This window comes from Pseudomonas sp. MDT2-39-1, from assembly GCF_054898085.1.
Genome location: NZ_CM142716.1, coordinates 2,837,030 through 2,893,702, shown reverse-complemented (window position 1 = coordinate 2,893,702; position 56,673 = coordinate 2,837,030). Strand labels below are relative to the sequence as shown.

Genomic DNA, 56,673 nt, shown 5'->3' with positions numbered 1-56,673 from the left:
ATCGTGCTGATGCCCGGTCGCGAACATGGCGAATACATTCTGTTCTGCCGTGAACGCAACGCCGAGCGAGAGCTGTGGGACGGCCTGCGCGCCGGCCAGGAAGGCGCGATCCGCGATTTCGGCGCCGACGATGCGTTTCCCATCACCGACATCGACGACATCCTGCCGGGCCTGATCGAAGGGCGCGACCGGGTGTATTCGGCCATGGGCAGCAACCCGGAATTCGACCGGCACCTGATGGAGTGGATCAACGTGATCCGCTCTAAAGCACACCTCGGCGCCCAGCCGCCGAACGAATACGTTGCCCTGGATCATCTACTGCACGACATGCGCCTGTATAAATCGGCAGCAGAAGTGAAGGTGATGCGCGAAGCCGCACGGATTTCCGCCCAGGCGCATATCCGTGCGATGCAGGCCAGCCGGGCCGGGCTGCACGAGTTCAGCCTCGAAGCCGAACTCGATTACGAGTTCCGCAAGGGCGGGGCGAAGATGCCGGCTTACGGCTCGATCGTCGCCGCCGGGCGCAACAGCTGCATCCTGCATTACCAGCAGAATGACGCGGTGCTCAAGGATGGCGACCTGGTGTTGATCGACGCCGGTTGCGAGATCGACTGCTACGCCAGCGACATCACCCGCACCTGGCCGGTCAACGGCAAGTATTCAGCGGAGCAGAAAGCGATTTACGAGTTGGTGCTGGCGTCGCAAGAAGCCGCATTCGCCGAAATCGCCCCGAACAAACACTGGAATCAGGCGCACGAAGCCACGGTCCGGGTGATTACCACCGGTCTGGTGACGTTGGGCTTGTTGCAGGGCGACGTCGACGAGTTGATCGCCAGCGAAGCCTATAAGGCGTTTTACATGCACCGCGCCGGCCATTGGCTAGGCATGGATGTGCATGACGTCGGCGAATACAAGGTTGGCGGCGAGTGGCGTGTGCTGGAAGTCGGCATGGCGCTGACCGTGGAACCGGGCATCTACATTGCCCCGGACAACCAGAACGTAGCGAAGAAATGGCGCGGCATTGGCGTGCGCATCGAGGACGACGTGGTGGTCACCAAAAACGGCTGTGAAATCCTGACCCAGGGCGTACCGAAAACGGTCGCCGAGATCGAGGCCCTGATGGCCGCCGCGCGGACGCAAGCCGCATGAGTCGAGTCAATCTGGCAATCATCGGTGGCGGTCTGGTTGGCGCCAGTCTCGCATTGGCGTTGCAGGCCGGGGCCAAGGCCCGTGGCTGGAAGATCGTGCTGATCGAGCCATTCGCGCCGGGCCACACCTATCAACCGAGCTACGACGCCCGTTCTTCGGCGTTGTCCTACGGTGCCAAGCAGATTTATCAACGGTTGGGCGTGTGGCAGGAAATCTCCCGCCGCGCCGAGCCGATCAAGCAGATTCATGTCTCCGACCGTGGTCGTTTCTCCACCGCGCGATTGTCAGCGATGGAAGAGGGCGTTCCGGCGCTGGGTTATGTGGTGGAAAACGCCTGGCTCGGCCAATGCCTCTGGCAAGGTCTGGACAAGGACGTGATCACCTGGCGTTGCCCGGCGGAAGTCACGCGCATGGAGCCGCTGACCGATGGCTATCGCCTGATCCTCAACGATGAAACCACGCTGGAATGCGACCTTGCGGTGCTTGCTGATGGCGGCCGTTCGGGCCTGCGCGAGCAACTGGGGATCGGCATCAAGAAGCGTCCGTACAACCAGAGCGCACTGATCGCCAACATCACGCCAAGCGAAGCGCACAACGGCATGGCTTTCGAGCGTTTCACCGACGATGGCCCGATGGCGTTGCTGCCGCTGCCGGAAAACCGCTGCGCCCTGGTCTGGACCCGATTGGGGATGGACGCGCAACGACTGGCGGCCCTCGATGAAAAGAGCTTCCTCAGCGAATTGCAGGGCGTGTTCGGTTATCGCCTTGGCACCCTGAAGCAGGTGGGCGCACGGCATCTTTACCCGTTGACGCTGATCGAAGCCGAAGAGCAGGTGCGTCCGCATCTGGCGATCCTCGGCAACGCCGCCCACAGCTTGCACCCGATTGCCGGTCAGGGTTTCAACTTGTCGCTGCGTGATGCTCAGGCTCTGGCCGATGCCCTGCTGGCGAGCGAAACATCCCCCGGCGACTTCGCGACCTTGCAGGCCTATCGCGAGCGTCAGCGCATGGATCAGAACCTGACCGTGGGCTTCTCCGATCAGGTGACCCGTTTGTTCGGCAGCACGCAGCCACTGGTTTCGTTGGGCCGTAACATCGGCCTGCTCGGCCTTGATCTGCTGCCGCCGGCCAAGCGCTGGTTTGCCCGGCAAGCCATGGGCCTGGGTACGCGTCCTGATGCTTAAGTGGCTGGTTGGCAAGTTCGGCAAGGCGCGGTTGATGCGTTGGTTCATGAGCTTCTACCCGCCGTACCTGGGTGCCGGGGTTCGGGTGCGGCACATCAGCGATGACTTCCGGGACATTCAAGTGTCCATGGACCTGAGCTGGTACAACCGCAATTACGTCGGCACCCAGTTTGGCGGCAGTCTGTATTCGATGGTCGATCCGTTTTTCATGCTGATGCTGCTGGAAAACCTCGGTCACCGGTACATTGTCTGGGACAAAGCCGCCGACATCGATTTCATCGCGCCGGGCAAAGGCCCGGTGTTCGCCCGTTTCAGCATCGACGAGACCTTGCTCGACGAGATCCGCCGGCAGACGGCGGATGGCGAAAAGTACCTGCCGCAATTGCAGGTCGATATTCATGACGGCGCCGGCCACCTGGTGGCGCGGGTCGGAAAAACCCTTTACGTGCGGCTCAAGCCGCAAGCGAGACAGGCTTAAAGCATGGAAATGCGCGCAGATCTGCTGATTGTCGGGGCCGGAATGGTCGGTAGCACCCTGGCGCTGGCGTTGCAGGACAGCGGGCTGGAAGTCCTGCTGCTGGACGGTAGCCCGATGAGCGTTAAGCCCTTCGACGAGCAATCGCCGTTCGAACCGCGAGTGAGCGCCTTGTCGACGGCCAGCCATAGGATTCTCGATCGCCTCGGTGTCTGGGACGGTATCGCCAGCCGGCGCAGCAGCCCGTATACCGACATGCACGTCTGGGACGGCAGCGGCACCGGGCAAATTCATTTTTCGGCGACCAGTGTGCATGCCGAGGTGCTCGGGCATATCGTCGAGAACCGCGTGGTTCAGGATGCCTTGCTCGATCGTTTGCATGACTGCGACCTCGGGATGATGGCCAATGCGCGCCTGGAGCAGATGCGCCGCTCCGGCGATGACTGGCTGCTGACTCTGGCTGATGGCCGCACCTTGCGTGCGCCGCTGGTGATTGCGGCGGATGGCGCCAACTCCGCAGTGCGGCGGCTGACCGGCGTGGCCACGCGCGAGTGGGATTATCTGCACCACGCGATCGTCACCAGCGTGCGCAGCGCAAAACCCCATCAAATGACGGCCTGGCAGCGTTTTACCGACAACGGTCCGCTGGCGTTTCTGCCATTGGAGCGAGACGGTCAGCAGGATTGGTGTTCGATCGTCTGGTCGACCACACCGAGCGAAGCCGAACGGCTGATGGCGCTGGGTGACGCAGAGTTCTGTCTCGAATTGGAACGCGCCTTTGAAGGCCGACTCGGCACAGTGCTCAGCGCCGACCCGCGTCTGTGCGTACCGCTGCGTCAGCGTCATGCCAAGCGATATGTGGCGGAAGGCCTGGCGCTGATCGGCGACGCGGCGCACACCATTCACCCATTGGCCGGGCAGGGCGTGAACCTCGGTTTCCTCGATGCCGCCGTGCTGGCCGAAGTGCTGCTGCAAGCGACCACGCGTGGCGAGCGTTTGGCGGATGTGAAAGTGCTCAGTCGCTACGAGCGTCGACGCATGCCTCACAACCTGGCATTGATGGCGGCGATGGAGGGTTTCGAGCGCCTGTTCCAGGCTGATCCATTGCCGGTGCGCTGGTTGCGTAATGCCGGGTTGAAGATGGTCGACCAGATGCCTGAAGCCAAAGCGTTGTTCGTGCGCGAAGCGCTGGGTTTGATCGGGGATTTGCCGGCACTGGCCAAGGCCTGAGATCTTCGTTGTGGCTGATGGCCTCATCGCGAGCAGGCTCGCTCCCACAAGGGTTCAGTTCATCACACATTATTTGTGAACACTGGAGATCCCTGTGGGAGCGAGCCTGCTCGCGATGGGGCAAGAACATTCACCGCAAATTCCAACGGTGCAACATCTGGTAACGCCTCCGCAAACTGTTCGATTGAGAAGCTAAATGTGAGTCCATATCATTTGGCTTCAATTTTTCAACCGAGAGATCGCTCCCATGTTGATACCGAAGCGTCTACTGACCGCACTCGCCCTGACCCTGATTGGCAGCACCGCTGCCCAGGCCGCCGATGAAGTGGTGGTTTACTCCTCGCGGATCGACGAGCTGATCAAGCCGGTCTTCGACGCTTACACCGCGAAAACCGGTGTACAGGTGAAGTTCATCACCGACAAGGAAGCGCCGCTGATGCAGCGGATCAAGGCCGAGGGCGAGAACGCCACCGCCGACCTGCTGCTGACCGTCGATGCCGGCAACCTCTGGCAGGCCGAGCAAATGGGCATCCTGCAACCGTTCACCTCCAAGGTGATCGACGCCAATATCCCGCTGCAATATCGCTCTTCCGCCCATGCCTGGACCGGTTTGAGCCTGCGGGCGCGGACAATCGCTTACTCCACTGAGCGGGTGAAGCCGGGCGAGCTGACCACTTACGAAGGTCTGGCCGACAAAAATTGGGAAGGCCGCCTGTGCCTGCGCTCGGCGAAGAAGGTCTACAACCAGTCCCTGACCGCCACCATGATCGAAGTCCACGGCGCTGACAAAACCGAGAAAATTCTCAAGGGTTGGGTAAGTAACCTGTCCACCGACGTGTTCTCGGATGACATCGCGGTGTTGGAGGCCATCAACGCTGGCCAATGCGACGTCGGCATCGTCAACACCTATTACTACGGTCGTCTGCACAAGCAGAAGCCTGATCTGGCGGTAAAGCTGTTCTGGCCAAACCAGGGCGACCGTGGCGTGCACGTGAACCTGTCGGGCATCGGCCTGACCAAACACGCCCCGCACCCGGAAGCGGCCAAAGCCTTGGTGGAATGGATGACCACACCTGAAGCGCAGAAGATCTTTGCTGACGTGAACCAGGAATTCCCGGCTAACCCTGCGGTTCAGCCTTCCGCAGAAGTGGCGAGCTGGGGCAAGTTTGTCGCTGATACGTTGCCTGTGGAAATTGCCGGCAAGCGTCAGGCTGAAGCGATTCGGATGATGGACCGGGCTGGCTGGAACTGACACCACACTCGCGAGAGTGCTTCCCTGTTGTGAAGGGGGTTACCTGTGGCGAGGGGGTTTACCCCCGTTCGGCTGCGAAGCAGTCGTAAAATCGGTCAGTGCATTAATAGCTGATTCAATTTGATTGAATGGTTTGGGGCTGCTTCGCAGCCCAACGGGGGCGAGCCCCCTCGCCACAGAGGGGCGCAGGGATTATCTTGCGCCGCCCAACATTTTCTAGAGAACTTCCTTGGCCCACCCCGCCCAACGCCGCTGGTATCCCCTGGTCTTCGCCATCGCCGCGCTGGTCCTGCTGCCCCTGAGCGTCCTGTTTTTCTCCTGGCAAACCATCGATCATCAAATCTGGTCCCACCTCTGGGACACCCAGATGCCGCGCCTGCTGGGCAACACCCTGACCCTGGTACTTGGCGTCGGTATCGGCGTGACGGTCTTGGGCGTCAGCCTCGCCTGGCTGACCAGCCTCTGCGAGTTCCCCGGTCGGCGTTGGCTGGACTGGGCGCTGATGCTGCCTTTTGCGATACCGGCTTATGTGCTGGCATTCGTTTTCGTCGGCCTGTTGGATTTCGCCGGCCCCGTGCAAACCCTGTTGCGCGAATGGTTTGGCACGGGCTTGAGGTTGCCGCGGGTGCGATCCACCGGCGGGGTGATTCTGGTCCTGGTGCTGGTCTTCTATCCCTACGTTTACCTGTTGGCGCGAACCGCGTTCCTGGCTCAAGGCAAAGGCTTGATGGAAGCGGCGCGAGTCTTGGGGCAATCCCCGTGGCAGGCGTTCTGGCGAGTCGCGTTGCCCATGGCGCGCCCGGCCATCGGTGCTGGCGTGGCGCTTGCGCTGATGGAAACCCTGGCGGATTTCGGCGCGGTGTCGGTGTTCAACTTCGACACGTTCACGACCGCCATCTACAAGACCTGGTACGGATTCTTCAGCCTTTCCACTGCCGCGCAACTGGCCAGCCTTTTGCTGCTGGTGGTGATGGTCGTGCTGTACGGCGAGCGTCGTGCTCGCGGGGCCAACCGGGCGAGCAACGAACGACCTCGGGTCAAGGCGCTGTATCACCTGCGCGGTTTCAAAGCGCTGGCGGCCATGAGTTGGTGCGGTCTGGTGTTCGCGTGTGCCTTCGTCATTCCGATGCTGCAACTGATGGTGTGGTTCTGGCAGCGCGGGCGCTTCGATTTGGATGAGCGTTACGCGGGCCTGATCGTTCATACCTTGTACCTGGGCGGCATGGCGGCGCTGATCACCGTCAGTGTTGCTTTGGTGCTGGCGTTTGCTCGACGCCTGGCGCCGACCCGAGCAATCCGCTCCGGCGTCAGTCTGGCCAATCTCGGCTACGCCTTACCGGGTTCGGTACTGGCGGTGTCGATCATGCTGGCGTTCAGTTACCTGGACCGCGAACTGGTGGTTCCGTTATCGGGTTGGTTGGGTGGCGCCGGCAAGCCATTGCTGCTGGGCAGTCTGTCGGCGTTATTGCTGGCCTATCTGGTGCGTTTCATCGCGGTGGCGTATGGGCCGCTGGAAAGCAGTCTGGCGCGAATACGGCCATCTTTGCCCGAAGCAGCACGTAGCCTTGGCGTCAGTGGGCCACGACTGTTTTTCAAAGTGTATCTGCCGTTATTGCTCCCGGGAACGTTGAGCGCTGGGTTGCTGGTGTTCGTCGATGTGCTCAAGGAAATGCCCGCGACCCTGCTGATGCGCCCGTTTGGCTGGGACACGCTGGCAGTTCGGATCTTCGAGATGACCAGCGAAGGGGAGTGGGCGAGGGCCTCGTTGCCGGCCCTGACCCTGGTTTTGGTCGGACTGTTACCGGTCATCGGATTGATTCGACGTTCGGCGCATCGAAACACCTAGGTGCCAGTCCTACACCTTGAGGCTACAATGCGCGGCATTCGGTGCGGTCTGTCCTACAGATCAGGTAGCTGAAATCGGCTGAAAGCCATATATTTCAAGGCTTTCACCCCGTGCAGCACCTGCCCGCACCTTCGCCACGCCCGGAAGGAGAAACCCATGGGACAGCGTACGCCTCTGTATGACCTTCATCTCGCCCTCGGCGCGAAGATGGTCGATTTTGGCGGTTGGGATATGCCTTTGCATTACGGCTCGCAGGTCGAGGAACACCATCAGGTGCGTCGCGATTGCGGGGTTTTCGATGTATCCCACATGACCGTGATCGATGTCAGCGGCCGTCAGGCCAAGGCCTGGCTCCAGCATTTGCTGGCCAATGACGTCGAACGTCTGCACAGCCCTGGCCGTGCCTTGTACAGCACCATGCTCAACGAGCGCGGCGGCATCGTCGACGACATGATCGTCTACCGTCTCGAGGACGGTTATCGGCTGGTGGTCAACGCCTCCACCCGCAACCAGGACCTCGCCTGGATGCAGGCCCATCTCGATGGTTTCAAGGTGCGGCTCAACGAGCGCTCCGAGTTGGCGATGCTGGCCATTCAAGGGCCTCAGGCCCGGCACAAAATCTCCGAACTGGTGACCCAGTCCCGCGGCAACCTGATTCAGATGCTCAAGCCCTTCGAAGGCCAGGCCGATGGTGACTGGTTCATCGCGCGCACGGGTTACACCGGCGAAGATGGCCTGGAAATCGTTCTGCCCGCCAATCAAGCCCCGGGATTTTTCAACGATCTGGTGGGCGCGGGCATCTCGCCGATCGGCCTCGGGGCGCGCGATACTCTGCGGGTCGAAGCCGGCATGAACCTCTACGGTCAGGACATTCATCAAGACGTTTCACCACTGGCCTCCAACATGGCCTGGAGCATTGCGTGGGAACCGGCCACTCGCCAGTTCATCGGTCGCAGCGCTCTTGAAGCCGAACGGGCGGGTGGCGTGCAGCACAAACTGGTCGGGCTGGTCCTTGAGGAGCGTGGGGTTTTGCGCGCTCATCAAGTGGTCCGCATCGCCAATGTTGGCGAAGGGGAGATCACCAGTGGTAGTTTCTCTCCTACGCTTAGCAAATCGATAGCACTGGCGCGCGTGCCGATGGCAACTGCCGACCGCGCAGAAGTGGAAATCCGTGGCAAGTGGTACCCGGTCCGAGTGGTCAAACCGACCTTCGTACGCCATGGCAAAACCTTGATCTAACCTTTTTGGCGGGCAACGACCGCTGACAATTCTCTTGAGGACACAGAACATGAGCGATATTCCTGCCGACCTGCGTTTTGCCGAAAGTCACGAATGGGCCCGTCTCGAAGCCGATGGCACCGTCACCGTGGGCATCAGCGATCACGCTCAGGAAGCCTTGGGCGATGTGGTGTTCGTTGAGCTGACCGAAGTCGGAAAAGTCTTCGCTGCCGAAGATCAAGCCGGTGTCGTTGAATCGGTTAAAGCCGCATCCGACATCTACTCCCCGGTATCCGGTGAAGTGATCGCGATCAACGAGGAACTGAGCGCTAATCCGGAATTGCTCAACTCCGACCCATACGGTGCCTGGATCTTCAAGCTCAAGCCAAGCAACGCTGGCGATCTCGACAAGCTGCTCGATGCAGCCGGCTACAAGGCCGCCATCGGCGAGTAAGCCTTCAGCGTCATTCCCGAAGCCCCGACTTGTCGGGGCTTTTTTTCGCCTGACGATAATCCCTGTAGGAGCGAGGCTTGCCCGCGAAGGCGGTGCGTCAGCCACTCAGCTATCGACTGGCACTCAGCCTTCGCGGGCAAGCCTCGCTCCTACAGGGTTCGCTGTCGGCAGCGGCTGCTATGCTGGTTTGACCGTGTTGCATCGACGTTGAGCGCCAGTCAAGAGAGAGCCCGTCATGTCCCAGTTGCCGTCCTTGAGCCAGTTACGCGACCCCAATGCCTTCCTTCGCCGCCACCTCGGGCCCGATGCCGCCGAGCAACAGGCGATGCTCGACAGCCTCGGCCTCGGCAGCCGGGTCGAGCTGATCGAGCAGACGGTGCCACCGGGAATCCGCCTGAACCGGCCGCTCGATTTGCCGCCCGCCCTCGACGAAGAGGCCGCGCTGGCCAAACTGCGCGGGTACGCCGAGCAGAACCAGGTCTGGACCAGCCTGATCGGCATGGGCTACCACGGCACCCTCACGCCGACCGTCATTGTGCGTAACGTGCTGGAAAATCCTGGTTGGTACACCGCCTACACGCCTTATCAACCGGAGATCGCCCAAGGCCGGCTCGAAGCGCTGCTGAATTTCCAGCAATTGACCATCGACCTCACGGGCCTCGAACTGGCCAACGCTTCGCTGCTCGATGAAGCGACGGCGGCGGCGGAAGCCATGGCGCTGGCCAAGCGGGTCGCCAAATCCAGTAGTAATCTGTTTTTCGTCGATGAGAACTGCCATCCGCAAACCATCTCCGTGGTGCAGACCCGAGCCGAAGGGTTCGGTTTCGAGCTGATCATCGACGCTGTGGATAACTTGAAACAGCACCAGGTGTTTGGCGCGTTGCTGCAATACCCCGACACCCATGGCGAGATCCGCGATCTGCGTCCATTGATCGATCATCTGCATGCCCAGCAGGCGCTGGCCTGTGTCGCGACGGATCTGCTGAGCCTGCTGTTGCTGACCCCTCCGGGGGAGTTGGGCGCCGACGTGGTGTTTGGCTCCTCCCAGCGTTTTGGCGTGCCGATGGGATACGGCGGACCGCACGCGGCGTTCTTTGCCAGCCGCGATGAGTACAAACGGGCGATTCCCGGGCGGATCATCGGCGTCTCGAAAGATGCTCGCGGCAATGTCGCCTTGCGCATGGCCCTGCAAACCCGCGAGCAGCATATCCGTCGGGAGAAGGCCAACTCGAACATCTGCACCGCCCAGGTGCTGCTGGCCAACATTGCCAGTTTTTATGCGGTCTACCACGGGCCGGAAGGGTTGAAGCAGATTGCCCAGCGCGTCCATCGGCTGACCTGCATCCTTGCCGCCGGCCTTGAGCGTCACGGCATCACCCGCCTCAACACACACTTTTTCGACACGCTGACGCTGGAGGTCGGTGGCACACAGACGGCAATCATCGAAAGTGCCCAGGCCGCACAGATCAATCTGCGCATTCTCGGGCGCGGACAGTTGGGATTGAGCCTCGACGAAACCTCTGACGAAACCACGGTAGCGAAACTGTTTGATGTATTCCTCGGTGCCGATCATGGGCTGAACGTCGACGAACTGGATGCTGAAGTCCTTGCTTCCGGTATTCCCGCAGGTCTGCTGCGCACCTCGCCTTATTTGCGTCATCCGGTGTTCAGCGCTCATCACAGTGAAACCGAGATGCTGCGCTACCTCAAACAGTTGGAGAACAAGGACCTGGCGCTCAATCAGTCGATGATCCCGCTGGGGTCCTGCACCATGAAACTCAATGCCACCAGCGAGATGATCCCCATCACCTGGCCGCAGTTCGCCAACCTGCACCCGTTTGCGCCGAAAGAGCAGGCGGTGGGTTATTCGCTGATGATCGAAGAGCTGGAGCGCTGGCTCTGCGCGATTACCGGTTTCGACGCGATCTGTATGCAACCCAACTCCGGCGCCCAAGGCGAGTACGCCGGGCTGCTGGCGATCCGCAAATACCACGAGAGTCGTCATCAAGGAGCGCGCGACATCTGCCTGATTCCGTCCTCGGCCCACGGCACCAACCCGGCGTCGGCGCAGATGGCCGGGATGCGCGTGGTGATCGTCGAGTGCGACGAGGCGGGTAACGTCGATCTGGATGACCTCAAAAGCAAGGCCGCGGAGGCGGGCGACAAGCTCGCCTGCCTGATGGCGACATATCCCTCGACCCACGGCGTGTACGAGGAAGGCATCAGCGAAATCTGTGAAGTTATCCACAGCCACGGCGGCCAGGTGTACATGGATGGCGCCAACCTCAACGCTCAGGTTGGATTGGCGCGGCCGGCGGACATTGGCGCCGACGTGTCCCATATGAACCTGCACAAGACCTTCTGCATTCCCCATGGCGGCGGCGGGCCGGGCATGGGGCCGATTGGTGTGCGCGCGCACCTGGCGCCATTCGTTGCCAATCACCCGGTGGTGCCGATCGAAGGACCGCTGCCACAGAACGGCGCGGTCAGCGCGGCACCTTGGGGCAGTGCGAGTATTTTGCCGATCAGCTGGATGTACATCGCGATGATGGGGCCGCAATTAGCGGATGCCAGTGAGGTGGCGATCCTCGCCGCGAATTACCTGGCGCAGCATTTGTCCGGGGCATTTCCGGTGCTCTACACCGGGCGCAACGAGCGTGTGGCCCACGAATGTATCCTGGATTTGCGGCCACTGAAGGCGCTGACCGGGATCAGCGAAGAGGACGTGGCCAAGCGTCTGATGGATTACGGTTTCCATGCGCCGACTATGTCGTTTCCGGTGCCGGGAACGCTGATGGTCGAGCCGACCGAGAGTGAGTCAAAGGCCGAACTTGACCGGTTTATCGGGGCGATGCTGAGCATTCGCGCGGAAATCACCGAGGTGCAGAACGGTAACTGGCCAGCCGAGGACAATCCGCTGAAGCGCGCGCCGCACACCTTGGCCGATATCACCGGGGTTTGGGAGCGGCCTTACAGCATCGAGCAAGCGGTGACGCCGGATGCGCACACCAAGGCGCACAAGTATTGGCCGGTGGTGAATCGGGTGGACAACGTGTACGGCGACCGTAATCTGTTTTGTGCGTGCGTCCCTGTCGACGATTACCGCTAATAGCCCCGTACCCTGTAGATACTCTGTTCACGGTCAAGCTTTCGCGAGATGTTTTTCGCTAAAAAGCTTGGCCGTATTAAATTCTTCTCCAGAACGCATGCATGCCCATAACCCGGTCAGGTATTTACGCATCACTGCTCCGATGGCCTGCATTTTCTTCTTGCCGCGGGCTACCAGCGCCTCGTAAAAGGCTTTCACATTCTCATCACAGCGAATTGCCGTCATTGCCGGCATGAACATCGCTGCCCGTAAATACGCGTTGCCGCATTTGGACATTCGCCCTGGCCGGTTCACGCTGGTGCCTGACTGGGTCAGCCTTACATCGAGTCCTGCATAACGGCTTACCTGCGCCGATTTAAGCGTCACAGGAAGTGTCGTCAACTCAGCCAGTGCTGCGATGGCCGAGGCCTCTCCCACGCCGGGTGCAGCCATCATGCAGCGAAACTGCAAACTCAGATCCGGGCATTTGGCGATGGCCTCGCGTGCAGCCTTCTTCAAACGATCAATCCGTGTGTCTAGCGCTGCAATCGCATCTTTTTCATCCTCGATCAGCAGCTCAACGCTCGTTTGCGTCGCTTGTAGTGCGTGCAACTCGTTCTTGGCTCGGGTCCGATGGCCAATCAGCCGGTTGATATGGCGCCCAATCGCACGCAGCATCAGTTGATCTGCGGTAGGTGGCACCCACAGTCTTGGCGCCATGCGTTCGCCATACTCGGCCAGCAACTGAGCATCAATCTGGTCAGTTTTGCTGTTTTGCAGCATCAGCTTGGCAAAGTTATGGAAGCTTTTGGGGTTGATCACCGAGACCGGTAAGCCGGCGGCATGCAACTCTATCGCCAGGTCCAGGTAGTAAATGCCGGTGGCCTCCATGACCACGCTCAGCGGTTTGAGGCCCAACATCTTGGTCACGGCAGCCTTACGCCCCTTGGGGGTGTGCTGAATGTCCCACTGGCCTGATGTTTTACCGTTCTGCCGCCATCCCATAGCAGACGTGCGGGCACCAATGTCTATGCCGACATGAGTATTCATGGTTTTCACTTCCCTGATTTTCGGTAAGATTGCTCCTGGTTCCCCCGACCTCGAACTTCATGCCACTGCAACCTTGTAATGCGAAGTCCGACTTGTCGGCTTCTCGATACTCTTCGTGGTGGGCAATGAGGCGGGGGGGCCTCTCTACAGACAAGGTCAGGAGCAAATCCTGCCTTCAGGAGCGATCGGCCTCCCCCAGAAACGCACTTGCTGTTGTATGAATCCTTAAGCGTAACCTCTCTCGTTGGAATCAGGGTCAACATACAAGGAGCGAGCGGGCGGCGATCCGACTTGCCCGCGAAGGCGATATGTCAGTTGACGTAAATGTTGAATGTTATATCGCTTTCGCGGGCAAGTCGGATCGCCGCCCGCTCGCTCCTACAGGGGTTTGTGTCGGGCAAAAAAATGCCGCTCATGTGAGCGGCATTTTCATTCAGCTGAGAAGCTTATTCCGAAGCAACGGCATTCTTCGCCAGGATCGCGTTCGCCAGTTCCATATCCGTCGCCTGCAGGCCCGGATTGTCGGCACGGACTTTCTGCATCGCAGCCTCCAGGTATGGACCGCGGATGCCGCCGTCACTGGCGACGAAGCTGCCGGCATCGTCCTGCGCGGCCACGATCAGCTTGTGATCCTTGAAGGTCAGGTAAGTCGAGCCGGTGGTCGCACCGGAAGAAATGACGTTACGCCAAAAGCTATCGGCCATCGCCGAACCAACAGGAAGGGACAACAAGGCGATGGTAGCGACAGCAAGTTTGAGACGCATAATGGGTGACTCCACTGGTTAACTACGGGCTTTGATCGCCGTTTCCCCAATCCAGTTCCGTGATGGCCGCGCCTACTTTTGTTCACTCTGCGGCGTCACCCGCAACACTTCCTCAATGGTCGTCAAACCGGCCGCCACTTTCTGCGCCCCCGACAGCCGCAAACTGCGCATGCCTTCCTTGAACGCCTGACGCCGCACCGCCAGCAAATCGGTGTCGGGATTGATCAGCGCTTTGACACCGTCAGTCAACTGCATGATTTCGTACACCCCGGCGCGGCCGCGATAGCCGGTGTCGCGGCATTCCAGACAGCCGATAGCGCGCTGGGCGTTGGTTGGTAGAGGCGCTTGCCAGGGTTTGGTCAGGGTTTGCCAGTCTTCTTCACCCAATGTCAGCGGTGCCTTGCAGTGCGGGCACAACGTGCGCACCAGTCGTTGAGCCATGACGCCTAGCACCGTGGCTTTGATCAGGTAATGCGGCACGCCGAGTTCGAGCAGGCGGCTGATGGCGCTGGGCGCATCGTTGGTGTGCAAGGTCGAAAGTACCAAGTGGCCAGTGAGCGCGGCCTGGATCGCCATTTCCGCGGTTTCGAGGTCGCGGATCTCGCCGATCATGATGATGTCCGGATCCTGTCGCATCAGCGCGCGGACACCGGCGGCGAAGGTCAGGTCGATGTTGTGCTGGACCTGCATCTGGTTGAACGCCGGCTCGACCATTTCTATCGGGTCCTCGATGGTGCAGAGGTTGATCTCAGGTGTCGCCAGTTTCTTGAGCGTGGTGTAAAGCGTGGTGGTTTTCCCCGAACCCGTGGGCCCGGTCACCAGAATGATGCCATTGGGCTGGCTCGTCATGTCCTGCCAGCGGCGCAGGTCTTCGGCGGAGAATCCCAGCTGATCGAAATCCTTGAGCAGCACCTCCGGGTCGAAGATCCGCATGACCATTTTTTCGCCGAACGCTGTCGGCAAAGTCGACAGCCGCAGCTCGACTTCGCCGCCGTCCGGGGTCTTGGTTTTCACCCGGCCGTCCTGGGGTTTGCGCTTTTCCGCGACGTTCATCCGCCCGAGGCTTTTCAGGCGGCTGACGATGGCCATGGTCACCTGCGGCGGGAATTGATAGACATTGTGCAGCACGCCGTCGATGCGAAAACGCACCGTGCCTTGCTCGCGCCGGGGTTCGATGTGGATATCACTGGCGCGCTGCTGGAAAGCGTACTGGAACAGCCAGTCGACGATATTGACGATGTGCGCGTCGTTGGCGTCCGGTTCCTGATCGCTGGCGCCTAGGTTGAGCAGTTGTTCGAAGTTGCCCAGCGTATTGGTTTGCTGATCGGCATTGGTCGCACCGCTGACCGATTTGGCCAGGCGGAAAAACTCGACGCTGAAGCGCTGGATGTCCACCGGGTTGGCCACGACGCGTTTGATGGGTAGCTTCAACACGTGGGTCAGGTCAGCTTCCCAACCGTTGACGTATGGCTGGGCGCTGGCCACGGTCACTGCGTCGCGGTCGACGGACACCGCCAGAATCTTGTGGCGCTGGGCGAAGGCGTAGGACATCAGCGGCGTAATCGCCGCAACGTTGATTTTCAGTGGATCGATACGCAGGTAAGGCTGACCGGCCTGTTGCGACAGCCACAGGGTCAGGCTTTCCAGATCGAGATGTTTACCGGGACGGCTGAGGTCGTCCAGGTGTTGGCTGGCGATGAATTCCAGGGGATGCATCTGGCCATTGGCGGCATGCCGGCGACGGGCATTGAGCGCGTGTTCGGCCGAGTCCTGGCTGATGAAGCCCTGGGCGACCAGCTCACGCAGCAAATCATTGAGATCCAGCCAGCGGTCCTGAATGGCAAGTTGAACGGACATGCGGGCTCCTCATGAACAACAGTTCGCAAAGGATAGTCGCGGACCCACCGACCGTTGGGCCACTACCCGACGAAGCCGTGTCGAGGTTTTTCAGCCTGCCGCTTGAGCCGGCGCTTCCCGCATGGAATCAGCCGCTTGCAGCTCCACCGAACACACGCTGATCAGGTTACGTAATTTTTCCGCAATCACTTCGGCTCGATGCCAGCTCAGTCCGTCCATGACGATGTCGATCGACATCAAATCGTCCATCCGCTGCGCATTGACCCATTGCGGCGTCAGAAACTGTAAAGCGAAAAAGTTGAGCGCCCGGCACAGCAGGTCTGGCTCGGCTTCGGCCAGCAGTTGGTAATGAACGCGGCAGTGAGCGTTGCCGGCGTTCCAGACATCGGCGCGGATGGGTGAGGTGTTCACAGCTTCCAGGTGCGGCATCGTCGGTCTCCAAATCAATGGAGGAATTTTTACATTCGGCACGGGGCATTTCTTATCTATGATTGGGCTTATTGCCTGGTTTTCGAATGGTTTGATTCGGCTGGCTATCAATCACGGGTTTATTTATGCAAAACGAGCTGGATGGCTACGACCGCAAGATTCTGGCGTTGCTGCAAGAGGACGCTTCGCTCTCCAGTGCGCAGATCGCCGAACAGGTGGGGCTTTCGCAGTCGCCGTGCTGGCGGCGTATTCAGCGGATGAAGGAGGAGGGGATCATTCGCGGTCAGGTGACGTTGCTTGACCGGAAGAAGATCGGGCTTAACACGCAGATCTTCGCCGAGATCAAACTCAACGCGCACGGGCGCTCGAACTTCACCGAGTTCACCGAGGCGATTCGCGGCTTTCCCGAAGTGCTGGAGTGTTATGTGTTGATGGGGTCGGTGGATTTCTTGCTGCGGATTGTCACGGCGGACATCGAGGCGTATGAGCGGTTTTTCTTTGAGAAGCTGTCGATGGTGCCGGGGATTCAGGAAGTGAATTCGATTGTGGCGTTGTCGGAAATCAAGTCGACGACGAGTTTGCCGGTCTGAGATTTTGTGGTGAATGTTTGGGCCTCTTCGCGGGCAAGCCTCGCTCCTACAGGGGGTTGCGTAAATCCTGTAGGAGCGAGGCTTGCCCGCGAAGGCGATCTTACATACGCAGCAGCATTTTCCAGGCACGATTCTGATAAACCGCAATCGCCTGCTGCTTACGCGCATCCAGCGATTCATCGGTGATCGGTTCGTTAGCCAGTTGCGCCAACAGTTTCAGCTCACCGTACAAGCGATCCATTTCCGGGATGTCCAGCACGCCACGGGCATGGTGCAGCCAGGCCTGAATGCGCTCGATGCGCGGCAGTTGCTCGGCCAGATCTTCCGGCTGTTGCTGATAACGCTGCAATTGCAGGGACGTCGCTTCTTCACCCAGCAAACGCGGCAACCAGCTACCCAATTGCGCAGCGCCCTGGCGATTGCCACGCACGTTACGATCAGCCGCCCAGGTGCGAGCCAGCAACCAACGCGAAGTGTTCAGCGAGAAAACGCCCCAACGCGGGTCTTCCAGTTCTTCGAGGAACTGCTCCGGCGCGGCTTTGCGCACGTCTTCGTCGTCGATACCGGCTTGCACCAGTGGACGCCAGTCTTCAAGCAAGGCATCCAGTGCCACGCGCAGATCGTGGGTCGACTGACGCGGCGCGGCTTGACCCAGGCTACTGAGCAATGCGCGCAATTCCGCCAGGTTCTCGACCCAGTCCAGCAACAACCGCCAGTGGCCGTTGAAACGATACTGCTCAGCCAGGCGCTGGCTGCTGCTCAGCAAATGCCAGCTCAGCGCTGCGAACGCATCATCCAGCGGCGTTTCGGCAGTGATTTGCGGCGCCGGCAGGCTCAACGAATAGCTGTTGGCGTCGTACAAACGATAACCACGCTCGGCCTTGCTGATGTCACACGGCATCAGGGCCAGGGTCGCGGCCAGTTCGGCGGCCAGTTCCAGCAGGGCAGCCGGCTCGCCTTCGCGCAGTTCCAGTTCCAGCTCGCAGATTTCTTCTTTCTGCTTGCCGACCACCACGTGGCCCAGGTCCAGCGCAGCCTCGATGACCACCTTGGTCTTGCCGCGGCCCCAAGCGATTTCGGCGCGTTCGCGAACAAAATCGGTAGTGAAGATCGGTTTCAGGGTTTTCTTGTCCAGCTCGGCCAATTCTTCTGGCCAGCATTCGCCGTCGAGTTTTTTCACGTCGAGCTTGGCTTTGGGCAAGTTCCAGTCGTATTCGTTACGCTCGGACAGACCGGCGACGCTCTGGCCACGGGTCTTGAGGGTTTGAATCACTTCCTCGCCATCCTTGCGCAGGCGCAGGGCAACCTTGGCGCGGGCCAGGTCGCGCTCAGGCGTGTCGAAGTACTGGTTCATCAACTCACGGCGTTCCCAGCCACTTTTGTTGCGTTTTTTCAGGAGCGGGTGCTCGCGCAGAGCAGCGAGGGTTTCGCGGCTGACGCGGAGTTTGATTTCGGTTTCTTTCTGCATGGCCGGAAAATCCAGGATCGGGAGCGCAGCCGGGGGAATGTGTGGCTGCCAAGGTCGTGCAGTGTACAGGACTCATCAGTCCTACGTGCCGCGGCGGTTTATTCCTGTCACTGGATGGCTCTATGATGGTCTTCAATTCGCGAGTTGGAGTCAGCGATGCCTTTGCCGTCCATGAAAGATCAGTTCGCTGCGCTGATTGCCGCGCCGTCGGTCAGTTGTACCCAGCCCAGCCTTGATCAATCCAATCGTCCGGTCATTGACTTGTTGGCGACGTGGCTCGGTGACCTGGGTTTCGCCTGCGACATCCAGCAAGTCAGCCCCGGCAAGTTCAACTTGCTGGCCAGTTTCGGTTCCGGCCCCGGTGGCCTGGTGCTGGCCGGTCATAGCGATACGGTGCCGTTCGATGGCGCGTTGTGGCAGACCGACCCGCTGAAGCTGACTGAAGTCGATGGCCGCTGGGTGGGCTTGGGCAGTTGCGACATGAAGGGTTTTTTCGCCCTGGCCATCGAAGCCGTCATTCCTCTGCTCGACCAACCGTTCAAACAACCGCTGCTGATCCTCGCTACCTGTGATGAAGAAAGCTCGATGTCCGGCGCTCGCGCCTTGGCCGAAGCCGGACGTCCGCTGGGGCGCGCGGCGGTGATTGGCGAGCCGACCGGGTTAAAGCCGATCCGCATGCACAAAGGCATCATGATGGAGCGCATCGACATACTCGGTCAGAGCGGCCACTCCTCGGACCCGCGCCTTGGCCACAGTGCCCTCGAAGCCATGCACGATGCCATCGGCGAACTGCGCGGTTTGCGCCTGCAGTGGCAGCGCGAGTTTCGCAATCCGCAGTTCGGCGTACCGACGCCGACCCTGAATTTCGGCTGCATCCATGGTGGCGATAACCCCAACCGCATTTGCGGCCAGTGTTCGCTGGAGTTTGATCTGCGCCCGTTGCCAGGCATGGACCCCAATGTTCTGCGCGCGCAGATTCTGCAGAAGCTCAAACCCATTGCCGAGTGGCATCAGGTGAAGATCGATTACGCGCCGCTGTTCCCCGAAGTGCCGCCGTTTGAGCAAGCCGAGGACGCCGAATTGGTCCGGGTCGCGGAAAAGCTCACTGGTCATCGCGCCGAAGCAGTGGCGTTCGGCACCGAAGCGCCTTATCTTCAGCGTCTTGGCTGTGAAACACTGGTGCTGGGCCCGGGCGATATCGCCTGTGCGCACCAACCGGGGGAATACCTCGAAATGTCACGTTTGCAGCCTACGGTGCATCTATTACGACAACTGATTGAGCATTACTGCCTGACGCCGGCCAAAATGCCAATGTCAGAAAGTTGAGCACAGTCCATGTGGGAGCGGGCTTGCTCGCGAATGCGTTGTATCAGTCACCATCAGCGTCGACTGTCACACCGCCTTCGCGAGCAAGCCCGCTCCCACAGGTTCAGTGGCGTAGCTGAGTAAACCGTATAAATTGCCAGTGTCCCAACCCGTATTCATGAGGAGAGCGCGCGTGTCGCCAAGCCTGTTCCGACGATAACCATCAGCCCGCTGTGCGTTTTCAGTTTCGCCCATTTTTTGGCTGCTATTTATTACAGGCCCAGGTTCATGCCCGAATACGTTAATTGGCTTCGCCACGCTTCGCCTTACATCAACGCCCACCGTGATTGCACCTTTGTCGTCATGCTGCCCGGCGACGGCGTGGAGCATCCGAACTTCGGCAATATCGTCCACGACCTGGTGCTGTTGCACAGCCTCGGTGTGCGACTGGTGCTGGTTCACGGTTCGCGTCCGCAAATCGAGACTCGTCTCGCCGCGCGCGGCCTGACGCCGCATTACCACCACGGGATGCGCATTACCGATGCCGCGACCCTTGAGTGTGTGATCGATGCGGTCGGCCAGTTGCGCATCGCCATCGAAGCGCGGCTGTCCATGGACATGGCCTCATCGCCGATGCAGGGCTCGCGTCTGCGGGTCGCCGGCGGCAATTTGGTAACGGCGCGGCCGATCGGCGTGCTGGAAGGCGTCGACTATCACCACACCGGCGAAGTGCGCCGGGTCGACCGCAAGGGCATCAACCGTCTGCTGGATGAGCGCTCCATCGTGCTGCTGTCGCCGTTGGGCTACTCGCCGACCGGTGAGATCTTCAACCTTGCCTGCGAAGACGTCGCCACGCGCGCGGCCATCGACCTGGGTGCAGACAAGCTTCTTCTGTTTGGCGCTGACCTTGGCTTGATCGATGAAAACGGTCGGCTGGTTCGTGAGTTGCGCCCGCAACAAGTACCGGCGCATTTGCAACGCTTGGGCAGCAACTATCAGGCGGAACTGCTGGATGCGGCGGCCGAAGCTTGCCGCGGCGGTGTTGCACGCAGCCATATCGTCAGCTACGCCGAAGACGGCGCGCTGTTGACCGAACTGTTCACACGGGACGGTGGCGGTACGCTGGTGGCCCAGGAGCAATTCGAGATTGTGCGCGAAGCGGCCATTGAAGATGTCGGTGGTTTGCTGGATTTGATCAGCCCGCTGGAAGAGCAGGGCATTCTGGTGCGGCGTTCCCGTGAGGTGCTGGAGCGTGAGATCGAACAGTTCAGTGTGGTCGAACGCGAAGGCATGATCATCGCCTGTGCGGCGCTGTATCAGATTGCTGATTCGGATGCTGGGGAGTTGGCGTGTCTGGCGGTGAACCCGGACTACCGCCATGGCGGTCGTGGTGATGAGCTGCTGGAGCGCATCGAAACCCGCGCCCGGGCCCAGGGCTTGAAAACCTTGTTCGTGCTGACGACCCGGACCGCTCACTGGTTCCGTGAGCGTGGGTTTGTGCCGAGCAGCGTTGAGCGCCTGCCGTCGGCGCGGGCGTCGCTGTACAACTATCAGCGTAATTCGAAGATCTTCGAAAAAACCCTCTGAACACACGGACCCTGTAGGAGCGAGGCTTGCCCGCGAAGAGGCCATCACATCCAACACTGATGGTGGCTGTGACGACGCCTTCGCGGGCAAGCCTCGCTCCTACAAAGAATGGCGGTGTTATTCAGTGACGAATTTCGCGCTGACATACGCCGAATAATCCGGCAGCACTGTCTCCACCTTCCCTTGCTCCTTCAAGAACTTCGCCGTCTCGCCAATCGCCTTGGCCGTGCCGCCGTCCAGCAGCGCGGTGGTCTGTTGGGCTTTGGCATCCGGGAACGCTGAGCCGGTCAGCAGTTCGGGCACATCAGCCGCATTGGCACCGGTCAATTTGGCGATTTTCTGTACCGGCACCGAGTCAGCGGTCCAGCTGTCTTTATGCGCGGCATAGTCGGCGAACGAGTCCAGGGTGACCTTGGCGAATTTGGCCACAACGTCCGGATGCTTCTCGGCGTAATCCTTACGTGCAACCCATACCTCGAACGTCGGCGCGCCCCACTGACCCACCTGTGCCGCGTCGGTCAAGGTCTTGCCTGTCTTGCGAACTTCCCCAAGTGCCGGCGACCAGACAAACGCGCCATCGATGTCGCCACGCTTCCAGGCGGCAGCAATTTCCGCCGGTTGCAGGTTCACCACTTTGACTTTCGAGGCGTCCAGGCCCCAGTGCTTCAGCGCGCCGAGCAGACTGTAATGGGAGGTTGAAACGAACGGAGTGGCGATCGTCTTGCCGATCAGATCTTCCGGTTTGTCGATGCCGCTGCCGTTACGCACCACCAGCGCTTCGGCGGCGTTGATCTGTGCGGAAACGATGAACGCAACAATCGGCAGATTGCGCGAAGCGGCCGCCGCGAGCGGGCTTGAACCAAGGTTGCCGATCTGCACGTCGCCTGACGCAATGGCGGTCACCACTTCCGGGCCGCTGTTGAAACGACGCCAGTCGATTTTCTCGCCGATGGTCTTTTCGTAAACACCGTCGGCCTGGGGGACTTTGCTCGGATCGATCCCGGTTTGATAACCGACGGTGAGGTTCGCCGCGTGAGCGGAAACAGAAAGTACAAGCGATACACAAACTGTAACAAATGGTCTGGATAGTGCGCGTTTGGTCGTCATGGCATCGCCTTTGGGTAGGGGATTGTTTCCGATTTGCGTCAACGCTAATCGATCTAAAAAAAGGCTAACAAATACCTTTTAGGAATTAGCTTGTGAGGCGACCGCTCTGGCGCGGGACGATGAGCGTATTCCTGAAAGGTTTGGAAAAAGAACTGACCCATTCTTTTTGGGTTTATGACGAACTCATGACCCCGCAAGGACCAAAAAACCGGGGATTAGACCATGGTCGTAGACACACATAGTTACGATTGACTTGTGAGTCACGGTCTGGCGCTAATCGCGCATCTTAGGATCTGGGGCATTGACTCCGGGCCAGGAATACAAGAATTAGAATCGAGAGGAGTGAAGCAATGAACAAGTCGACCTTGGCCTTGGCCGTGGCTGTAGGGGTTTTGGCGCAGCAGGCAGGCGCCGCCGGTTTCATCGAAGACAGCAAGGCTTCCGTAAGCTCGCGCACCTATTATTTCGACGCCGATGTCCGTGAAGGCGCCAAGACGCCAGCTAACCGGCAGCGAGAGACTGCTGAGGGTCTGAAGTTCGATTACCGGTCGGGCTTCACTCAAGGTGTCGTAGGTTTCGGTTTCGACGCCCAGGCAATGGTCGGTATCCATCTGGACGGTGGCAAGGGCCATCACCCGGACAATAACTCCTTCAACCCTAGCGATTCCGATGGTTCGGCAGAGAGTTCATGGAGCCGTGTGGCGGGCAACGTCAAGGCACGATTCTCGAAGACAGAGGCCCACTACGGTGGCGCTCTGCAACCAAACATGCCGATCCTGATTGCGAACGACAGCCGCGTGCTGCCACAGACCTTTGAAGGTGGCACCATCACCTCGAAGGAAATCGACAACTTCACCTTTAACGTAGGTCAGTTGGAGCACGCGACAGGTCGGGCATCCTCCAACAGCACTGGCCTGGCCGTGGCGGGTGGCACAGAGGACAGTAACCAGTTCCGCTACGCCGGTGCAGACTGGGCGGTCACCAAAGAGCTGACGCTGCAGTACTACTACGCGAACCTGGAAAACTACTACAAGCAGAACTTCCTCGGCCTGGTGCACGTCTACCCGATCGCTCCCAACCAGTCGTTCAAGACCGATCTTCGTTACTTTGACAGCAGCTCCGACGGCAAGAACGGCGACGCCGGCTACCAGTTCAACAACAACAGCGGCTACGCCAAGGAAAGGGGCGTGGTCGATAACAAGACCTGGAGCGCCACATTCACCTATACCCTGGGTGGCAGCGCGTTTCTGCTCGGGCATCAGCGTGTCAGCGATGACGGCGGCTTCGTTTTCCTGAACCAGGGCAACGTGGTTGACGGTAGAGGGCGAAACGAAGGTGCTGGCGGCGCCAGCTTCTACTCGTTCACCGACGCCACGGTCGGCAGCTTTATCCGTGCCGGTGAAAATACCTCGTATGGCCAGTATTCCTATGACTTCGCTTCGTTGGGTGTGCCAGGCTTGAAAGCTTCGGCTGCTTACTTGTATGGCCAGGACATCAAGGCCACCAACGGTGTGGGTAAGGACCTGAACGAGCGGGAAACCGACCTGCGTGTGGATTACGTGATTCAAGCGGGTCCGCTTAAAGGGTTTGGCACGACGCTGCGTCACGGTATGTATCGCGGCAACACCAGCACCCTTGATCAGGATCAGACCCGTCTGATCTTCAACTACACCTACAGCTTCATGTAACAAATGTCGTCAGAAAAAGCCTTGCCGGTCGGCAAGGCTTTTTTTTGTTTCTGTATATTCCAAAAACAACACTAATGCGTATTTATTATTCTTTTTGGTTTTTTTTGCGAGCGCCTAAAGTAGGCCCCGTCCGGTATTCATCAAAAGACCCGGCGCTAAGCAAAATAATCACCGTTAGAAGAACAGGTTCAGGAATCGGATTTGTAGCCGATACCTCGGATCTGCGCTGCGCAGGCATATTCCGAAACGCTATGAAAAAGAATGACAAAATTCTTTTTGGCTTTATGAAGATGTATCCTGCGCGGCCAAAGCGACCGGGCTAGAGAGTTCGGCAAAAATTGCGCGTCTTAGGATCCAGGGCATTCGACCCAGGACCAGGAACACAAGTATTAGAAACGATAGGAGCGAAACAAATGAACAAGTCCACCTTGGCCCTGGCTGTGGCCGTAGGGGTTTTGGCGCAGCAGGCAAGCGCCGCCGGTTTCATCGAAGACAGCAAGGCCACTCTGGGTCTGCGTAACTTCTACATCAACACCGATAACCGTGATGGTCCGGGCGCGAACAAGAACGAAGAATGGGGCCAAGGCTTCGATCTGCGCTTCATCTCCGGTTACACCCAAGGCACTGTCGGTTTCGGTATCGATGCGATCGGCCTGCTGGGCGTGCGTCTGGATTCGGGCGGCGGTACCAACGGTGCCAGCAATAACTCGTACGGCGGCACTGTTTTCCCAAGCAAATCCAACGGCGAAGCAGTTGATAACTTCTCCAGCCTGGGCCTGACTGCAAAAGCCAAGATCTCCCAGACCGAGCTGAAACTGGGCACGTTGCAGCCAAAAAACCCGGTTATCGTGACCAACGACGGTCGTCTGCTGCCACAAACCTGGCAGGGTGGTCAGATCACTTCCGGCGAGATCAAGGACCTGACTCTGGTCGGCGGTCAGATCGAAGCCGTGAAAGGGCGAAACTCCAGCAACAATGAACAGCTGAGCATCGGCGGTGCCAACGCTCGTACCGCCAGCGGTCGCGACAGCAACAAGTTCATCTATGCCGGTGGTGACTACAAAATCACTAAAGACCTGACCGCGCAGTATTACTACGGCAACCTGGAAGACTTCTACAAGCAACACTTCCTGGGTCTGGTGCACAACTGGGCAATCGGCCCGGGCGTGTTGAAGTCTGACTTGCGCTACTTCAACAGCTCTGATGACGGCGCTAACGGGCACGACCCGCTGTACTACAGCTCCGGCAACTACAGCAGCACCTCCAATGGTAAAGGCAAGGTCGACAACAACCTGTACAGCGGCCTGTTCCTGTACTCCGTTGCCGGTCACACCTTTGGTGGTGGTTATCAGGTCAGCAACGGTAGCAGCGACTTCCCTTGGCTGAACCAGGGCGATGGCTCGTCGAACTACACCATCACCGACATGCAAATCCAGAAGTTCGGCCGTGCCGGCGAACGTACCTGGCAAGCTCGCTACTCGTTCGACTTCGCCAAAGTCGGCGTGCCTGGCTTGACCGCCGGTATGGTTTATCTGCGTGGCGACGATATCGACACCAACCGCACCGCTACCGCTGCAGCCGGTAATAACAGCACCGAGTGGGAACGCGACCTGACTGTCGGTTACGTCGTACCAGAAGGCCCGCTGAAAAACGTTGGCTTCATGTGGAAGAACGCTACCTGGCGCACCAACATCCCGGGTGTTCGCTCCCAGGACGAAAACCGCCTGATCCTCAGCTACTCGATCCCGCTGTTGTAATAGCGCTCGCGTAACCGAAGAAAAAAAGCCCCGCCCGGCATCTCGCCGGGCGGGGCTTTTGCGTTTTCAAGGCGAGGTCACCCCCGTAATCCCGCCTTGAAAGTTTCCCTCTTTGCAGCAACTCAAGGCCTTCTCGAACCTTGTGGGCGATGTTGTTCGGGATGCGCCCGCAGGTCCAGTGAACAGATTTTTAATATTCATTTATGATCTAAACAAATCGATATTTATTCTTTTTAATTCATAAGGAACGCAGGCACAGTTGAGCTCAACAAGCACTCACCAGGAGCAGCACCATGAGCCTCAGACTGGGCGATATCGCCCCCGACTTCGAACAGGATTCCAGCGCCGGCACCATCCGTTTCCACGAATGGCTGGGCGATAGCTGGGGCGTGCTGTTTTCCCATCCGGCGGACTTCACCCCGGTGTGCACCACCGAGTTGGGCTTCACCGCCAGGCTCAAGGATGAATTTGCCAATCGCGGTGTGAAAGCCATTGCCCTGTCCGTGGACCCGGTGGACTCGCACCACAAGTGGATCGAAGACATCAATGAAACCCAGAACGCAGTCGTCAACTTCCCGATCCTGGCGGATGCCGATCGCAAAGTTTCGGACCTCTACGACCTGATTCACCCGAACGCCAATGACACCCTGACCGTGCGCTCGCTGTTTGTGATCGACCCGAACAAAAAGGTTCGGCTGACCATCACCTACCCGGCGAGCACCGGCCGTAACTTCCATGAAATTCTGCGGGTGATCGACTCGTTGCAACTCACCGACAACTACAAGGTGGCCACGCCGGCCAACTGGCAGGACGGTGATGAAGTGGTGATCGTGCCGTCGCTCAAGGACGAAGACGAAATCAAGAAACGCTTTCCCAAGGGCTATCGCGCGGTGAAGCCGTACCTGCGCCTGACGCCGCAGCCGAATCGTTAATTGGTAATACACCCCTGTAGGAGCGAGGCTTGCCCGCGAAGAGGCCATAACTTCCGACATTGATGGTGGCTTTAACGACGCCTTCGCGGGCAAGCCTCGCTCCTACAGGACAGCGATGCACATTCTATAAAGCAGGGGATTTCGGGTCGTTTCTACGGCCCATTTTTTTGCCTGGTCAAAGCCGTTTTGCATAGATCTACAACGCATAACCAAATGAATAAATATGATTTATGGATATAACAATCACCTGTTAAGGTCATTTCCATCACAGTGAGATCGCAAACCGCGAATCGCCAACACCGTTCAAGGAATCGCCTGAATGCTGGTCGTCTCACTCGGTGGCAGTCCCAGCCAACGCTCCCGTTCCGGGGTGCTGCTGGAGCGCTCTCAGCGCTGGTTGCAAGCGCAGGGTGTGGAAGTGGTGAGTTACCAGGTACGGGACTTCCCGGCCGAAGACTTGCTGCACGCACGCTTCGACAGCCCGAAGGTAATCGACCTGCTGCAACAGATTGAAAACGCCGACGGCCTGCTGATCGCCACCCCGGTTTACAAGGCGTCGTTTTCCGGCGCGCTGAAAACCGTGCTGGACCTGCTGCCCGAGCGCGCGTTGGACCACAAGGTGGTTTTGCCCATGGCCACCGGCGGCAGCATCGCCCACATGCTGGCGGTGGATTACGCGCTCAAGCCCGTGCTGTCGGCGTTGAAAGCCCAGGAAATGCTCCATGGGATTTTCGCGGTGGACAGTCAGATCGCTTACGGCGAAGGCAGCATCCAGGCGCAGTTGGCGCCGGAGCTGGAACAACGATTGAACGAGTCGCTGGAGTTGTTTTTCAGCGCCATGGCGCGACGGCCCAAGCCGCTCGATCCGAACCTGTTGAATGAACGTTTGTTGAGTGCTCGCTGGAGCATTTGAGGTTCACCCGAATTTGCTTCACTCCACCTTACTCAGCCGCCAACGGCCAAGCAGGTGCAGCCAAAACCCAACTGCAAAAAGGAGAGCGCCATGCGCACTGTCATTTTGCGTCGTGGTCTGGTCGCTCTGTTTGCAGCGGCTTTAACCTTCGGCGCCATTACTCAAGCTCAAGCGCTTTCTACCCAGGAAGGCGTTCTACGAATCGGTTATCAAAAGTACGGCACCCTGGTGCTGCTCAAAGCTAAAGGCACCCTCGAAAAACGCCTCGCCGCCCAAGGTGTGGACGTGCAATGGACTGAATTCCCCGGCGGCCCGCAACTGCTCGAAGGCCTGAACGTTGGCTCCATCGACTTCGGCGTCACCGGCGAAACCCCGCCAGTATTCGCTCAAGCGGCCGGCGCCGATCTGCTCTACGTCGCCTACGAACCGCCAGCGCCACACAGCGAAGCGATCCTGGTGCCGAAGGACTCGCCGATTAAATCGGTGCAGGACCTCAAGGGCAAGAAAGTCGTGCTCAACAAAGGCTCCAACGTCCACTACTTGCTGGTCCGCGCGCTGGAAGACGCCGGCCTCAAATACACCGACATCCAGACCGTTTTTCTGCCGCCAGCCGATGCCCGCGCCGCATTCGAGCGTGGCAGCGTCGATGCCTGGGTTATCTGGGACCCGTATCAGGCCGCCGCCGAACAGCAGCTGCAAGCGCGCACCCTGCGCGATGGCCAGGGCATCGTCGACAACCATCAGTTCTACCTCGCCACCAAGCCTTACGCACAGAAAAATCCTGAGGTGATCAAGACCCTCGTGGAAGAAGTGCGCGCCGTCGGTGAATGGTCCAAGGCCAACCCGGAAGACGTGACCAAACAGGTGTCGCCACTGCTCGGCCTGCCAGCAGACATCACTTTGACCTCGGTGAAACGCCAAGGCTACGGCGCGCTGTTCCTCACGCCTGAAGCGGTCGCCGCCCAACAGAAAATCGCCGACAGCTTCTACCAGCTCAAGCTGATCCCGAAACAGTTGAGCATCAAAGACGTGATCTGGACGCCACCGGCAGCCGTTGCCAAAGCGCAGTAATTCGATTCCCCAAGGAGACCACTCCATGAGCCTCAGTATTTTCTGGTTCCTGCCTACCCACGGCGACGGCCATTACCTTGGCACCGCCGAAGGCGCTCGCGCCGTCGACCACGGTTACCTGCAACAAATCGCCCAAGCGGCGGATCGCCTAGGCTTCGGCGGGGTTTTGATTCCTACCGGCCGCTCGTGCGAAGACTCGTGGCTGGTAGCCGCCTCGCTGATCCCGGTGACAAAGCGGTTGAAATTTCTTGTCGCGCTGCGCCCCGGGATCATTTCCCCGACGGTGGCCGCGCGTCAGGCGGCGACACTGGATCGCTTGTCCGGCGGCCGTGCGCTGTTCAACCTGGTTACTGGTGGTGATCCGGAAGAGTTGGCTGGCGATGGTTTGTTTCTCAGTCACGAAGAGCGCTATCAGGCATCGGTGGAGTTCACCCGCATCTGGCGCCGCGTGCTGGAAGGCGAAACCGTTGATTACGACGGTCAGCACATCAGCGTGAAGGGTGCCAAGTTGCTCTATCCGCCGATCCAGCAACCGCGTCCGCCGCTGTACTTCGGCGGCTCGTCGGAAGCGGCGCAAGACCTCGCCGCCGAGCAGGTGGAAATGGTCCTGACCTGGGGCGAGCCACCAGCCGCCGTTGCCGAGAAGATTGAACAGGTGCGCGCCAAAGCCGCGAAGCTGGGTCGCACCGTGCGCTTCGGCATTCGCTTGCATGTGATCGTCCGCGAAACCAACGCCGAAGCCTGGCAAGCGGCGGATCGGCTGATCTCCCATCTCGACGATGAAACCATCGCCCGCGCCCAGGCTTCTCTGGCGCGATTCGATTCGGTCGGCCAGCAACGCATGGCCGCGCTGCATGGCGGCAGCCGTGACAACCTGGAAGTCAGCCCCAACCTGTGGGCCGGTGTCGGCCTGGTGCGTGGCGGTGCCGGTACGGCGCTGGTGGGCGATGGTCCAACTGTGGCTGCCCGCGTGAAGGAATACGCCGACCTGGGCATCGACACCTTCATTTTCTCCGGTTATCCGCACCTGGAAGAGTCTTACCGGGTCGCCGAGTTGCTGTTCCCGCACCTCGACATCGAACGTCCGGAGCTGCCCCAAGGTGCTAACTACGTCAGCCCGTTCGGTGAGATGGTCGCCAACGACATTCTTCCCAAAGCCGCGTCGCAGAGCTGAGGCGCGCCATGAAGAGAATTATCCACAGCCTCGCACCCTGGGCGTTGCCGGTATTGCTGCTGGCGGTGTGGCAGTTGTCGGTGTCGGCGGGCTGGTTGTCGACACGGATTCTGCCGGCGCCGATCGCCGTCATCGAGGCCGGCGTGAGCCTGGTGCGCAGCGGCGAAATCTGGACGCACCTGGCGATCAGCGGCTGGCGTGCTGCGCTGGGTTTCACCATCGGCGGCAGCATCGGTCTGGTTCTTGGCTTCATCACCGGCCTGTCGAAATGGGGCGAACGCCTGCTCGACAGTTCGGTGCAAATGATCCGCAACGTACCGCATCTGGCGCTGATTCCACTGGTGATCCTGTGGTTCGGCATCGATGAGTCGGCGAAGATTTTCCTGGTGGCGTTGGGCACGTTGTTCCCGATCTACCTGAACACCTATCACGGCATCCGCAACGTCGATCCGGCGTTGGTGGAAATGTCGCGCAGTTATGGCTTGTCCGGCTTCAGCCTGTTTCGTCAGGTGATTCTGCCGGGTGCGTTGCCTTCGATTCTGGTTGGCGTGCGCTTCGCATTGGGCTTCATGTGGCTGACGCTGATCGTGGCGGAAACCATTTCCGCGAGCTCCGGCATCGGTTATCTGGCGATGAATGCCCGGGAGTTTTTGCAGACTGACGTGGTGGTGCTGGCGATTCTTTTGTACGCGGTGCTTGGCAAACTCGCCGACCTCGCGGCCCGCGGACTTGAGCGTGTGTGGCTGCGCTGGCATCCGGCGTATCAGGTTGCCAAAGGAGGTGCCGCATGACCGCTCAACAACCTCCACGCCTGCTGCGCGGGATTCCGCTGGTGGTGCGCAAGCTGCAAAAGACTTTCGGTTCGCGGCAAGTGTTGCGCGAAATCGACCTGCACATTCCGGCCGGACAGTTTGTCGCCGTGGTCGGTCGCAGTGGTTGCGGCAAAAGTACCTTGCTGCGGTTGCTCGCTGGTCTCGACAAACCCACCAGTGGTGAATTGCTCGCCGGCTCCGCGCCGCTGAGCGATGCCCGGGAAGACACCCGGTTGATGTTCCAGGAAGCCCGTTTGCTGCCGTGGAAAAAGGTCATCGACAACGTCGGTCTCGGACTCAAGGGTGACTGGCGGCCGCAAGCGCTGGAAGCGTTGGAGTCGGTAGGCCTGGCGGATCGTGCCAATGAATGGCCAGCGGCGCTGTCCGGTGGCCAGAAGCAACGCGTAGCCCTGGCCCGTGCGCTGATTCATCAACCGCGCTTGCTGTTGCTCGACGAACCCCTGGGGGCGCTGGATGCCCTGACCCGAATTGAAATGCAGCAACTGATCGAACGGCTCTGGCAGAAGCACGGCTTCACCGTGTTGCTGGTCACCCACGACGTCAGTGAAGCGGTGGCGATTGCCGATCGGGTGATCCTGATCGAAGAGGGTGAAGTCGGCCTCGACCTGCACGTTGAGTTGCTACGCCCTCGGGTCCGCGGCTCCCATCGGCTGGCGGCGCTGGAAACCGAAGTCCTCAATCGAGTGCTGTCACTGCCCGGCGAACCGCCGGCACCGGAACCTGTTTCACCCTTGCCTACGCAATTGCGTTGGGCTCAATAACGCACCTTATCCAATGACAGGAATCAACATCATGACTATCAAAGCCATCAACGTTCGTAACCAGTTCAAGGGCTCGATCAAGGAAATCGTATTGGGCGACGTGCTCTCGGAAATCGACGTGCAGACAGCCTCCGGCATCGTTACTTCGGTCATCACCACGCGTTCAGTGAAAGAGCTCGAACTGGTGGTCGGCAGCGAAGTGATCGCGTTTGTGAAATCCACCGAGGTGTCGATCGCCAAGTTGTGAGGGCGTGCATTGCACTCAACCCCGGAGAGCGTGAGCCCTTCGGGGTTTTTTATGTGTGTGAGTGAGTTCGGCGGTGCGGCCTTCGCGAGCAAGCCCGCTCCCACAGGGAATTGTGCCGTACACAAATGCTGTGTCCGCTGAAGATCCAATGTGGGAGCGGGCTTGCTCGCGAAGGGGCCAGTGAAGCCAGCAAAGAAATCAGCCTGGCAAAACACGCTTCGGCAGGTAGGGCGGCAGATAAAGCCCCAGATACGCATCAAACACCCGCATCCCTTCTTCAGCCATACGCGGCGTGATCTGCCCATGCTGCTGCACCGAACGCGCATACACCCGATCACCCAGCTCCATCGCCAGCGCAAACACATCGACATCGGTCGGCAATTTCGGCAACTCGAAGTGATGATCGAACAGCTTGTGCATCAAGTCGCCCAATTCGATGTCGTGCTGACGGTCGGCCTGGGTGACTTCGGTCAGGCCGTGCTGAGCGAGGATCAGTTGCCGGGCGGCAGCGTCTTCGTCGTAGATGTCGAGCATGCGTTGTTCAACCAGTCGCGACAGGTCGCGCCAGCCGCTGAGGGCGTTGTGATCGATGGGCGCTTGCAGGCAGGCGCGGAATGCGGCGTGGACGTCCGCCGTCAGGGCTTCGAGCAGGGCCGGAACACTGGCGAAGAAGTGGTAGACGGAGGAGGGCGGGATCTCTGCGCGCTCGGCCACGCTGTAGATCGACAGACTGGCCACGCCCTCGGCGGCCAGCAGCGTGCGGGCGGCATCGAGTATCGAATCGATCCGGGCCTGGCTGCGGGCGCGGGGTTTGCGTGGGGTGGCGAGTCGGGTCATTGAAGTCTCCTGCGGGGCAGCGGGCATTGTACGAGCAGGGGTCGTGTGTTGTCTTCCCGGACGCTTTCGCGGGCAAGCCTCGCTCCTACGGGTCTGTGGCATGCTCATTTTTGCGAACGACTCCGACCTGTAGGAGCGAGGCTTGCCCGCGAACCGCAGCAGGCGGCCATAAAAAAACGCCGTTGGCTTTATCAGCCAACGGCGTTCCTTTTACTGCAACCACTTACACGGTATGCAGGTACCAGTTGTACTCAAGGTCAGAGATGGAGTGTTCGAACTCCTCCAGCTCACTCTCTTTGCACGCGACAAAGATATCGATGTATTTCGGATCGATGTACTTGGCCATGACTTCGCTGTCGTCCAGCTCGCGCAATGCATCGCGCAAGTTGTTCGGCAGGCTTTGCTCGTTCTGCTCGTAGGAGTTGCCTTCTACGGGAGCGCCCGGTTCGATCTTGTTGGTCAGGCCGTGGTGCACGCCTGCCAGAACCGAAGCCATCAACAGATACGGGTTGGCGTCGGCGCCGGCCACACGGTGTTCGATGCGCACGGCATCGGAGGAACCGGTTGGCACGCGGATCGCCACGGTGCGGTTATCCAGGCCCCAGCACGGCGAGTTCGGCACGTAGAACTGTGCGCCGAAACGACGGTAGGAGTTGACGTTCGGGCAGAGGAAAGCCATCTGCGCCGGTAGGGTCTCGAGCACACCGCCGATCGCGTGACGCAGTGCGGCGTTCTGCTCGGGATCCTCACTGGCAAAAATATTCTTGCCATCTTTATCGAGAATCGAAATGTGTACGTGCAGACCGTTGCCCGCCTGGCCCGGGTAAGGCTTGGCCATGAAGGTGGTGTCCATCTCATGGTCGTAGGCGATGTTCTTGATCAGACGCTTGAGCAGGACCGCGTAGTCGCAGGCCTTGATCGGGTCGGCCACGTGGTGCAGGTTCACTTCGAACTGCGCCGGGGCACTTTCCTTGACGATCGCGTCGGCAGGGATGCCTTGCTCTTTCGCACCTTCCAGAATGTCCTGGAGGCAGTCGACGTATTCGTCGAGGTCGTCGATCAGGTAGACCTGGGTCGAATGCGGGCGTTTGCCGGACACTGGCGAGCGTGGCGGTTGTGGACGACCGTTCACGTTCTCCTGGTCGATCAGGTAGAACTCCAGTTCGAACGCGGCGCAGATGGTCAGGCCCATGTCGTCGAACTTGCGCACCACATTAGCCAGCACTTCTCGCGGGTCGGCAAAGAACGGCTGGCCTTCAAGTTCGTGCATGGTCATTAACAGTTGCGCGGTAGGGCGCTTCTGCCAGGGTTCATTGCACAGGGTGTCAGGGATTGGATAGCAGATTCGGTCAGCATCGCCGATGTCCAGGCCCAGGCCGGTGCTTTCCACCGTCGAGCCATTGATATCCAGAGCAAATAGAGAGGCCGGCAGGTTGATGCCTTTCTCGTAAACCTTGTGGAGGCTGGTGCGTTCAATGCGCTTGCCGCGCACCACACCATTCATATCCGCAATCAGAAGGTCAACGTACAGAACCTCAGGATGTTCCTTAAGGAACGCGTTCGCTTCGTTAAGCTGAACGGCACGCGGGGGTACCGACATGATGCAACACCTTTGTTGTTAAAAATATCAATCATTGATCTCTTCGGGTTTCAGTCAACCCGAACGGCCTGCCGAAGTCAAGCGAGGCCTTTTTTGCCCTAAAAAAGCGCCCGTAGGGCTTTTTTGAGGCAGTTTGGGGCGTTTTTATGCCTTTAAGCGCTTTGGCGCCCGCGAGCTTGAGCGGGCCGTGTTGTATTTTTTACGGGGGTGTTGTGTAAAAAAATGAACAAGGCTAAGCTCGATTCAAACCCATAACAGCAATAATACCGGGGTGCTTCATGTCTCGCCTGCCGTTAATCGGCGTCGCCATCTGCTCAAGGCAGATCGGTCTGCATGCTTATCACATCAGTGGCGATCGTTGCGTTCACGCCAAGGCAAGCGTTGCCAAAGGCGTGCCGTCGACTCTTCCTTCCTCGGCGAACCTGCTGCCCCCGTCCGATATTCTGGACGGTCTACACGACATTCTCTTTACTGGCCCTCCTTCCAATATAGAACCGTTTCACGCTGACAGCCCGACCAACGCGTCGGGTTATGCTCGTGATTCTGCACGCGCAACTACGCTCTCGCTGACCCACGCCATTACCCGAGTGGGTAGTTGTGCTTGGCCATTGCAGTGGCAATCTGTATCACACGACGCCGATGCGTCAAACAACGCCTGACTTATAAGAGTCAGGAAACTCAGCCTAAGAGGCATTTATGAGTCACAACCTCGACCAGCTCACCGATTGGTTGAAAGACCACAAGATCACAGAAGTCGAATGCATGATCGCCGACTTGACCGGGATCACCCGGGGCAAGATTTCGCCGACCAACAAGTTCATTGCCGAAAAAGGCATGCGCCTGCCCGAGAGCGTTCTGTTGCAGACCGTGACCGGCGACTATGTCGAAGACGACATCTATTACGAACTGCTCGACCCGGCCGACATCGACATGATCTGCCGCCCCGACCAGAACGCGGTTTACCTGGTGCCCTGGTCCATTGAGCCGACCGCCCAGGTGATCCACGACACCTACGACAAGCAAGGCAACCCGATCGAGCTGTCGCCGCGCAACGTGCTCAAAAAGGTCCTGAAACTCTATGCCGACAAGGGCTGGCAGCCGATCGTGGCGCCGGAAATGGAGTTTTACCTGACCAAGCGCAGTGACGACCCGGACTACCCGCTGCAACCGCCGATCGGCCGTTCCGGGCGCCCGGAAACCGGTCGTCAGTCGTTCTCCATTGAAGCGGCGAACGAATTCGATCCGCTGTTCGAGGACGTCTACGACTGGTGCGAATTGCAGGAACTGGACCTCGACACGTTGATCCACGAGGACGGCACGGCGCAGATGGAAATCAACTTCCGTCACGGCGATGCCCTGTCCCTGGCCGACCAGATCCTGATCTTCAAACGCACCATGCGCGAAGCCGCGCTCAAGCACGACGTGGCGGCCACTTTCATGGCCAAGCCCATGACCGGCGAGCCGGGCAGCGCGATGCACTTGCACCAGAGCATCATCGACATCGAGACTGGCAAGAACGTCTTCTCCAATGAAGACGGGACCATGAGCCAACTGTTCCTGTACCACATCGGTGGCTTGCAGAAGCTGATCCCCGAGCTGTTGCCGCTGTTCGCGCCGAACGTCAACTCGTTCCGCCGCTTCCTGCCGGACACCTCGGCGCCGGTGAACGTGGAGTGGGGCGAAGAGAACCGCACCGTGGGCCTGCGGGTTCCGGATGCCGGGCCGCAAAACCGTCGGGTGGAAAACCGCCTGCCCGGCGCTGACGCCAACCCGTACCTGGCGATCGCCGCGAGCCTGCTCTGCGGTTACATCGGCATGGTCGAAGGCTTGAACCCGAGTGCGCCAGTAGTGGGTCGAGGCTATGAACGCCGCAACCTGCGCCTGCCGCTGACCATTGAAGACGCGCTGGAGCGTATGGAAAACAGCGCGACCGTCGAGAAGTACCTGGGCAAGAAATTCATTACTGGCTACGTCGCGGTCAAGCGGGCTGAGCATGAAAACTTCAAGCGCGTGATCAGTTCGTGGGAGCGGGAATTCCTGCTCTTCGCCGTCTGATGCGCCGGGCGCGACTGCACTTGGTCGCGCCCTTCACCGAAACCTTAGGAGAATTCGCATGACCAGCAACAACCCGCAAACCCGTGAATGGCAAACCCTGAGCAACGATCACCACCTGGCCCCTTTCAGCGACTTCAAGCAGCTGAAAGAGAAAGGCCCGCGAATCATCACCAACGCCAAGGGCGTTTACCTCTGGGACAGCGAAGGCAACAAGATCCTCGACGGCATGGCCGGCCTGTGGTGCGTAGCGATCGGCTACGGTCGCGATGAACTGGCCGATGCCGCCAGCAAACAGATGCGCGAACTGCCTTACTACAACCTGTTCTTCCAGACCGCTCACCCGCCAGTGCTTGAACTGGCCAAGGCCATCGCCGACATCGCGCCAGAGGGCATGAACCACGTGTTCTTCACCGGTTCCGGCTCCGAAGGCAACGACACCATGCTGCGTATGGTCCGCCACTATTGGGCGATCAAGGGCCAGCCGAAGAAGAAAGTCATCATCAGCCGCAAGAACGGCTATCACGGTTCCACCGTGGCCGGCGCGAGCCTGGGTGGCATGACGTACATGCACGAACAAGGCGACTTGCCGATCCCGGGCATCGTCCACATCGCGCAGCCGTACTGGTTTGCTGAAGGCGGCGACATGACGCCGGAAGAATTCGGTATCTGGGCGGCCAATCAGCTGGAAGAGAAGATTCTGGAAATCGGCGTGGACAACGTCGGTGCCTTTATTGCCGAGCCGATCCAGGGCGCCGGCGGCGTGATTATTCCGCCAGACACCTACTGGCCGCGCATCAAGGAAATCCTCGCCAAGTACGACATCCTGTTCGTGGCTGACGAAGTGATCTGTGGTTTCGGCCGTACCGGTGAGTGGTTCGGTAGCGATTTCTTCGACCTCAAACCCGACATGATGACCATCGCCAAAGGCCTGACGTCCGGCTACATCCCTATGGGTGGCCTGATCGTGCGTGACGAAGTGGTCGCAGTTCTTAACGAAGGTGGCGATTTCAACCACGGTTTCACTTATTCGGGGCACCCGGTGGCCGCTGCGGTTGCACTGGAAAACATCCGCATCCTGCGCGAAGAAAAAATTATCGAGCGCGTCCATGCGGAAACGGCACCGTATTTGCAGAAACGCTTGCGGGAACTGAACGATCACCCGTTGGTGGGGGAAGTGCGTGGGGTCGGTCTGTTGGGGGCCATCGAACTGGTTCAGGACAAGGCCACTCGCAAGCGTTACGAAGGCAAAGGCGTCGGCATGATCTGCCGCACGTTCTGCTTCGACAACGGCCTGATCATGCGCGCCGTGGGGGACACCATGATCATTGCTCCGCCACTGGTGATTACCAAGGCTGAAATCGATGAGCTGGTGACCAAGGCACGCAAGTGCCTGGACCTGACCCTGAGTGCGTTGCAGGGCTAAGTGCTAGGCTCTGGGCGGGAGTCATGAAACTTTCGCTCAGAGCAGTTCTAAAGGGTGGCCTTTCCTTGAAAGACCGCCTCGGATCTTGCCAGACTAGCTGCGGTTCCAGTTGTCCGGGTTCGGCCGCTGAACAAAGTGGTTCAAAAAAGAAAAATTTGGAGCATTACGAATGAAGGCATTAGGAAAAAAGCTTGCTGGCAAGACACTCCTCGCCATGTCCCTGATGGGCATGATGGCGGGTGCGGTTCAGGCGGACGACAAGGTGTTGCACGTCTATAACTGGTCCGACTACATCGCTCCGGACACCATCAAGAAGTTCGAAACCGAGTCCGGCATCAAAGTCGTTTACGACGTCTTCGACAGTAACGAAACCCTGGAAGCGAAGTTGCTGGCAGGCAAGTCCGGCTACGACATCGTCGTACCGTCGAACAACTTCCTGGCCAAGCAGATCAAGGCTGGCGTTTACCAGAAGCTGGACAAGTCCAAGCTGCCTAACTGGAAGAACCTGAACCCTGACCTGCTTAAAGCGGTGTCGGTGAGCGACCCGGGCAACGAACATGCTTTCCCGTACATGTGGGGTTCGATCGGTATCGGCTTCAACGCCGAGAAGGTCAAGGCGGCACTGGGTGCCGATGCGCCAACCAACTCCTGGGACCTGCTGTTCAAACCTGAAAACGCCGCCAAGTTGAAGTCGTGCGGTATCAGTTTCCTCGATTCGCCAACCGAGATGATTCCGGTGGCGCTGCACTACCTGGGCTATCCAACCGACAGCCAGGACAAAAAACAACTGGCCGAAGCCGAAGCACTGTTCCTGAAGATTCGTCCTTCGGTGGGCTACTTCCACTCGTCCAAGTACATCTCCGACCTGGCCAACGGCAACATCTGCGTCGCCGTGGGTTACTCGGGTGATATCTACCAGGCCAAGTCCCGTGCGGCTGAAGCCGGTGACAAGGTGAAAGTCAGCTACAACATTCCGAAAGAAGGTGCAGGCAGCTTCTATGACATGGTCGCCATCCCTAAAGATGCCGAAAACGTCGAAGGCGCCTACAAGTTCATGACCTTCCTGCAGAAGCCGGAGATCATGGCTGAAATCACCAACGCCGTACGCTTCCCGAACGGAAACGCGGCCGCCACCGCATTGGTCGATAAAGAAATCACCGCCGACCCAGGCATCTACCCGCCAGCGGACGTGCTGGCCAAGCTGTACGCGATTGCCGACTTGCCGGCCGCGACCCAGCGGATCATGACGCGCAGCTGGACCAAGATCAAATCGGGTAAGTAAGAAGTAGACCCCGTAGGAGCGAGCCTGCTCGCGATAAAAGCTGCAACACCGAGGGGTGTCAGACACCCCTCGTTATCGTTGGCGACCATCGCGAGCAGGCTCGCTCCTACAGGGATATCTGCATAAAAGTTTTGCTGGAACGGTTTTTCGAAGGTAAGTTGCGCGCCGGTTTAGTTGCCGGGCAGCCATGGCTGTCATGTAACGCGGGGCAACTTGGGCCCAACTAATTTTAGAGGACCTCCACGTGCCTATTTTTTCTTTGTTGCGCAATGCACTACGGGTCGGCGCGGGGCTGACGTTTGCTGTCAGTGTCCAGGCTGCCGGTACCGTGCATATTTATAACTGGTCGGACTATATCGGTCCGACCACCCTGGCGGACTTCCAGAAAGAGACCGGCATCAAACCGGTGTATGACGTCTTCGACTCCAACGAAACCCTGGAAGGCAAGTTGCTGGCCGGGCGTACCGGTTACGACGTGGTGGTGCCGTCCAACCACTTCCTCGGCAAGCAGATCAAGGCGGGCGCGTTCCAGAAGCTCGACAAGTCGAAACTGCCGGACTATGCCAACCTCGATCCGGTGCTGCTCAAGCGTCTTGAGCAAAACGATCCGGGTAACCAGTACGCCGTGCCGTACCTGTGGGGCACCAACGGCATCGGTTACAACGTCGACAAGATCAAGGCTGTGCTGGGCGTCGACAAGATCGATTCCTGGGCTGTGGTATTCGAACCGGAGAACATCAAGAAGCTGCACAGCTGTGGTGTGGCGTTCCTTGATTCTGCCGATGAAATGATGCCCGCCGTCCTCAACTACATGGGCCTCAACGCCAACAGCACCAACCCCGAAGATTACAAAAAGGCCGAAGCCAAGTTGCTGGCGGTGCGGCCTTACGTGACGTACTTCCATTCTTCCAAGTACATCGCCGACCTCGCCAACGGCGACATCTGCATCGCCATCGGTTTCTCCGGCGACATGTTCCAGGCCAAGGCCCGCGCGGAAGAAGCCGGCAAAGGCATGAACATCGCCTACTCGATTCCGAAAGAGGGCGGCGCGCTCTGGTTCGACATGCTGGCAATCCCCAAGGATGCGGCCAACGTCAAGGAAGCCCACGCCTTCATCAACTATCTGTTGAAACCCGAGGTGATCGCACAAGTCAGTGACTCTGTTGGCTATGCGAACCCCAACCCTGGCTCGGACAAGTTGATGGAACAGTCCATCCGCACCGACGAGTCGGTTTATCCGCCGCAAGCAGTTCTCGACAAGACTTATGTGTCGGTCGAGTTACCACCAAACATTCAACGTTTGATGACCCGCAGCTGGACCAAGGTCAAGACGGGTAAATAGCGACAAGGCTCAAACTATCCAAAGTTCGCTCACCTTGAGCGAACTGCACTCTTTTTTTTGGGAGTTTCGTAAATGGCAGTTGCCTCCGGCGCCTATAAGAAAGCCCTCGAGGGCGACCAGACACCTAAACAGGTGCTGGTCAAAATCGACCGGGTCACGAAGAAGTTCGACGAGACGATTGCCGTGGACGATGTGTCCCTGGAAATCAAGAAAGGCGAGATTTTCGCCCTGCTCGGCGGTTCGGGATCGGGCAAGTCCACGTTGCTGCGCATGCTCGCAGGCTTCGAACGGCCCACGGAGGGGCGCATTTTCCTCGATGGCGTAGATATCACTGATATGCCGCCGTACGAGCGGCCGATCAACATGATGTTCCAGTCCTACGCCTTGTTCCCGCACATGACCGTGGCGCAGAACATCGCCTTCGGCCTCAAGCAGGACAACATTCCTGCCGCTGAAGTCGATGCCCGTGTCGCGGACATGCTCAAGCTGGTTCAGATGACGCAGTTCGCCAAGCGCAAGCCGCATCAGTTGTCCGGTGGCCAGCGTCAGCGTGTGGCCCTGGCGCGTTCTTTGGCCAAGCGGCCGAAGCTGTTGTTGCTCGACGAACCGATGGGTGCGCTGGACAAGAAGCTGCGCTCGCAAATGCAGCTGGAGCTGGTCGAGATCATCGAGCGCGTCGGCGTAACCTGCGTCATGGTGACCCACGACCAGGAAGAGGCCATGACCATGGCCGAGCGCATCGCGATCATGCACCTGGGCTGGATCGCCCAGATCGGCAGCCCGATCGACATCTACGAAACCCCGACCAGCCGCCTGGTCTGCGAGTTCATCGGCAACGTCAACATCTTCGACGGTGAAGTGATCGACGACGCCGAAGGCCACGCGACCATCACCTGCAAGGACCTGGACCGTCAGATTTATGTGGGCCACGGCATCAGCACCTCGGTGCAGGACAAATCCGTGACCTACGCGATTCGTCCGGAAAAATTGCTGGTGACGCCGATCCAGCCAACGTGCGAATACAACTGGTCCAGCGGCAAGGTGCACGACATCGCCTACCTCGGTGGTCACTCGGTGTTCTACGTCGAACTGCCGAGCGGCAAGATCGTCCAGTCCTTCGTGGCCAACGCCGAACGTCGTGGCCAGCGCCCAACCTGGGGTGACCAGGTTTACGTGTACTGGGAAGACGACAGCGGCGTGGTGCTTCGCTCATGAACATGCGCAAATTCAAACGCCGCCTCAATCGAATAATTCCCGGTGGCCGCCAGCTGGTCATCGGGGTTCCGTTCATCTGGCTGTTCCTGTTCTTCATGTTGCCGTTCTTCATCGTCCTGAAGATCAGCTTCGCCGAAGCCGACGTCGCTATTCCGCCGTACACCGAGATCTATACCTTCGCCGAACAGAAGTTGCAGCTGCTGCTTAACCTCGGCAACTACGCGATGCTGGCCGGCGACGAGTTGTACATCGCCGCCTACCTCGGTTCGTTGAAGATGGCGCTGATCAGCACCGTCCTCTGTCTGCTGATCGGCTACCCGATGGCCTACGCGATTGCCAGTGCCCGTAAAGAGATGCAAACGGTGCTGGTGCTGCTGATCATGATGCCGACCTGGACTGCGATCCTGATCCGCGTCTACGCGTGGATGGGCATCCTCAGCAACAACGGCCTGCTCAACGGTTTCCTGATGACCATGGGCTGGATTGACGAGCCGCTGCAGATTCTCAACACCAACCTCGCCGTGTACATCGGCGTGGTGTATTCGTACCTGCCGTTCATGATCCTGCCGCTCTACGCCAACCTGGTGAAGCACGACAACAGTCTGCTGGAAGCTGCATCCGACCTGGGTTCGAGCACCTTCAACAGCTTCTGGAAGATCACTATTCCGCTGTCCAAGAACGGCATCGTCGCCGGTTGCATGTTGGTGTTCATTCCGGTCGTGGGTGAGTTCGTGATCCCGGAACTGCTCGGCGGTCCGGAAACCCTGATGATCGGTAAAGTGCTCTGGCAAGAATTCTTCAACAACCGCGACTGGCCGGTGGCATCTGCCCTGGCGGTGGTGATGCTGTTGATCCTGATTGTGCCGATCATCCTGTTCAACCGCAGTCAGGCCAAGGAAATGGAGGGTAAAGAATGAAGCGCTTCCGTTTCTCAAGTTTCATGCTGGTAGCGGGTTTGCTGTTCATCTACGCGCCGATGCTGATCCTGGTGATCTACTCGTTCAACGCCTCCAAACTGGTGACGGTGTGGGGTGGCTGGTCGATCAAGTGGTACGTCGGCTTGATGGACAACACCCAACTGATGGGGTCGGTGGTGCGCTCGCTGGAAATCGCCTGCTACACGGCGGTAGCGGCGGTGGCGCTGGGTACGTTGGCGGCGTTCGTCCTGACCCGTATCACCCACTTCAAGGGGCGCACGCTGTTCGGTGGCCTGGTCACCGCGCCGCTCGTGATGCCCGAAGTGATCACCGGTCTGTCGCTGTTGCTGCTGTTCGTGGCGATGGCGCAGATGATCGGTTGGCCACAGGAACGCGGCATCGTCACCATCTGGATCGCCCACACCACGTTCTGTGCGGCGTATGTGGCGGTGGTGGTGTCGGCGCGGTTGCGTGAGCTGGATCTGTCCATCGAAGAGGCGGCCATGGACCTGGGTGCGCGGCCGTGGAAGGTGTTCTTCCTGATCACCATCCCGATGATCGCGCCCTCCCTGGGGGCCGGCGGCATGATGTCCTTCGCCCTGTCCCTGGATGACCTGGTGTTGGCCAGCTTCGTCTCGGGGCCGGGTTCCACGACCCTGCCGATGGAAGTGTTCTCGGCGGTGCGTCTGGGGGTGAAACCCGAGATCAACGCCGTGGCCAGCCTGATTCTGCTGGCGGTATCGCTGATGACCTTCCTGGTCTGGTTCTTTAGCCGCCGTGCCGAAGAAGCGCGCAAGCGTGCGATCCAGCAAGCGATCGAAGAAAGCGCTGCCGACTCCTGGAAGCAACCGGACGTGCGTCGCGCGCAGGCGCCGGAAGCGGCTTAAAGCGTTGGCCACAATTACGTGGCCAACCCCGATCCAAATGTGGGAGCGGGCTTGCTCGCGAAAGCGGTGTATCAGTCGACATCTCTATGACTGACGCGGCCTCTTCGCGAGCAAGCCCGCTCCCACAGTCGTTTTAGGAAACCCAAGGCGATTTGCGGATGATCTCGACAAAGTTCATCGGCTTGAAGCCCGGCTCGCTGTCCACCAATACATCCGCGTTCACCGTGCCGAACGTGGTGTCGGGTTTGTGTTTGAAGCCGTTGGCGAACGCACACAGGATGCATTCCTTGAACCCCTCGCCCCGTGGATGCGCATGCACTACCGCTTCACGCTGCACCGTGGAAAACGCGGCGTAGTCGATGCCCAGCACATCCATTTCCACACCAGCGGTGACCAGCGCAACGTTAGGCCGCAAGTGTTGCGGCACGCCCGGCGTGGTGTGCAGGGCAATCGACAGCCACACCTGTTCGATATCGCCATCCGACAAACCGTAAGGCTGGAGGAACGCCTTGGCGGCGTTGGCGCTATCGACTTCGAAGCGCTCGTTGTCCGTGCGATGACCTTCCACCAGGCCCAGGTCATGGAACATGGCGCCGACGTAGAGCATTTCCGGGTCGTAGGCCAACTGCTTGCGCTCACCGCTCAGGGCGCCGAACAGAAACACCCGGCGCGAGTGGTGGTAAAGCAGGTCGGACTCGGCATCGCGAATGTATTCAGTGGTGGCCCTGGCCAACGCGCTGTCGGGGATTTTGATACCGGCAATGTTGCTGCTCATGGTGCTTTCCTCGTGGGGAACGCCGTGGCGGCGCTGATGGAGCAAGTCTGTTCCCGCCTCCCCAACCGGACAATCGATCCATGGCTGCGATCCCGGCCAATGAACAGGCATATCGCGCCAACCTCGCTTGTTGCGCCCGGATTGGCTAAGTTTGCTCTCTGTGAATGGTCTTTTGTGGCGAGGGGATTTATCCCCGTTGGGCTGCGCAGCGGCCCCAAAAAGTCTGGGAGCGCTGCGCGCTCCAACGAGGATAAATCCCCTCGCCACAGGTGATCCGTAGAGGCAATCGAACCATGAGTAAAACCGTTGCCATCGTGGTGTTCGCAGGCGTCCAGTCGCTGGACGTCACCGGTCCCATGGATGTGTTTTCCGAAGCCAACCGGTTCCTCGCACCGCACGACCATTACCGGTTGGAGGTCATCGGCGTCGAACGCGGGGCGATGCCGTGCTCCAACGGTTTGTCACTCAGTGCCCATCGGCATTTCAGCGAAGCGCTGGAGGCTTATGACTTGCTGCTGGTGGCCGGCGGGCCGCAGTTGCCGTTCCTGGATTTTGGCGCGGCATTCGATGCCTGGTTGCGTGATGCCAGCGCGTTGGCGCAACGGTTTGGCTCGATCTGCAACGGCGCGTTCATGCTGGCGCGAGCCGGATTGCTCGAAGGACGGACAGTCACCACCCACTGGGGCGATGCAGCGGCGTTGGCCACCTTGTGCCCGTCGACTCAGGTTGAGGCCGATCGCCTCTACGTTCAGGACGGCGAGCTCTTCACCTCGGCCGGGGTCACGGCGGGGATCGATTTGTCGCTGTACTTGCTGGCGCAGGACCACGGGCCGGAGGTGGCCTTGAGCGTGGCCAAGCGGCTAGTGGTGTTCACCCAGCGCTCGGGCGGGCAATCGCAGTTCAGCCCGTTCCTCACGCCCCACGCCGAACCGACGTCGGCGGTGGCACTGGTGCAGCTCTACGTCCTGGCCAACCTCACAGGCGACTTGACCATTGCCGATCTGGCGAACGCGGCCAACATGAGTGCGCGCAACTTTTCCCGGGTGTTCACCAAGGAGGCGAAAATCACCCCGGCGGAATTCGTCGAGCGGGCGAGGGTGGATGCGGCGCGGGTGCTGCTGGAAAGCACACATTCACCGCTCAAGACGGTGGCGTATCAGTGCGGCTTTCGCGATGCCCAGCATATGCGCACGGTGTTCAATCGCAGGCTGGGGGTGACGCCGCAGCAGTTCAGGCTGAATTTTGCGGCGATGGTTTGAGCAGGAATTTGTGTTGTCCTTAAGGGCCTCTTCGCGGGCAAGCCTCGCTCCTACAGGGGTATGCGGTCATCTGTAGGAGCGAGGCTTGCCCGCGAAGACGTCGGCCCGGTCAACCAAAATCTACGGCGCAGCCCGCGCCGGCAAGAACTTCAACGTACTGCGCGTATTGGCCGTGACTTCTTCGTCATTGAAATGCGCCTCGTAGTAAATCCCTTCGACATACGCCTCAGCCTGATCGTCGTAGTGGCTGTCGAATGGCACGCCGCTCTGGCCGACCGGGTTGATGGTCAGGCTGTGGGCCGGGTCGGCGAAGTCGATCAGCCGCCGGGTCGACGGACCATATGTCACGGGCCACGGTGCCGGGCCGATTTTGGCCGAGAGGTTGTTCGGTACTTCATGGGTGCCAGGCGCCGCGAACGGGCCGACGTTGAAGATCCGGTTCAGCGGCTTCTGCATCCCCAGCGGATGGCCGTGAGTCAGGGTGTGCGCCTTGCCCCACTGCCATAGCGCGAAGTCAGCGCCAAGGGTGGTCTTGAGATGGGCGATGCTCGCTTGCCAGGCCACCTTGACCGTGTCGGCGCGGGTCTCCTTGCCGAGGGTGTTGCGGTTGTCCCACCACGGCGAGTCGGCGGTCGCGGCGAGGCGTGGTAGCGCAGCGTCGATCACACGGGTCGAGAGCAAAGTTTCGAAAAAATCATTGCCCAGCTCATCGTGCATCGTCGCGTCAGCCAGGTTGAACAGGAGCTGGTTGAACAGCGTGGCGATGGTGGAATCCAGCGGGTAATCGCCTTTCCATTGCGCCAGTTGCTCCACCAGTTTGAGTTCGGCAGGATCGCTGACCACTTCACGCAGGACCGGCAACAACGGTGCCAGTAAGCGCGGGCCGTAGGCGGTGGTGGTGCCCAGTTGCAGCTTCTGGTTCGCCTCGTTGTCCCACTTCACGCTCTTGTCGCTGAGCTGGCGATTGAGTTGCTGACCCCGGTCGGCGAGGTTGTAGTAACCGGGTATCTCCATGCCGGTCGGCGACACCGGTTGGAAGTTGGCCGAGACGATGTAGCTACGCGCCGGGTTTTCTTCCTGCGGGTTGGCGCTGAACGGGTAGAAACCTTCCTTGTCCGCCTGATGGGTGCTGCCGTCGAGGATGAAGCCGGGTTGCACTCCGGCGGCGCGTTTGGGCAGCAGCGCCGAGGCCCACCAGCCGATGTCACCCTTGGCGTTGGCGTAAACGATGTTCAAGCCCGGCGCTTGAACCTTGGCCGCTGCGGCGCGAGCCTTGGCCAGGGTGTCGGCGCGGTTGAGCTGGTAGAAACCCTCGAGGATCGGGTTCGGCGTTTCAAGGAACGCCCACCACATGGCCACCGGCGTCTTGCCGGCGGCGGTGCCGAGTGCATCGTTGATGATCGGGCCGTGGGGCGACTGGCGCAGTGTCAGCGTGACCGGCGCCTGGCCCTTCACCGCGATCTGTTGCTCGGTGTTGACCATGTCGACCCATTTGCCGCGATACCAGACCTGGTTCGGGTTGTCCGGGTTGACCTTCTCGGCGATCAGGTCGAGGTCGTCGTTCTGGAACATCGTCAGGCTCCAGCCGAAATCCAGGTTGTGGCCGAGAAAGGCAAACGGCACCAGTGCCTGATGATGGCCGTACAGGTCGAAGCCCGGCGCCGACAGTTGTGCCTCGTACCAGACCGACGGCACCGAGAAGCGGATGTGCGGGTCACCGGCCAGCAGCGGTTTGGCGCTTTTGCTGCGGTTGCCGGAAATCACCCAGGCGTTGCTGCCTTCGAATTGCGGCAGGCCGTTGTTGGCCAGCGCCTGTTCGCTCAGGCGGGCGAGCGCGTTCAGGTCTTTCCAGTCACTGGCGGCGAGGGCGGGGCCGGGTGTTAAACGCGATTTGGCCAACACGCCTTTGGGCTGCCAGTCGAGCTCGAAAATGTTCAGGTACTCGGCGCCCAATTGGTCGCGCACAAACGTCAGTAAAGGTTCGGTGCGAAACGCTGCGGCGAAACTGTAAGCCATGTACCCGGCGACGCTGATGCTGTCTTCGGCGGTGAAAGGGCGCTTGTGGATGCCCAGCACGTCGAACTCCATGGGCGCCGCGTGAGTGTCCTGATATTGATTGATGCCATCCAGATAGGCTTCCAGCGCCTTCCACGCCGGTGACTGACGATCCAGCGCGGCCACGTAACTGTCGGCGCGTTCGCGGATGCGCAGGCTGCGGAACAGTTTGTCGGTGTCGAGCAGCTTCGGGCCGAGGATTTCTGCCAGCTCACCCCGGGCGAGGCGGCGCATGGCTTCCATCTGGAACAAGCGGTCCTGGGCCTGCACATAGCCGAGGGTGCGGTAGAGGTCGGTTTCGTTTTCTGCGCGGATGTGCGGCACGCCGCGCTCGTCGTAACGCACGGTCACCGAGCCCTGAAGGTGCTGCAACTCCACCTGGCCCTGGCGCGTCGGCTGCTTGATGTACACGTACCCGCCGACCCCGATGACGAGCGTGACGATCAGCAATACCAGTACGGTCAGGACGCGTTTCATGGTGACTCCTTGTTCTTCGGGATTGCCGCCCGTGCGGGCTGCAAACATTTAGCACAGACCTCCTGTGCCGGGCATCGCGGTCCTGGAAAAGTCAGGATTGCCTTACTTCACTTCCTCCGGCCAAGGGCAGTAGCAGCCGACCGCCAGCGTATGGGTGGCGCCCACTGCGCGACCTTCACTCAGTGCTTGCAGGATGGGCTCGATAAAGCTGTTGTTCGAATTGCAGGTCAGGCCTTCGCTGTACGGACCGAAATACGCCAGTTTGCCGCTGCGATCCCAGATCGCCACCGCCGGGCTGGCGGGGATCTGTTCGGAGCCTGGGAGCACGGTGATGGTTTTCAGGCTGCTCAGGGTGCTGGGCAACTGACCGTGGCTGCCGGGTTTTTGTACCGCGTAAAACTCCACGCCTTGCGGCACGTAGTGCTCAACCAGTTCGGTCAGGTGTTGTTGGTTGCCGACATTGCACGGGCAGGCCGGATCCCAGAAATGCACCAGGCGAATGGCGCCGGGGCCGGCCAGTTCGTCGGGCAGGCGCAGCGGATCGCCGGAAAATACCGCGGTGTGTGAACTGAAGGCGCGCAGGTAGCGCCCCTGAAACCAGTCATAGGCCGCCCACAAGACGCCGGCGCACACGAGGGCGAGCAGGCTGGCAAGCAGTGTGGTGCGGTAGGCCGGACGCATGGGTTTCAATCCTCGAAGGTCGGCTAGCTTGCCATGCTTGCCGCGACAGATGAATATCGCAGGCCCATAAAGTCTGTTTAGCGCTCTGGATTAGCCCATGTCTGCCATTTTCGACCCCGATCATTTGCGCGCCAGCCTGCGGCCACTGGCCGAGTGGCAGCCGCTTTCGGTGGAAGCGCTGGCCTATCAGCGGTTCTACGGTCTGGATTTTCCGGGACGAACGCAGCGCTGCGGGTTGGGGCGGTTCGAGGTCGATGGCTATGAAGTGGTCAGCCAGGTCTGGTGGCCCGAGCGGGCGAAGGCGACGCTGTTTCTGTTCCACGGCTTCTACGACCACTCCGGGCTTTACCGGCATGTGATCGAGTGGGCGCTGGATCAGGGCTTTGCGGTGATTGCCTGCGACTTGCCGGGGCATGGTCTGTCCAGCGGTGAACGGGCGAGCATCAAGGATTTCGCCGAGTATCAGCACACGCTGGAAGGGTTGCTTGCCGAGGCGCAGTCGCTGGACCTTCCGCAGCCTTGGCATCTGTGCGGGCAGAGTACCGGCGGAGCAATCGTGATCGATCACGTGCTCAACCAAGGCGCGAACAGTCCGGCGCAAGGTCAGGTGATTCTGTTGTCACCGCTGGTGCGGCCGCGCGCCTGGGGTTGGTCGCAGCTCAGTTATTACCTGCTCAAGCCTTTCGTCAAAGCTATCGCCCGGCGTTTCAGCGAGAACTCCAACGACCCTGACTTTTTGCCGTTCCTGCAAGCCGATCCGTTGCAACCGCTGCGACTGCCAACGGCCTGGGTCGGAGCGTTGGCGCGGTGGATCAAGCGAATCGAGGCGGCACCGAACAGTCCACGGCGTCCGCTGATTGTGCAGGGGCAGGCGGACATGACGGTGGATTGGGAGCATAACCTTGAGGTGTTGAAGGCCAAGTTCGATCGGCCGCAGGTACTGATGTTGCCTGAGGCGCGGCATCATTTGGCGAATGAGACGGTGGAGATGCGGAGGGAGTATTTCGGGTTTTTGACGAAGCGGATCAAGGGTCGAAATCTTTAGCGTTTGGCAGGGCCTCTTCGCGGGCAAGCCTCGCTCCTACAGGGTATGTGGTCATCTGTAGGCGCGAGGCTTGCCCGCGAAGGCAATCTCAAAGACGCCGAAGATTACTGGCTGAGGTTCGAGGTGCTCTGCCCCACCGCCAACCCCGCCCGAATCGCCGCCAACGCGGCCTGGTAATACGCCTTGCCCTCGGTGGACTCGGCAAACGTGGCGAACTCTTCCAGTTCTTCATCCGACAAGTCGCGATAGACATACAGCAGCGTGTTGTTCAGATCAGCCCCGATCTGGTCCATCAAGCGCTGGCGCTGGCCGTTCAACATGCCTTGCGCCTGACCACCACCGAGCAAACCGGGGATCATCGAACTCAGGCTGTCAGCCGCGACACCGGCAATCGCCAGGCTGACTTCCGCGCCGGCCTCGCGAGCGGGCAGGGCCTGGGCCAGGTGGCCGATGATCAACATGCGGCTGTCGCTGGCTTGAATCTTCGGTAGACCCTTGGCGTTTTTCGCCAGCTGATCGCGACGGGTCGCCAGCAGTTCGGCGGCGACGATTTTCTTGCCCAGGGGCGATTGAAAGAAGGTCAGTGCGGGTTTCGGGTCGCTGAGGCTTTTGCGCAATTGCGCTTCGGCGCGTTGGTCCACGGCCTGGGGGGCGAATCGTTGATTGCTGTTGTTCACCAGGGCCTGAAACACCGCCGGTGGCAGGCTGTTCTGGTAGCGCTGCTGAGCGGCTGAGAGGGCGTCGTTAAAATGCGCGCGCTGATCTGGCCAACCGGCGACCTTGTACAACTGGTCGTGGCCGTCTGCCCAAGCGGGCAAAACACAGAGCATCAGCAGTGAAAAAAGCAAACGGCGCATAGGGACTCCTGTCAGCAGGCGACTATTCTCCGTGCGGCTTCCGTACTTGTCGAGAATTCGTATCAGTAATCCGACAAATCCTCCGCTGCACGGCTCTGTCGGATTTGCAGGCACAGGAATACTATGCGCGCCATGCAAATATCCTCTGATCACCCGCTGCTGTTACGTATCGTCGACGACCTGGCCGAGCGCGGCTGGTCGCAGCAGAATATTTTCCTGCCTCTGGGTCTGACCCGGGAACTGGCGGCTGAGTGCCGTAAACGTGCAGCCGAGGGCGAACTGGCCCCGGCGGCCGTGGGGCGTGGGCCGACGTCGGAGATTCGCGAGGGGATTCGCGGCGACCACATCCAGTGGATCGAACCCGGCCAGGCGCTGGCGTGCGACAGGTACCTGGGCTTGATGGACAGCCTGCGCCAGGCGATGAATCGCGGGTTGTATCTGGGCCTGGAAGATTTCGAAAGCCATTTCGCGCTGTACCCGCCCGGTGCGTTTTACCTTAAGCATGTTGATCGTTTTCGTGATGATGACCGGCGCATGGTCTCGGCGGTGATCTACCTCAATGACGCCTGGCTGCCCGAGCACGGTGGCCAGTTGCGCATGTACCTGGATGAAGGCGTCGAACACGATGTGGTGCCCACCGGCGGATGCCTGGTGGTATTTCTGTCGGGTGAGGTGCCCCACGAAGTCCTGCCCGCGACCCGGGATCGCCTGTCGTTGACGGGCTGGTTCCGGCGTCGTGGTAACGAGCCGTTCTGATCATGCAGAAAATTCTGGTAAGCCGCTGCCTGCTGGGCCACCGCGTGCGTTACGACGGCGGGGCGAGCGGGCCGTTCGATCAGCTTCAACAGTGGATCGACGAAGGTCGGGTGGTGCCGTTGTGCCCGGAAGTGGCCGGTGGTTTGCCGACGCCCAGGGCCGCGGCGGAAATACCAGGCGGGCAGGGAGGTGATGTACTGGACGGGCACGCCTCCGTAATCACCACGGAGGGCGAGGACGTCAGCGCCGAGTTTCTCTCGGGGGCTTACCAGGCGCTGGAGTTGGTGCGACAGCACGGTATCCGGATTGCGGTGCTCAAGGCCAACAGCCCGTCGTGCGGGAATGTGCTGACGTACGACGGGAGCTTCAGCGGCGTGAAGGTCAGTGGCGAAGGGGTGGCCGCGGCGTTGCTCAAGCGCAATGGCGTGCAGGTCTTCAGTGAGCTGGAGCTGCCGCAAGCGGCGATAGCCTTGGCAACTCTGACCTAACACCCTACACAAAACCAATGTGGGAGCGGGCTTGCTCGCGAATGCGGTGTGTCAGTTAATAGAGATGTCGACTGATACACCGCATTCGCGAGCAAGCCCGCTCCCACAGGGGGTTATTCGTCAGTTTGGAGTCAGGGTTTTGGCGCCACACTGGTGTCCGCCTTAAACCACTTCTGCTCCAGCGCCTCCAGTCGCCCATCCTCCTTTATCCGCTTCAGCGCACTCTCCAGGCTGGCGTGAAATGCCGGGTTGCCCTTCTGAAACGGAATCGCCAGATCCACAGCCGGGGCGTCTTTCGGCTTTTCTTCCGTCAGCGACTGCACCAGCAGGATTGAACGCGGTTCTTCTTTCTGCGCGATCAATTGCGCATTGGTGTGAATGTAAGGCTCGGTGAAGTCGAAACGATCCTTGAGTTCCGGGGTCACTGCTATGTGGTTGATGGCGACGTCGTACTTGCCGCTTTCGACGCCGGTCAACAGATCGCTGGAATCGGTGACGACAAAGTCGGCCCGTACATCCAGTTCATTGGCCAGCAGTTGACCCAACTCGACTTCGAAGCCACGCAGTTGGCCGTCGTCCTTGAAATTGAAGGGCGGTGTATTCGCCTCAAGGGCAATGCGCAATTCGCCGCGGTCGAAGACATCGTCAATCAGTTCGGCATGAGCCAAAGGGCTCAAAAGGGGTAGCAGGCAGATCAGGCCAGGCAGAAAGCGCATGGTCACTCCTTTGAATTCATTATGGCGATGCTCTGATTCAGGCTCGCTTTGCTATGGTTGTCGAGGTCCTTCGACAACGAATGGCCGTGAAGTTGTCTCGGCCACGCGGATTTTACGGAAAAACTGGAGAAGAGAATGAAAACGTTTATGTCACGAGCAGCATTGGCTGGCCTATTGATGGGCGTTTCGGTGCTGGCCAGTGCTGCAACGCCGGCCCCCAAAGGGGCCGAAGTGTCCATCGTTTCTCCTGAAGATGGTGCGACTGTCCCGCAAACTTTCAAAATCAAATTCGCTGTGGAGAACGTTGCGTTGGCGCCAGCGGGCGATGCCACCAAGAATACTGGCCACCACCATTTGCTGGTCGATGCCAAGGATGTAGTTGCAGCAGGGGCAGTCATCCCGGCAGATGCCAATCACGTTCATTTTGGTAAGGCGCAGACAGAAACCGAGCTGACGCTGACACCAGGCAAGCACACCTTGCAGTTGGAGTTGGGCGACATGAACCATATGGCCTTCGATCCACCAATCGTCTCCGAGAAGATCACCGTCAACGTTAAGTAACCTTAGTTGCGTCCATGAAAAAGGAGACCCGAAGGTCTCCTTTTTTTGTCGCTCAAGTCGCTATCAGAACAACACGCGGCAACGAATGGTGCCGTTGATGTGCTGCAGCTTCTCTTGGGCAATTTCCGAGTAATCGGCGTCGACGTCGATGACCACGTAGCCGACTTTCTCGTTGGTCTGCAGGAACTGACCGGAAATGTTGATGCCGTTTTCGGCGAAGACCTTGTTGATCTCGCTCATCACACCCGGAATGTTCTCGTGGATGTGCAGCAGGCGGTGCTTGCCAGGGTGAGCCGGCAGGGCCACTTCCGGGAAGTTCACGGACGATACCGAGGTACCGTTGTCGCTGTACTTGACCAGTTTCTCTGCCACTTCCAGACCGATGTTGGCCTGCGCTTCAGCGGTGGAACCACCGATGTGCGGGGTCAGGATCACGTTGTCCAGGCCACGCAGCGGGCTTTCGAACTCTTCGTCGTTGGAGCGAGGCTCCACCGGGAACACGTCGATGGCCGCGCCGATCAGGTGTTTGTCCTTGATCGCGTCCGCCAGGGCTTGCAGTTCAACGACCGTGCCGCGAGCCGCGTTGATGAGGATGCCGCCCTTCTTGATGGCGCGGATTTCTTTCTCGCCGATCATCCACTGGGTCGCAGCGGTTTCCGGAACGTGCAGGGTGACGATGTCGGACATGCCCAGCAGCTCGGTCAGGCTGGCAACTTGCGTTGCGTTGCCCAATGGCAGCTTGGTCACGGTGTCGTAGAAGTACACCTGCATGCCCAGGCCTTCGGCCAGGACCGACAGTTGAGTGCCGATCGAGCCGTAACCGACGATACCCAGCTTCTTGCCGCGGATTTCGAAGGAATTGGCCGCGCTCTTGATCCAGCCGCCACGGTGGCAGGAAGCGTTCTTCTCAGGGATACCGCGCAACAACAGGATCGCTTCGGCCAGCACCAGCTCGGCAACGGAGCGAGTGTTGGAGTACGGTGCGTTGAACACCGCGATGCCGCGTTCGCGGGCTGCGTTCAGGTCGACCTGGTTGGTGCCGATGCAGAAACAGCCAACAGCGACCAGTTTCTTCGCGTGATCGAAGATCTCTTCGGTCAGTTGAGTGCGCGAGCGAATGCCGATGAAGTGCGCATCAGCGATCTTTTCCTTCAGCTGGGCTTCCGGCAGAGAACCTGTGAGGTACTCGATGCTGGTGTAGCCCGCCGACTTGAGGACGTCGACAGCCGATTGGTGGACGCCTTCGAGAAGAAGGAACTTGATCTTGCTCTTATCGAGAGAAGTCTTGCTCATCTGCGTAAACCTGTATCCCGGAGAAAAATGGCAGGAAATAGCCAGCAGACGCTGACCCGGACGACAAGAGTGCCGTCGCCGCAGAACAGCCGTTGGGCACTATGCTGCGGGGTCGGTATGCTAGCATACGCACCCCGCTAAACACTCATTCCTGCGACGTGAAGCGTTCTCAGGATGACCATGAATTGTTCGAGAGTTCTGTCGATGACCAATCCTGCCCTGATTGATGAGCTGAAGACCCTGGTTGAGCCTGGCAAGGTGCTGACCGACGCCGACTCCCTGAATGCTTACGGCAAGGATTGGACCAAGCATTTCGCCCCGGCCCCGACGGCCATCGTGTTTCCCAAGACCACTGAACAGGTCCAGGCCATTGTGCGTTGGGCCAACGAGCACAAGGTGGCGCTGGTCCCGTCCGGCGGTCGCACCGGTCTTTCCGCCGCTGCGGTGGCGGCCAATGGCGAAGTGGTTGTGTCGTTCGACTACATGAACCAGATTCTCGACGTGAACATGACTGACCGCACGGCTGTGTGCCAACCGGGCGTGGTGACCGAGCATTTGCAGAACGTCGCCGAAGAAAAAGGCCTGTACTACCCGGTGGACTTCGCTTCGGCAGGTTCGAGCCAGATTGGCGGCAATATCGGCACCAATGCCGGCGGGATCAAGGTGATTCGCTACGGCATGACCCGCAACTGGGTGGCGGGCATGAAAGTCGTCACCGGCAAGGGCGATCTGCTTGAGCTGAACCGCGATTTGATCAAGAACGCCACCGGCTACGACCTGCGTCAGCTGTTCATTGGCGCAGAAGGCACCCTCGGATTTGTGGTCGAAGCGACCATGCGCCTGGACCGTGCGCCGAAAAACCTCACCGCGATGGTCCTCGGCACCGCCGATTTCGACTCGATCATGCCGGTGCTGCACGCGTTCCAGAGCAAACTCGACCTGACCGCCTTCGAATTCTTCTCCGACAAAGCCCTGGCCAAGGTCATGGCCCGCGGCGACGTGCCAGCGGCGTTTGAAACCGATTGCCCGTTCTACGCGCTGCTGGAATTCGAAGCGACTACTGAAGAAGTGGCCAACCACGCTCTGGAAACCTTCGAACACTGCGTCGAGCAAGGCTGGGTGCTGGACGGCGTGATGAGCCAGAGCGAAACCCAGCTGCAGAACCTCTGGAAGCTGCGTGAATACATCTCCGAAACCATCTCCCACTGGACGCCGTACAAGAACGACATCTCGGTCACTGTGTCGAAAGTCCCGGCGTTCCTGAAGGAAATCGACGCGATCGTCGGCGAACACTACCCGGACTTCGAAATCGTCTGGTTCGGTCACATCGGCGACGGCAACCTGCACTTGAACATCCTCAAGCCGGAAAACCTGAGCAAGGACGAGTTCTTCGCCAAGTGCGCGACCGTCAACAAGTGGGTGTTCGAAACCGTCGAGAAGTACAACGGCTCGATTTCCGCAGAACACGGCGTGGGCATGACCAAGCGTGATTACTTGACCTACAGCCGCTCGCCGGTTGAGATCGAGTACATGAAAGCCGTCAAAGCGGTGTTCGACCCGAACGGCATCATGAACCCGGGCAAAATCTTCGCTGTTTGATTTTCGAATTTAAGCGCTACGAACCAGGAGTCGGTAATGAGCTATCAGCACCAGTATGTCGACGGTACGCGTATTCACTTCCCGCTGGGGAAGGTGGTATGCATCGGCCGCAACTACGCCGAACACGCCAAGGAACTGGACAATCCGGTGCCTACAGAGCCGCTGTTGTTCATCAAGCCGGGCAGTTGCGTGGTGCCGCTGGAAGGTAGTTTCAGCATTCCGACCGAGCGCGGTTCAGTGCATTACGAAGCGGAAATCGCGGTGTTGATCGGCAAGCCTTTGTCGACCAAACCGAGCCGTGAAGAAGTGCTGGATGCCATCTCCGGCTTCGCTCCGGCCCTGGACCTGACCCTGCGTGACAAACAGGCCGAGCTGAAATCCAAGGGCCTGCCGTGGGAAATCGCCAAGTCCTTCGACGGTGCGGCGGTGATTGCGCCATTCGTGTCCGGCAGCACCTTTGCCGACCTGACCGACATCGGCATCCGCCTGACCATCAATGGCGAAGTGCGCCAGGATGGCAACAGCAGCGCCATGCTCAACCCGATCGTGCCAATGATCCAGCACATGGCCGGCTGCTTCTCGCTGCAGGCCGGTGACGTGATCCTGACCGGCACGCCGGTGGGCGTCGGCCCGCTGAATGTCGGTGATGAACTGGTGATCGAACTGCCGGGCGCGAGCAGCTTCACCAGCAGCGTTCGCTAACCGAAACACGCAAAACCCTGTGGGAGCGGGCTTGCTCGCGAAAGCGGTGTGTCAGTCGACATATGAGTTGCCTGACACACCGCATTCGCGAGCAAGCCCGCTCCCACAGTGGTAAATGGCGACCTTGAGTTCTGCGCCTATACAGGGCAATCCCGCCATTTCCCGTTTTTTTCACATCTTGTCTGGATAATTCCGCGGATTCTGGCGTCTGAGCCGGTCCCAATTGTGCTATTACCCGTAGCCTGAATTTCTGGAACGCATCCTGAATGGCCACCCGACCGCTGCCCACTGTCAAAACTGCCCGCCGCTCGCGCTTTGTCATGCGTTGGTATTCCTGGCTTTTGCTGGTGGCCGCCGTCGCGTATGGCCTCGCGTTTGCGATGCACTGGGATGACCGTGGTGTGCTCTGGGTGCTGGAGCGT

At 59.6% G+C, this 56,673-nt stretch carries 50 protein-coding genes and 1 pseudogene (2 of these 51 only partly in view); 37 read left to right on the top strand and 14 right to left on the bottom strand.

Annotated features, from left to right (window positions below; translation table 11 throughout):
* From pepP to gcvP, 9 genes are all read left to right on the top strand, one after another.
* Nucleotides 1-1,149: the 3' portion of a Xaa-Pro aminopeptidase gene (gene pepP, locus ACYZTM_RS13870; protein ID WP_131063323.1), read on the top strand. 186 nt of this gene lie to the left of the window's left edge; 1,149 of the gene's 1,335 nt are visible here — the last part of the coding sequence; the start codon falls outside the window, past its left edge; the stop codon is at nucleotides 1,147-1,149.
* On the top strand, nucleotides 1,146-2,333 hold the full coding sequence (ubiH, locus tag ACYZTM_RS13865; RefSeq protein ID WP_131063324.1) for a 2-octaprenyl-6-methoxyphenyl hydroxylase: 1,188 nt from the start codon (nucleotides 1,146-1,148) through the stop codon (nucleotides 2,331-2,333). The genes pepP and ubiH overlap by 4 nt, the downstream gene beginning before the upstream one ends.
* Nucleotides 2,326-2,811 carry a DUF4442 domain-containing protein gene (locus ACYZTM_RS13860; RefSeq protein WP_461988965.1) on the top strand — a complete coding sequence of 162 codons (486 nt, stop codon included), beginning with the start codon at nucleotides 2,326-2,328 and terminating at the stop codon, nucleotides 2,809-2,811. The genes ubiH and ACYZTM_RS13860 overlap by 8 nt, the downstream gene beginning before the upstream one ends.
* Before the next feature lie 9 nt (nucleotides 2,812-2,820).
* A complete protein-coding gene (locus ACYZTM_RS13855; protein WP_461989138.1) occupies nucleotides 2,821-4,038 on the top strand; it encodes a 2-octaprenyl-3-methyl-6-methoxy-1,4-benzoquinol hydroxylase in 1,218 nt (405 codons plus the stop codon).
* Between the two features lie 247 nt (nucleotides 4,039-4,285).
* Nucleotides 4,286-5,290 (top strand): extracellular solute-binding protein, encoded by a 1,005-nt coding sequence (locus tag ACYZTM_RS13850; protein ID WP_131063327.1) that lies wholly within the window; start codon nucleotides 4,286-4,288, stop codon nucleotides 5,288-5,290.
* 229 nt (nucleotides 5,291-5,519) lie between these two features.
* A complete protein-coding gene (locus ACYZTM_RS13845) occupies nucleotides 5,520-7,136 on the top strand; it encodes an ABC transporter permease (protein WP_461988964.1) in 1,617 nt (538 codons plus the stop codon).
* A 156-nt stretch (nucleotides 7,137-7,292) separates the two neighbouring features.
* Entirely contained in the window at nucleotides 7,293-8,375 is a 1,083-nt protein-coding gene (gene gcvT / locus ACYZTM_RS13840) for a glycine cleavage system aminomethyltransferase GcvT (RefSeq protein ID WP_131063329.1), read from the top strand.
* 49 nt (nucleotides 8,376-8,424) lie between these two features.
* The gene (gene gcvH, locus ACYZTM_RS13835) at nucleotides 8,425-8,808 is read left to right on the top strand and encodes a glycine cleavage system protein GcvH (RefSeq protein ID WP_131063330.1); all 384 of its coding nucleotides are present in this window, start codon (nucleotides 8,425-8,427) and stop codon (nucleotides 8,806-8,808) included.
* Between the two features lie 235 nt (nucleotides 8,809-9,043).
* Entirely contained in the window at nucleotides 9,044-11,917 is a 2,874-nt protein-coding gene (gene gcvP / locus ACYZTM_RS13830; RefSeq protein ID WP_461988963.1) for an aminomethyl-transferring glycine dehydrogenase, read from the top strand.
* Between the two features lie 33 nt (nucleotides 11,918-11,950).
* Here gcvP and ACYZTM_RS13825 read toward each other — a convergent pair whose 3' ends face one another.
* From ACYZTM_RS13825 to ACYZTM_RS13810, 4 genes are all read right to left on the bottom strand, one after another.
* A complete protein-coding gene (locus ACYZTM_RS13825; RefSeq protein WP_131063537.1) occupies nucleotides 11,951-12,946 on the bottom strand; it encodes an IS110 family RNA-guided transposase in 996 nt (331 codons plus the stop codon).
* Nucleotides 12,947-13,392: 446 nt separating this feature from the next.
* A complete protein-coding gene (locus tag ACYZTM_RS13820; RefSeq protein ID WP_169857239.1) occupies nucleotides 13,393-13,713 on the bottom strand; it encodes a DUF2388 domain-containing protein in 321 nt (106 codons plus the stop codon).
* A gap of 69 nt (nucleotides 13,714-13,782) precedes the next feature.
* The gene (locus ACYZTM_RS13815; protein WP_131061028.1) at nucleotides 13,783-15,567 is read right to left on the bottom strand and encodes a type IV pilus assembly ATPase TfpB; all 1,785 of its coding nucleotides are present in this window, start codon (nucleotides 15,565-15,567) and stop codon (nucleotides 13,783-13,785) included.
* Between the two features lie 90 nt (nucleotides 15,568-15,657).
* Nucleotides 15,658-15,996, bottom strand: a complete 339-nt coding sequence (locus ACYZTM_RS13810; RefSeq protein ID WP_461988962.1) for a hypothetical protein — start codon at nucleotides 15,994-15,996, stop codon at nucleotides 15,658-15,660.
* Between the two features lie 125 nt (nucleotides 15,997-16,121).
* Between ACYZTM_RS13810 and ACYZTM_RS13805 the strand changes: the two genes are divergently transcribed.
* On the top strand, nucleotides 16,122-16,586 hold the full coding sequence (locus ACYZTM_RS13805) for an Lrp/AsnC family transcriptional regulator (RefSeq protein WP_131061030.1): 465 nt from the start codon (nucleotides 16,122-16,124) through the stop codon (nucleotides 16,584-16,586).
* 100 nt (nucleotides 16,587-16,686) lie between these two features.
* On the opposite strand, the gene ACYZTM_RS13800 is transcribed toward ACYZTM_RS13805, so the two are convergent.
* Complete coding sequence (locus tag ACYZTM_RS13800; protein WP_461988961.1) at nucleotides 16,687-18,054, bottom strand: CYTH domain-containing protein; 1,368 nt, start codon at nucleotides 18,052-18,054, stop codon at nucleotides 16,687-16,689.
* A gap of 156 nt (nucleotides 18,055-18,210) precedes the next feature.
* Here ACYZTM_RS13800 and argE point away from each other — a divergent pair, with 156 nt between their 5' ends.
* On the top strand, nucleotides 18,211-19,380 hold the full coding sequence (gene argE / locus ACYZTM_RS13795) for an acetylornithine deacetylase (protein ID WP_131061032.1): 1,170 nt from the start codon (nucleotides 18,211-18,213) through the stop codon (nucleotides 19,378-19,380).
* A 267-nt stretch (nucleotides 19,381-19,647) separates the two neighbouring features.
* The gene (gene argA, locus ACYZTM_RS13790) at nucleotides 19,648-20,946 is read left to right on the top strand and encodes an amino-acid N-acetyltransferase (RefSeq protein WP_131061033.1); all 1,299 of its coding nucleotides are present in this window, start codon (nucleotides 19,648-19,650) and stop codon (nucleotides 20,944-20,946) included.
* A gap of 117 nt (nucleotides 20,947-21,063) precedes the next feature.
* On the opposite strand, the gene tauA is transcribed toward argA, so the two are convergent.
* On the bottom strand, nucleotides 21,064-22,053 hold the full coding sequence (tauA, locus tag ACYZTM_RS13785) for a taurine ABC transporter substrate-binding protein (RefSeq protein WP_131061034.1): 990 nt from the start codon (nucleotides 22,051-22,053) through the stop codon (nucleotides 21,064-21,066).
* Between the two features lie 350 nt (nucleotides 22,054-22,403).
* Here tauA and ACYZTM_RS13780 point away from each other — a divergent pair, with 350 nt between their 5' ends.
* The 9 genes from ACYZTM_RS13780 (at nucleotide 22,404) to ACYZTM_RS13740 (ending at nucleotide 31,429) form a co-directional block, all read left to right on the top strand.
* Complete coding sequence (locus tag ACYZTM_RS13780) at nucleotides 22,404-23,741, top strand: OprD family outer membrane porin (protein WP_131061035.1); 1,338 nt, start codon at nucleotides 22,404-22,406, stop codon at nucleotides 23,739-23,741.
* Nucleotides 23,742-24,154: 413 nt separating this feature from the next.
* Nucleotides 24,155-25,498, top strand: coding sequence for an OprD family porin (locus tag ACYZTM_RS13775; RefSeq protein WP_131061036.1), 1,344 nt, complete (start codon nucleotides 24,155-24,157; stop codon nucleotides 25,496-25,498).
* Between the two features lie 293 nt (nucleotides 25,499-25,791).
* Nucleotides 25,792-26,430 carry a peroxiredoxin gene (locus tag ACYZTM_RS13770; protein WP_461956207.1) on the top strand — a complete coding sequence of 213 codons (639 nt, stop codon included), beginning with the start codon at nucleotides 25,792-25,794 and terminating at the stop codon, nucleotides 26,428-26,430.
* Between the two features lie 319 nt (nucleotides 26,431-26,749).
* Nucleotides 26,750-27,343: an NADPH-dependent FMN reductase gene (ssuE, locus tag ACYZTM_RS13765; RefSeq protein ID WP_131061038.1), complete on the top strand. Its 594-nt coding sequence runs from the start codon at nucleotides 26,750-26,752 to the stop codon at nucleotides 27,341-27,343.
* Between the two features lie 90 nt (nucleotides 27,344-27,433).
* Entirely contained in the window at nucleotides 27,434-28,414 is a 981-nt protein-coding gene (locus ACYZTM_RS13760) for a sulfonate ABC transporter substrate-binding protein (RefSeq protein ID WP_461988960.1), read from the top strand.
* A gap of 25 nt (nucleotides 28,415-28,439) precedes the next feature.
* Nucleotides 28,440-29,588: an FMNH2-dependent alkanesulfonate monooxygenase gene (gene ssuD / locus ACYZTM_RS13755; protein WP_461988959.1), complete on the top strand. Its 1,149-nt coding sequence runs from the start codon at nucleotides 28,440-28,442 to the stop codon at nucleotides 29,586-29,588.
* A gap of 8 nt (nucleotides 29,589-29,596) precedes the next feature.
* Entirely contained in the window at nucleotides 29,597-30,379 is a 783-nt protein-coding gene (gene ssuC, locus ACYZTM_RS13750; protein WP_461988958.1) for an aliphatic sulfonate ABC transporter permease SsuC, read from the top strand.
* Nucleotides 30,376-31,182 (top strand): aliphatic sulfonates ABC transporter ATP-binding protein, encoded by an 807-nt coding sequence (ssuB, locus tag ACYZTM_RS13745; protein ID WP_461988957.1) that lies wholly within the window; start codon nucleotides 30,376-30,378, stop codon nucleotides 31,180-31,182. The genes ssuC and ssuB overlap by 4 nt, the downstream gene beginning before the upstream one ends.
* Before the next feature lie 31 nt (nucleotides 31,183-31,213).
* Nucleotides 31,214-31,429 (top strand): TOBE domain-containing protein, encoded by a 216-nt coding sequence (locus ACYZTM_RS13740; protein WP_003229256.1) that lies wholly within the window; start codon nucleotides 31,214-31,216, stop codon nucleotides 31,427-31,429.
* Between the two features lie 198 nt (nucleotides 31,430-31,627).
* Here ACYZTM_RS13740 and ACYZTM_RS13735 read toward each other — a convergent pair whose 3' ends face one another.
* Both ACYZTM_RS13735 and ACYZTM_RS13730 read right to left on the bottom strand, forming a co-directional pair.
* A complete protein-coding gene (locus tag ACYZTM_RS13735) occupies nucleotides 31,628-32,266 on the bottom strand; it encodes a TetR/AcrR family transcriptional regulator (protein WP_461988956.1) in 639 nt (212 codons plus the stop codon).
* A 223-nt stretch (nucleotides 32,267-32,489) separates the two neighbouring features.
* Nucleotides 32,490-33,866, bottom strand: a complete 1,377-nt coding sequence (locus tag ACYZTM_RS13730) for a glutamine synthetase family protein (protein WP_214379630.1) — start codon at nucleotides 33,864-33,866, stop codon at nucleotides 32,490-32,492.
* A gap of 278 nt (nucleotides 33,867-34,144) precedes the next feature.
* Here ACYZTM_RS13730 and ACYZTM_RS13725 point away from each other — a divergent pair.
* The 8 genes and pseudogenes from ACYZTM_RS13725 to ACYZTM_RS13690 form a co-directional block, all read left to right on the top strand.
* Nucleotides 34,145-34,459: pseudogene (locus tag ACYZTM_RS13725) on the top strand (gamma-glutamyl-gamma-aminobutyrate hydrolase family protein); the annotation flags it as partial.
* Nucleotides 34,460-34,562: 103 nt separating this feature from the next.
* The gene (locus ACYZTM_RS13720) at nucleotides 34,563-35,921 is read left to right on the top strand and encodes a glutamine synthetase family protein (protein WP_131061046.1); all 1,359 of its coding nucleotides are present in this window, start codon (nucleotides 34,563-34,565) and stop codon (nucleotides 35,919-35,921) included.
* Between the two features lie 58 nt (nucleotides 35,922-35,979).
* Nucleotides 35,980-37,344, top strand: a complete 1,365-nt coding sequence (locus ACYZTM_RS13715; protein WP_461988955.1) for an aspartate aminotransferase family protein — start codon at nucleotides 35,980-35,982, stop codon at nucleotides 37,342-37,344.
* A 169-nt stretch (nucleotides 37,345-37,513) separates the two neighbouring features.
* On the top strand, nucleotides 37,514-38,626 hold the full coding sequence (locus tag ACYZTM_RS13710) for a polyamine ABC transporter substrate-binding protein (RefSeq protein ID WP_461988954.1): 1,113 nt from the start codon (nucleotides 37,514-37,516) through the stop codon (nucleotides 38,624-38,626).
* Nucleotides 38,627-38,870: 244 nt separating this feature from the next.
* Entirely contained in the window at nucleotides 38,871-39,968 is a 1,098-nt protein-coding gene (locus ACYZTM_RS13705; protein ID WP_461988953.1) for a polyamine ABC transporter substrate-binding protein, read from the top strand.
* A 72-nt stretch (nucleotides 39,969-40,040) separates the two neighbouring features.
* A complete protein-coding gene (locus ACYZTM_RS13700; RefSeq protein WP_461988952.1) occupies nucleotides 40,041-41,183 on the top strand; it encodes an ABC transporter ATP-binding protein in 1,143 nt (380 codons plus the stop codon).
* Nucleotides 41,184-41,218: 35 nt separating this feature from the next.
* Nucleotides 41,219-42,100, top strand: a complete 882-nt coding sequence (locus tag ACYZTM_RS13695) for an ABC transporter permease subunit (RefSeq protein WP_256656960.1) — start codon at nucleotides 41,219-41,221, stop codon at nucleotides 42,098-42,100.
* Nucleotides 42,097-42,987: an ABC transporter permease subunit gene (locus ACYZTM_RS13690; RefSeq protein WP_131061052.1), complete on the top strand. Its 891-nt coding sequence runs from the start codon at nucleotides 42,097-42,099 to the stop codon at nucleotides 42,985-42,987. Before ACYZTM_RS13695 ends, ACYZTM_RS13690 begins: the two co-directional genes overlap by 4 nt.
* Nucleotides 42,988-43,120: 133 nt before the next feature.
* Here the strand turns inward: ACYZTM_RS13690 and ACYZTM_RS13685 are convergent, their stop codons facing one another.
* Nucleotides 43,121-43,762 (bottom strand): HD domain-containing protein, encoded by a 642-nt coding sequence (locus tag ACYZTM_RS13685; protein WP_131061053.1) that lies wholly within the window; start codon nucleotides 43,760-43,762, stop codon nucleotides 43,121-43,123.
* Between the two features lie 293 nt (nucleotides 43,763-44,055).
* Here ACYZTM_RS13685 and ACYZTM_RS13680 point away from each other — a divergent pair, with 293 nt between their 5' ends.
* Entirely contained in the window at nucleotides 44,056-45,021 is a 966-nt protein-coding gene (locus tag ACYZTM_RS13680; RefSeq protein WP_131061054.1) for a GlxA family transcriptional regulator, read from the top strand.
* A 120-nt stretch (nucleotides 45,022-45,141) separates the two neighbouring features.
* Here the strand turns inward: ACYZTM_RS13680 and ACYZTM_RS13675 are convergent, their stop codons facing one another.
* Entirely contained in the window at nucleotides 45,142-47,553 is a 2,412-nt protein-coding gene (locus tag ACYZTM_RS13675) for a penicillin acylase family protein (RefSeq protein ID WP_461988951.1), read from the bottom strand.
* Nucleotides 47,554-47,655: 102 nt separating this feature from the next.
* On the bottom strand, nucleotides 47,656-48,234 hold the full coding sequence (locus ACYZTM_RS13670; protein ID WP_131061056.1) for a DUF6436 domain-containing protein: 579 nt from the start codon (nucleotides 48,232-48,234) through the stop codon (nucleotides 47,656-47,658).
* A gap of 97 nt (nucleotides 48,235-48,331) precedes the next feature.
* On the opposite strand from ACYZTM_RS13670, the gene bipL reads away from it, so the two are divergent.
* Nucleotides 48,332-49,279, top strand: coding sequence for a phospholipase BipL (gene bipL / locus ACYZTM_RS13665; RefSeq protein ID WP_461988950.1), 948 nt, complete (start codon nucleotides 48,332-48,334; stop codon nucleotides 49,277-49,279).
* Between the two features lie 104 nt (nucleotides 49,280-49,383).
* Here the strand turns inward: bipL and ACYZTM_RS13660 are convergent, their stop codons facing one another.
* Nucleotides 49,384-50,136 (bottom strand): DUF2059 domain-containing protein, encoded by a 753-nt coding sequence (locus ACYZTM_RS13660; protein ID WP_131061058.1) that lies wholly within the window; start codon nucleotides 50,134-50,136, stop codon nucleotides 49,384-49,386.
* A gap of 123 nt (nucleotides 50,137-50,259) precedes the next feature.
* Here ACYZTM_RS13660 and ACYZTM_RS13655 point away from each other — a divergent pair, with 123 nt between their 5' ends.
* Nucleotides 50,260-50,892 (top strand): 2OG-Fe(II) oxygenase, encoded by a 633-nt coding sequence (locus ACYZTM_RS13655; protein WP_131061059.1) that lies wholly within the window; start codon nucleotides 50,260-50,262, stop codon nucleotides 50,890-50,892.
* Nucleotides 50,893-50,894: 2 nt separating this feature from the next.
* Nucleotides 50,895-51,380, top strand: coding sequence for a 2-thiouracil desulfurase family protein (locus ACYZTM_RS13650; RefSeq protein ID WP_131061060.1), 486 nt, complete (start codon nucleotides 50,895-50,897; stop codon nucleotides 51,378-51,380).
* 131 nt (nucleotides 51,381-51,511) lie between these two features.
* On the opposite strand, the gene ACYZTM_RS13645 is transcribed toward ACYZTM_RS13650, so the two are convergent.
* Nucleotides 51,512-52,096, bottom strand: coding sequence for a transporter substrate-binding domain-containing protein (locus ACYZTM_RS13645; RefSeq protein WP_461988949.1), 585 nt, complete (start codon nucleotides 52,094-52,096; stop codon nucleotides 51,512-51,514).
* Between the two features lie 135 nt (nucleotides 52,097-52,231).
* Between ACYZTM_RS13645 and ACYZTM_RS13640 the strand changes: the two genes are divergently transcribed.
* A complete protein-coding gene (locus tag ACYZTM_RS13640) occupies nucleotides 52,232-52,657 on the top strand; it encodes a DUF4399 domain-containing protein (RefSeq protein WP_131061062.1) in 426 nt (141 codons plus the stop codon).
* Between the two features lie 63 nt (nucleotides 52,658-52,720).
* Here ACYZTM_RS13640 and serA read toward each other — a convergent pair whose 3' ends face one another.
* Complete coding sequence (gene serA / locus ACYZTM_RS13635; RefSeq protein ID WP_461988948.1) at nucleotides 52,721-53,950, bottom strand: phosphoglycerate dehydrogenase; 1,230 nt, start codon at nucleotides 53,948-53,950, stop codon at nucleotides 52,721-52,723.
* A 204-nt stretch (nucleotides 53,951-54,154) separates the two neighbouring features.
* Between serA and ACYZTM_RS13630 the strand changes: the two genes are divergently transcribed.
* From ACYZTM_RS13630 to ACYZTM_RS13620, 3 genes are all read left to right on the top strand, one after another.
* Nucleotides 54,155-55,549, top strand: coding sequence for an FAD-binding oxidoreductase (locus ACYZTM_RS13630; protein ID WP_131061064.1), 1,395 nt, complete (start codon nucleotides 54,155-54,157; stop codon nucleotides 55,547-55,549).
* Nucleotides 55,550-55,585: 36 nt separating this feature from the next.
* On the top strand, nucleotides 55,586-56,251 hold the full coding sequence (locus ACYZTM_RS13625; protein WP_461988947.1) for a fumarylacetoacetate hydrolase family protein: 666 nt from the start codon (nucleotides 55,586-55,588) through the stop codon (nucleotides 56,249-56,251).
* Between the two features lie 266 nt (nucleotides 56,252-56,517).
* Nucleotides 56,518-56,673: the beginning of an SdiA-regulated domain-containing protein gene (locus ACYZTM_RS13620; RefSeq protein WP_461988946.1), read on the top strand. 774 nt of this gene lie beyond the right edge of the window; the window shows 156 of its 930 coding nt (coding positions 1-156); its start codon is at nucleotides 56,518-56,520; its stop codon lies beyond the right edge, outside the window.

Coding starts and splice junctions, on each gene's coding strand:
- ACYZTM_RS13805 (WP_131061030.1), top strand. CDS start 16,122: ATGCAAAACGAGCTGGATGGCTACGACCGCAAGATTCTGGCGTTGCTG.
- ACYZTM_RS13815 (WP_131061028.1), bottom strand. CDS start 15,567: ATGTCCGTTCAACTTGCCATTCAGGACCGCTGGCTGGATCTCAATGAT.
- gcvH (WP_131063330.1), top strand. CDS start 8,425: ATGAGCGATATTCCTGCCGACCTGCGTTTTGCCGAAAGTCACGAATGG.
- gcvP (WP_461988963.1), top strand. CDS start 9,044: ATGTCCCAGTTGCCGTCCTTGAGCCAGTTACGCGACCCCAATGCCTTC.
- ACYZTM_RS13655 (WP_131061059.1), top strand. CDS start 50,260: ATGCGCGCCATGCAAATATCCTCTGATCACCCGCTGCTGTTACGTATC.
- ACYZTM_RS13715 (WP_461988955.1), top strand. CDS start 35,980: ATGACCAGCAACAACCCGCAAACCCGTGAATGGCAAACCCTGAGCAAC.
- argE (WP_131061032.1), top strand. CDS start 18,211: ATGCCTTTGCCGTCCATGAAAGATCAGTTCGCTGCGCTGATTGCCGCG.
- ACYZTM_RS13650 (WP_131061060.1), top strand. CDS start 50,895: ATGCAGAAAATTCTGGTAAGCCGCTGCCTGCTGGGCCACCGCGTGCGT.
- ACYZTM_RS13675 (WP_461988951.1), bottom strand. CDS start 47,553: ATGAAACGCGTCCTGACCGTACTGGTATTGCTGATCGTCACGCTCGTC.
- ACYZTM_RS13855 (WP_461989138.1), top strand. CDS start 2,821: ATGCGCGCAGATCTGCTGATTGTCGGGGCCGGAATGGTCGGTAGCACC.
- ACYZTM_RS13670 (WP_131061056.1), bottom strand. CDS start 48,234: ATGCGTCCGGCCTACCGCACCACACTGCTTGCCAGCCTGCTCGCCCTC.
- ACYZTM_RS13720 (WP_131061046.1), top strand. CDS start 34,563: ATGAGTCACAACCTCGACCAGCTCACCGATTGGTTGAAAGACCACAAG.
- ACYZTM_RS13800 (WP_461988961.1), bottom strand. CDS start 18,054: ATGCAGAAAGAAACCGAAATCAAACTCCGCGTCAGCCGCGAAACCCTC.
- ACYZTM_RS13740 (WP_003229256.1), top strand. CDS start 31,214: ATGACTATCAAAGCCATCAACGTTCGTAACCAGTTCAAGGGCTCGATC.
- ssuE (WP_131061038.1), top strand. CDS start 26,750: ATGCTGGTCGTCTCACTCGGTGGCAGTCCCAGCCAACGCTCCCGTTCC.
- ACYZTM_RS13685 (WP_131061053.1), bottom strand. CDS start 43,762: ATGAGCAGCAACATTGCCGGTATCAAAATCCCCGACAGCGCGTTGGCC.
- ACYZTM_RS13860 (WP_461988965.1), top strand. CDS start 2,326: ATGCTTAAGTGGCTGGTTGGCAAGTTCGGCAAGGCGCGGTTGATGCGT.
- ACYZTM_RS13630 (WP_131061064.1), top strand. CDS start 54,155: ATGACCAATCCTGCCCTGATTGATGAGCTGAAGACCCTGGTTGAGCCT.
- ACYZTM_RS13690 (WP_131061052.1), top strand. CDS start 42,097: ATGAAGCGCTTCCGTTTCTCAAGTTTCATGCTGGTAGCGGGTTTGCTG.
- ACYZTM_RS13850 (WP_131063327.1), top strand. CDS start 4,286: ATGTTGATACCGAAGCGTCTACTGACCGCACTCGCCCTGACCCTGATT.
- ACYZTM_RS13730 (WP_214379630.1), bottom strand. CDS start 33,866: ATGTCGGTACCCCCGCGTGCCGTTCAGCTTAACGAAGCGAACGCGTTC.
- ACYZTM_RS13825 (WP_131063537.1), bottom strand. CDS start 12,946: ATGAATACTCATGTCGGCATAGACATTGGTGCCCGCACGTCTGCTATG.
- ACYZTM_RS13710 (WP_461988954.1), top strand. CDS start 37,514: ATGAAGGCATTAGGAAAAAAGCTTGCTGGCAAGACACTCCTCGCCATG.
- bipL (WP_461988950.1), top strand. CDS start 48,332: ATGTCTGCCATTTTCGACCCCGATCATTTGCGCGCCAGCCTGCGGCCA.
- ACYZTM_RS13770 (WP_461956207.1), top strand. CDS start 25,792: ATGAGCCTCAGACTGGGCGATATCGCCCCCGACTTCGAACAGGATTCC.
- ACYZTM_RS13760 (WP_461988960.1), top strand. CDS start 27,434: ATGCGCACTGTCATTTTGCGTCGTGGTCTGGTCGCTCTGTTTGCAGCG.
- ACYZTM_RS13780 (WP_131061035.1), top strand. CDS start 22,404: ATGAACAAGTCGACCTTGGCCTTGGCCGTGGCTGTAGGGGTTTTGGCG.
- ssuB (WP_461988957.1), top strand. CDS start 30,376: ATGACCGCTCAACAACCTCCACGCCTGCTGCGCGGGATTCCGCTGGTG.
- serA (WP_461988948.1), bottom strand. CDS start 53,950: ATGAGCAAGACTTCTCTCGATAAGAGCAAGATCAAGTTCCTTCTTCTC.
- ssuD (WP_461988959.1), top strand. CDS start 28,440: ATGAGCCTCAGTATTTTCTGGTTCCTGCCTACCCACGGCGACGGCCAT.
- ACYZTM_RS13625 (WP_461988947.1), top strand. CDS start 55,586: ATGAGCTATCAGCACCAGTATGTCGACGGTACGCGTATTCACTTCCCG.
- ACYZTM_RS13700 (WP_461988952.1), top strand. CDS start 40,041: ATGGCAGTTGCCTCCGGCGCCTATAAGAAAGCCCTCGAGGGCGACCAG.
- ACYZTM_RS13645 (WP_461988949.1), bottom strand. CDS start 52,096: ATGCGCTTTCTGCCTGGCCTGATCTGCCTGCTACCCCTTTTGAGCCCT.
- ACYZTM_RS13640 (WP_131061062.1), top strand. CDS start 52,232: ATGAAAACGTTTATGTCACGAGCAGCATTGGCTGGCCTATTGATGGGC.
- ACYZTM_RS13775 (WP_131061036.1), top strand. CDS start 24,155: ATGAACAAGTCCACCTTGGCCCTGGCTGTGGCCGTAGGGGTTTTGGCG.
- gcvT (WP_131063329.1), top strand. CDS start 7,293: ATGGGACAGCGTACGCCTCTGTATGACCTTCATCTCGCCCTCGGCGCG.
- tauA (WP_131061034.1), bottom strand. CDS start 22,053: ATGACGACCAAACGCGCACTATCCAGACCATTTGTTACAGTTTGTGTA.
- ACYZTM_RS13680 (WP_131061054.1), top strand. CDS start 44,056: ATGAGTAAAACCGTTGCCATCGTGGTGTTCGCAGGCGTCCAGTCGCTG.
- ssuC (WP_461988958.1), top strand. CDS start 29,597: ATGAAGAGAATTATCCACAGCCTCGCACCCTGGGCGTTGCCGGTATTG.
- ubiH (WP_131063324.1), top strand. CDS start 1,146: ATGAGTCGAGTCAATCTGGCAATCATCGGTGGCGGTCTGGTTGGCGCC.
- ACYZTM_RS13660 (WP_131061058.1), bottom strand. CDS start 50,136: ATGCGCCGTTTGCTTTTTTCACTGCTGATGCTCTGTGTTTTGCCCGCT.
- argA (WP_131061033.1), top strand. CDS start 19,648: ATGCCCGAATACGTTAATTGGCTTCGCCACGCTTCGCCTTACATCAAC.
- ACYZTM_RS13810 (WP_461988962.1), bottom strand. CDS start 15,996: ATGCCGCACCTGGAAGCTGTGAACACCTCACCCATCCGCGCCGATGTC.
- ACYZTM_RS13735 (WP_461988956.1), bottom strand. CDS start 32,266: ATGACCCGACTCGCCACCCCACGCAAACCCCGCGCCCGCAGCCAGGCC.